Source organism: Bradyrhizobium cedriense (genome assembly GCF_054602315.1).
Window position 1 is genome coordinate 111,591 of the sequence record NZ_JBTSWB010000011.1, and the last position, 53,920, is coordinate 165,510.

The 53,920-nt window shown below is 64.6% G+C and carries 59 protein-coding genes, 1 tRNA gene and 1 pseudogene (1 of these 61 running past the window's edge); 46 read left to right on the forward strand and 15 right to left on the reverse strand.

From position 1 onward, the window contains the following. From rplR to ACYCVF_RS34420, 14 genes and pseudogenes are all read left to right on the forward strand, one after another. Positions 1-186, forward strand: the 3' portion of a protein-coding gene (gene rplR, locus ACYCVF_RS34355; protein WP_025036986.1) for a 50S ribosomal protein L18. 177 nt of this gene lie to the left of the window's left edge; the window shows 186 of its 363 coding nt (coding positions 178-363); the start codon falls outside the window, past its left edge; its stop codon occupies positions 184-186. Between the two features lie 47 nt (positions 187-233). Continuing rightward, complete coding sequence (gene rpsE, locus ACYCVF_RS34360; protein WP_014494507.1) at positions 234-830, forward strand: 30S ribosomal protein S5; 597 nt, start codon at positions 234-236, stop codon at positions 828-830. Between the two features lie 25 nt (positions 831-855). After that, positions 856-1,050 (forward strand): 50S ribosomal protein L30, encoded by a 195-nt coding sequence (gene rpmD / locus ACYCVF_RS34365; RefSeq protein WP_027554162.1) that lies wholly within the window; start codon positions 856-858, stop codon positions 1,048-1,050. A 76-nt stretch (positions 1,051-1,126) separates the two neighbouring features. Further along, positions 1,127-1,612: a 50S ribosomal protein L15 gene (gene rplO, locus ACYCVF_RS34370; protein ID WP_074116733.1), complete on the forward strand. Its 486-nt coding sequence runs from the start codon at positions 1,127-1,129 to the stop codon at positions 1,610-1,612. Between the two features lie 148 nt (positions 1,613-1,760). Next, the gene (gene secY, locus ACYCVF_RS34375; protein WP_459604123.1) at positions 1,761-3,092 is read left to right on the forward strand and encodes a preprotein translocase subunit SecY; all 1,332 of its coding nucleotides are present in this window, start codon (positions 1,761-1,763) and stop codon (positions 3,090-3,092) included. Further along, the gene (locus ACYCVF_RS34380; RefSeq protein WP_459604124.1) at positions 3,089-4,300 is read left to right on the forward strand and encodes a preprotein translocase subunit SecY; all 1,212 of its coding nucleotides are present in this window, start codon (positions 3,089-3,091) and stop codon (positions 4,298-4,300) included. The genes secY and ACYCVF_RS34380 overlap by 4 nt, the downstream gene beginning before the upstream one ends. Beyond that, positions 4,297-5,175, forward strand: a complete 879-nt coding sequence (locus ACYCVF_RS34385; protein ID WP_459604125.1) for an adenylate kinase — start codon at positions 4,297-4,299, stop codon at positions 5,173-5,175. Before ACYCVF_RS34380 ends, ACYCVF_RS34385 begins: the two co-directional genes overlap by 4 nt. Positions 5,176-5,360: 185 nt before the next feature. Further along, positions 5,361-5,729: a 30S ribosomal protein S13 gene (rpsM, locus tag ACYCVF_RS34390; RefSeq protein ID WP_459604126.1), complete on the forward strand. Its 369-nt coding sequence runs from the start codon at positions 5,361-5,363 to the stop codon at positions 5,727-5,729. Between the two features lie 131 nt (positions 5,730-5,860). After that, positions 5,861-6,250, forward strand: coding sequence for a 30S ribosomal protein S11 (gene rpsK, locus ACYCVF_RS34395; RefSeq protein WP_007603045.1), 390 nt, complete (start codon positions 5,861-5,863; stop codon positions 6,248-6,250). A gap of 112 nt (positions 6,251-6,362) precedes the next feature. Then, a complete protein-coding gene (locus tag ACYCVF_RS34400) occupies positions 6,363-7,394 on the forward strand; it encodes a DNA-directed RNA polymerase subunit alpha (protein WP_459604127.1) in 1,032 nt (343 codons plus the stop codon). Positions 7,395-7,560: 166 nt separating this feature from the next. Beyond that, positions 7,561-7,977 carry a 50S ribosomal protein L17 gene (gene rplQ / locus ACYCVF_RS34405; protein ID WP_211376142.1) on the forward strand — a complete coding sequence of 139 codons (417 nt, stop codon included), beginning with the start codon at positions 7,561-7,563 and terminating at the stop codon, positions 7,975-7,977. Positions 7,978-8,168: 191 nt separating this feature from the next. Then, positions 8,169-8,957, forward strand: coding sequence for an SDR family NAD(P)-dependent oxidoreductase (locus ACYCVF_RS34410; protein WP_459604128.1), 789 nt, complete (start codon positions 8,169-8,171; stop codon positions 8,955-8,957). 8 nt (positions 8,958-8,965) lie between these two features. Next, positions 8,966-9,261: pseudogene (locus ACYCVF_RS34415) on the forward strand (DUF1330 domain-containing protein). 57 nt (positions 9,262-9,318) lie between these two features. Then, on the forward strand, positions 9,319-10,632 hold the full coding sequence (locus ACYCVF_RS34420) for a chloride channel protein (protein ID WP_459604129.1): 1,314 nt from the start codon (positions 9,319-9,321) through the stop codon (positions 10,630-10,632). A gap of 41 nt (positions 10,633-10,673) precedes the next feature. On the opposite strand, the gene ACYCVF_RS34425 is transcribed toward ACYCVF_RS34420, so the two are convergent. Beyond that, the gene (locus ACYCVF_RS34425) at positions 10,674-11,687 is read right to left on the reverse strand and encodes a zinc-binding alcohol dehydrogenase family protein (protein ID WP_459604130.1); all 1,014 of its coding nucleotides are present in this window, start codon (positions 11,685-11,687) and stop codon (positions 10,674-10,676) included. 121 nt (positions 11,688-11,808) lie between these two features. Between ACYCVF_RS34425 and ACYCVF_RS34430 the strand changes: the two genes are divergently transcribed. Then, on the forward strand, positions 11,809-12,186 hold the full coding sequence (locus ACYCVF_RS34430) for a winged helix-turn-helix transcriptional regulator (RefSeq protein ID WP_459604131.1): 378 nt from the start codon (positions 11,809-11,811) through the stop codon (positions 12,184-12,186). Between the two features lie 116 nt (positions 12,187-12,302). Here the strand turns inward: ACYCVF_RS34430 and ACYCVF_RS34435 are convergent, their stop codons facing one another. Then, on the reverse strand, positions 12,303-13,904 hold the full coding sequence (locus ACYCVF_RS34435; protein WP_459604132.1) for an OprO/OprP family phosphate-selective porin: 1,602 nt from the start codon (positions 13,902-13,904) through the stop codon (positions 12,303-12,305). A 313-nt stretch (positions 13,905-14,217) separates the two neighbouring features. Here ACYCVF_RS34435 and ACYCVF_RS34440 point away from each other — a divergent pair, with 313 nt between their 5' ends. The 8 genes from ACYCVF_RS34440 (at position 14,218) to blaOXA (ending at position 22,295) form a co-directional block, all read left to right on the forward strand. After that, positions 14,218-15,624 carry a DegQ family serine endoprotease gene (locus ACYCVF_RS34440; protein WP_459604133.1) on the forward strand — a complete coding sequence of 469 codons (1,407 nt, stop codon included), beginning with the start codon at positions 14,218-14,220 and terminating at the stop codon, positions 15,622-15,624. Continuing rightward, entirely contained in the window at positions 15,621-16,958 is a 1,338-nt protein-coding gene (locus tag ACYCVF_RS34445; protein WP_459604134.1) for a replication-associated recombination protein A, read from the forward strand. The genes ACYCVF_RS34440 and ACYCVF_RS34445 overlap by 4 nt, the downstream gene beginning before the upstream one ends. A gap of 52 nt (positions 16,959-17,010) precedes the next feature. Beyond that, positions 17,011-18,225: an RluA family pseudouridine synthase gene (locus ACYCVF_RS34450; protein WP_459604135.1), complete on the forward strand. Its 1,215-nt coding sequence runs from the start codon at positions 17,011-17,013 to the stop codon at positions 18,223-18,225. Between the two features lie 41 nt (positions 18,226-18,266). Further along, a complete protein-coding gene (locus ACYCVF_RS34455; protein WP_459604136.1) occupies positions 18,267-18,563 on the forward strand; it encodes a hypothetical protein in 297 nt (98 codons plus the stop codon). A gap of 121 nt (positions 18,564-18,684) precedes the next feature. Beyond that, positions 18,685-19,479 carry an ATP12 family chaperone protein gene (locus ACYCVF_RS34460; RefSeq protein WP_459604137.1) on the forward strand — a complete coding sequence of 265 codons (795 nt, stop codon included), beginning with the start codon at positions 18,685-18,687 and terminating at the stop codon, positions 19,477-19,479. Positions 19,480-19,537: 58 nt separating this feature from the next. Continuing rightward, complete coding sequence (fliK, locus tag ACYCVF_RS34465; RefSeq protein WP_459604138.1) at positions 19,538-21,145, forward strand: flagellar hook-length control protein FliK; 1,608 nt, start codon at positions 19,538-19,540, stop codon at positions 21,143-21,145. Beyond that, a complete protein-coding gene (locus ACYCVF_RS34470; protein WP_028140989.1) occupies positions 21,142-21,405 on the forward strand; it encodes an EscU/YscU/HrcU family type III secretion system export apparatus switch protein in 264 nt (87 codons plus the stop codon). The genes fliK and ACYCVF_RS34470 overlap by 4 nt, the downstream gene beginning before the upstream one ends. A 74-nt stretch (positions 21,406-21,479) precedes the next feature. Further along, positions 21,480-22,295, forward strand: a complete 816-nt coding sequence (gene blaOXA, locus ACYCVF_RS34475) for a class D beta-lactamase (protein ID WP_459604139.1) — start codon at positions 21,480-21,482, stop codon at positions 22,293-22,295. 185 nt (positions 22,296-22,480) lie between these two features. Here the strand turns inward: blaOXA and ACYCVF_RS34480 are convergent, their stop codons facing one another. Then, positions 22,481-22,885: a DUF4260 domain-containing protein gene (locus ACYCVF_RS34480; RefSeq protein ID WP_459604140.1), complete on the reverse strand. Its 405-nt coding sequence runs from the start codon at positions 22,883-22,885 to the stop codon at positions 22,481-22,483. A gap of 145 nt (positions 22,886-23,030) precedes the next feature. On the opposite strand from ACYCVF_RS34480, the gene ACYCVF_RS34485 reads away from it, so the two are divergent. Together ACYCVF_RS34485 and ACYCVF_RS34490 are read left to right on the forward strand one after the other, a co-directional pair. After that, positions 23,031-24,563, forward strand: coding sequence for an acyl-CoA carboxylase subunit beta (locus ACYCVF_RS34485; RefSeq protein ID WP_459604141.1), 1,533 nt, complete (start codon positions 23,031-23,033; stop codon positions 24,561-24,563). A gap of 611 nt (positions 24,564-25,174) precedes the next feature. After that, positions 25,175-25,522, forward strand: a complete 348-nt coding sequence (locus ACYCVF_RS34490) for a hypothetical protein (protein WP_459604142.1) — start codon at positions 25,175-25,177, stop codon at positions 25,520-25,522. Positions 25,523-25,550: 28 nt separating this feature from the next. Here the strand turns inward: ACYCVF_RS34490 and ACYCVF_RS34495 are convergent, their stop codons facing one another. Continuing rightward, a complete protein-coding gene (locus ACYCVF_RS34495; RefSeq protein ID WP_459604143.1) occupies positions 25,551-25,703 on the reverse strand; it encodes a hypothetical protein in 153 nt (50 codons plus the stop codon). An 81-nt stretch (positions 25,704-25,784) separates the two neighbouring features. Then, a complete protein-coding gene (locus tag ACYCVF_RS34500; RefSeq protein WP_459604144.1) occupies positions 25,785-26,432 on the reverse strand; it encodes a glutathione S-transferase family protein in 648 nt (215 codons plus the stop codon). 128 nt (positions 26,433-26,560) lie between these two features. Here ACYCVF_RS34500 and ACYCVF_RS34505 point away from each other — a divergent pair, with 128 nt between their 5' ends. Both ACYCVF_RS34505 and ACYCVF_RS34510 read left to right on the forward strand, forming a co-directional pair. After that, positions 26,561-26,875: a hypothetical protein gene (locus ACYCVF_RS34505; protein WP_459604145.1), complete on the forward strand. Its 315-nt coding sequence runs from the start codon at positions 26,561-26,563 to the stop codon at positions 26,873-26,875. Positions 26,876-26,989: 114 nt separating this feature from the next. Further along, entirely contained in the window at positions 26,990-27,280 is a 291-nt protein-coding gene (locus ACYCVF_RS34510; RefSeq protein WP_459604146.1) for a twin-arginine translocation signal domain-containing protein, read from the forward strand. 163 nt (positions 27,281-27,443) lie between these two features. On the opposite strand, the gene ACYCVF_RS34515 is transcribed toward ACYCVF_RS34510, so the two are convergent. The 3 genes from ACYCVF_RS34515 to ACYCVF_RS34525 form a co-directional block, all read right to left on the reverse strand. Next, positions 27,444-27,695: a GCG_CRPN prefix-to-repeats domain-containing protein gene (locus ACYCVF_RS34515; protein WP_459604147.1), complete on the reverse strand. Its 252-nt coding sequence runs from the start codon at positions 27,693-27,695 to the stop codon at positions 27,444-27,446. Positions 27,696-27,902: 207 nt separating this feature from the next. Beyond that, on the reverse strand, positions 27,903-28,913 hold the full coding sequence (locus ACYCVF_RS34520; RefSeq protein WP_459604148.1) for an alpha/beta fold hydrolase: 1,011 nt from the start codon (positions 28,911-28,913) through the stop codon (positions 27,903-27,905). Positions 28,914-29,107: 194 nt separating this feature from the next. Next, positions 29,108-29,806 (reverse strand): ArsR/SmtB family transcription factor, encoded by a 699-nt coding sequence (locus ACYCVF_RS34525; RefSeq protein WP_459604149.1) that lies wholly within the window; start codon positions 29,804-29,806, stop codon positions 29,108-29,110. 70 nt (positions 29,807-29,876) lie between these two features. On the opposite strand from ACYCVF_RS34525, the gene ACYCVF_RS34530 reads away from it, so the two are divergent. Genes ACYCVF_RS34530 through ACYCVF_RS34540 form a run of 3 tightly spaced genes read left to right on the forward strand, consistent with a single transcriptional unit; the run spans position 29,877 to position 31,428 of the window. Beyond that, a complete protein-coding gene (locus tag ACYCVF_RS34530; protein WP_459604150.1) occupies positions 29,877-30,185 on the forward strand; it encodes an NIPSNAP family protein in 309 nt (102 codons plus the stop codon). A 28-nt stretch (positions 30,186-30,213) separates the two neighbouring features. Further along, a complete protein-coding gene (locus ACYCVF_RS34535) occupies positions 30,214-30,564 on the forward strand; it encodes an antibiotic biosynthesis monooxygenase family protein (RefSeq protein ID WP_459604151.1) in 351 nt (116 codons plus the stop codon). Between the two features lie 51 nt (positions 30,565-30,615). After that, entirely contained in the window at positions 30,616-31,428 is an 813-nt protein-coding gene (locus ACYCVF_RS34540) for an isocitrate lyase/PEP mutase family protein (protein WP_459604152.1), read from the forward strand. Between the two features lie 67 nt (positions 31,429-31,495). On the opposite strand, the gene ACYCVF_RS34545 is transcribed toward ACYCVF_RS34540, so the two are convergent. Continuing rightward, complete coding sequence (locus ACYCVF_RS34545) at positions 31,496-31,918, reverse strand: hypothetical protein (protein ID WP_459604153.1); 423 nt, start codon at positions 31,916-31,918, stop codon at positions 31,496-31,498. A 166-nt stretch (positions 31,919-32,084) separates the two neighbouring features. Here ACYCVF_RS34545 and ACYCVF_RS34550 point away from each other — a divergent pair, with 166 nt between their 5' ends. Continuing rightward, positions 32,085-32,729, forward strand: a complete 645-nt coding sequence (locus tag ACYCVF_RS34550; protein ID WP_459604154.1) for a trimeric intracellular cation channel family protein — start codon at positions 32,085-32,087, stop codon at positions 32,727-32,729. Positions 32,730-32,776: 47 nt separating this feature from the next. Here ACYCVF_RS34550 and ACYCVF_RS34555 read toward each other — a convergent pair whose 3' ends face one another. Beyond that, positions 32,777-33,994, reverse strand: a complete 1,218-nt coding sequence (locus ACYCVF_RS34555; protein WP_459604155.1) for a cytochrome c — start codon at positions 33,992-33,994, stop codon at positions 32,777-32,779. Between the two features lie 292 nt (positions 33,995-34,286). Here ACYCVF_RS34555 and ACYCVF_RS34560 point away from each other — a divergent pair, with 292 nt between their 5' ends. From ACYCVF_RS34560 to ACYCVF_RS34600, 9 genes are all read left to right on the forward strand, one after another. Next, entirely contained in the window at positions 34,287-37,778 is a 3,492-nt protein-coding gene (locus ACYCVF_RS34560) for an indolepyruvate ferredoxin oxidoreductase family protein (RefSeq protein WP_459604156.1), read from the forward strand. Positions 37,779-38,199: 421 nt separating this feature from the next. Then, on the forward strand, positions 38,200-39,357 hold the full coding sequence (locus ACYCVF_RS34565) for a thiolase domain-containing protein (RefSeq protein WP_459604157.1): 1,158 nt from the start codon (positions 38,200-38,202) through the stop codon (positions 39,355-39,357). Then, positions 39,357-39,746 carry a Zn-ribbon domain-containing OB-fold protein gene (locus tag ACYCVF_RS34570; protein WP_459604158.1) on the forward strand — a complete coding sequence of 130 codons (390 nt, stop codon included), beginning with the start codon at positions 39,357-39,359 and terminating at the stop codon, positions 39,744-39,746. The genes ACYCVF_RS34565 and ACYCVF_RS34570 overlap by 1 nt, the downstream gene beginning before the upstream one ends. A gap of 205 nt (positions 39,747-39,951) precedes the next feature. Further along, positions 39,952-40,812: a MaoC family dehydratase gene (locus ACYCVF_RS34575; protein WP_459604159.1), complete on the forward strand. Its 861-nt coding sequence runs from the start codon at positions 39,952-39,954 to the stop codon at positions 40,810-40,812. Between the two features lie 153 nt (positions 40,813-40,965). Next, a complete protein-coding gene (locus ACYCVF_RS34580) occupies positions 40,966-41,844 on the forward strand; it encodes an SDR family oxidoreductase (protein ID WP_459604160.1) in 879 nt (292 codons plus the stop codon). 110 nt (positions 41,845-41,954) lie between these two features. After that, positions 41,955-42,908, forward strand: a complete 954-nt coding sequence (locus ACYCVF_RS34585) for a dihydrodipicolinate synthase family protein (RefSeq protein ID WP_459604161.1) — start codon at positions 41,955-41,957, stop codon at positions 42,906-42,908. A 4-nt stretch (positions 42,909-42,912) separates the two neighbouring features. After that, on the forward strand, positions 42,913-43,710 hold the full coding sequence (locus tag ACYCVF_RS34590; RefSeq protein WP_459604162.1) for an NUDIX hydrolase: 798 nt from the start codon (positions 42,913-42,915) through the stop codon (positions 43,708-43,710). Between the two features lie 77 nt (positions 43,711-43,787). Next, positions 43,788-44,702 (forward strand): DMT family transporter, encoded by a 915-nt coding sequence (locus ACYCVF_RS34595; protein WP_459607323.1) that lies wholly within the window; start codon positions 43,788-43,790, stop codon positions 44,700-44,702. Between the two features lie 123 nt (positions 44,703-44,825). Further along, on the forward strand, positions 44,826-47,513 hold the full coding sequence (locus ACYCVF_RS34600; RefSeq protein WP_459604163.1) for a PAS domain S-box protein: 2,688 nt from the start codon (positions 44,826-44,828) through the stop codon (positions 47,511-47,513). On the opposite strand, the gene ACYCVF_RS34605 is transcribed toward ACYCVF_RS34600, so the two are convergent. Then, positions 47,514-47,867 (reverse strand): GrlR family regulatory protein, encoded by a 354-nt coding sequence (locus ACYCVF_RS34605; RefSeq protein WP_459604214.1) that lies wholly within the window; start codon positions 47,865-47,867, stop codon positions 47,514-47,516. A 261-nt stretch (positions 47,868-48,128) separates the two neighbouring features. Here ACYCVF_RS34605 and ACYCVF_RS34610 point away from each other — a divergent pair, with 261 nt between their 5' ends. Then, entirely contained in the window at positions 48,129-48,620 is a 492-nt protein-coding gene (locus ACYCVF_RS34610) for a hypothetical protein (RefSeq protein WP_459604215.1), read from the forward strand. A 51-nt stretch (positions 48,621-48,671) separates the two neighbouring features. Here ACYCVF_RS34610 and ACYCVF_RS34615 read toward each other — a convergent pair whose 3' ends face one another. Then, positions 48,672-49,058 carry a VOC family protein gene (locus tag ACYCVF_RS34615; protein WP_459604164.1) on the reverse strand — a complete coding sequence of 129 codons (387 nt, stop codon included), beginning with the start codon at positions 49,056-49,058 and terminating at the stop codon, positions 48,672-48,674. A 178-nt stretch (positions 49,059-49,236) separates the two neighbouring features. Here ACYCVF_RS34615 and ACYCVF_RS34620 point away from each other — a divergent pair, with 178 nt between their 5' ends. From ACYCVF_RS34620 to ACYCVF_RS34630, 3 genes are all read left to right on the forward strand, one after another. Next, positions 49,237-49,809, forward strand: coding sequence for a hypothetical protein (locus ACYCVF_RS34620; RefSeq protein ID WP_459604216.1), 573 nt, complete (start codon positions 49,237-49,239; stop codon positions 49,807-49,809). 159 nt (positions 49,810-49,968) lie between these two features. Next, entirely contained in the window at positions 49,969-50,520 is a 552-nt protein-coding gene (locus ACYCVF_RS34625; protein ID WP_459604165.1) for a hypothetical protein, read from the forward strand. A 149-nt stretch (positions 50,521-50,669) separates the two neighbouring features. Beyond that, positions 50,670-50,746 (forward strand) — tRNA-Arg (locus ACYCVF_RS34630). Positions 50,747-50,806: 60 nt separating this feature from the next. Here the strand turns inward: ACYCVF_RS34630 and ACYCVF_RS34635 are convergent. Next, on the reverse strand, positions 50,807-51,772 hold the full coding sequence (locus tag ACYCVF_RS34635; RefSeq protein ID WP_459604166.1) for an AraC family transcriptional regulator: 966 nt from the start codon (positions 51,770-51,772) through the stop codon (positions 50,807-50,809). A gap of 285 nt (positions 51,773-52,057) precedes the next feature. Beyond that, positions 52,058-52,336 carry a hypothetical protein gene (locus ACYCVF_RS34640; RefSeq protein ID WP_459604167.1) on the reverse strand — a complete coding sequence of 93 codons (279 nt, stop codon included), beginning with the start codon at positions 52,334-52,336 and terminating at the stop codon, positions 52,058-52,060. 256 nt (positions 52,337-52,592) lie between these two features. Between ACYCVF_RS34640 and ACYCVF_RS34645 the strand changes: the two genes are divergently transcribed. Beyond that, complete coding sequence (locus ACYCVF_RS34645) at positions 52,593-53,003, forward strand: DUF3775 domain-containing protein (RefSeq protein ID WP_459604168.1); 411 nt, start codon at positions 52,593-52,595, stop codon at positions 53,001-53,003. 39 nt (positions 53,004-53,042) lie between these two features. Further along, positions 53,043-53,504: a host attachment protein gene (locus ACYCVF_RS34650; protein WP_459604169.1), complete on the forward strand. Its 462-nt coding sequence runs from the start codon at positions 53,043-53,045 to the stop codon at positions 53,502-53,504. A 24-nt stretch (positions 53,505-53,528) separates the two neighbouring features. Here ACYCVF_RS34650 and ACYCVF_RS34655 read toward each other — a convergent pair whose 3' ends face one another. After that, the gene (locus tag ACYCVF_RS34655) at positions 53,529-53,792 is read right to left on the reverse strand and encodes a hypothetical protein (RefSeq protein ID WP_459604170.1); all 264 of its coding nucleotides are present in this window, start codon (positions 53,790-53,792) and stop codon (positions 53,529-53,531) included. Between the last annotated feature and the right edge of the window lie 128 nt (positions 53,793-53,920).

Consider the following 53,920-nt stretch of genomic DNA (forward strand, 5'->3'; position numbering starts at 1 on the left):
GCAATGCGGGACGGCGGCAAGACCGGCGCCGACATCGATGCGGCGAAGGCGGTCGGCAAGTTGCTGGCCGAGCGCGCTGCCGAAAAGGGCGTCAAGGAAGTCGTGTTCGATCGCGGCAGCTATCTCTACCACGGGCGCGTCAAGGCTCTTGCCGACGCGGCGCGTGAGAGCGGGCTGAGCTTCTAACGGAATTTGAGGATTGAGGCGTAAGCCTCTGAAGGATTGGAAAAACCATGGCAGCTGAACGCGAACAACGTGGTGGACGCGATCAACGCGGCGGCGGACGTGAACGCAGGGAGCGCGAGGAGCGCGACAGCGAGTTCGTCGACAAGCTCGTCCACATCAACCGCGTGGCCAAGGTCGTCAAGGGCGGCAAGCGCTTCGGTTTCGCAGCGCTGGTCGTGATCGGCGACCAGAAGGGCCGCGCCGGCTTCGGTCACGGCAAGGCGCGCGAAGTGCCCGAGGCGATCCGCAAGGCGACCGAATCCGCCAAGCGTAACCTGACCCGCGTGTCGCTGCGCGAGGGCCGCACGCTCCATCACGACATCGCCGGCCGCCATGGTGCGGGCCGTGTCTACCTGCGCGCCGCTCCGGCCGGCACCGGCATCATCGCCGGCGGCCCGATGCGCGCGGTGTTCGAGACCCTCGGCGTCCAGGACGTGGTGGCAAAGTCGATCGGCTCGTCGAACCCCTACAACATGGTTCGCGCCACCTTCGACGCGCTGAAGCATCAGGATTCGCCGCGATCGGTCGCTGCCCGCCGCAACATCAAGGTGTCCACCCTCCAGTCCCGCCGTATCGGTGGTGACGCCGAGGCGGCTGCCGACTAACGGAAGCTTTTCGGAGTAGACCACGATGGCCAAGGCCGCAAAGACGATCAAGCTCGAGCAGACCGGCAGCGCGATCCGCCGCCATCATTCGCAGCGCTCGACGCTGATCGGGCTCAAGCTCAACAAGATCGGCCGCATCAGCGAATTGCCGGACACCCCGGCCGTGCGCGGCATGATCGAGAAGGTTCACCATCTCGTCCGTATCGTCGACGAGAAGTAAGAAACGGCGCAGGATCCCGAGAAACGGGCACCCGGTTTTCGGTGAGGATCGTGCGCAAGACACAAGGAGAAGGGCGATGAAGCTCAGCGATATCGCCGACAACGCCGGCTCGCGCAAGAAGCGCATGCGCGTCGGCCGCGGCATCGGTTCGGGCAAGGGCAAGCAGTCCGGCCGCGGCGGCAAGGGCCAGACTGCGCGTTCGGGCGTGCGCATCAAGGGTTTCGAAGGCGGTCAGATGCCGATGCATCGCCGTCTGCCCAAGCGCGGCTTCAACAACATCTTCCGCGTCGAGTTCGCCGAGATCAATCTCGACCGGCTCCAGGAAGCGGTCGATGCCAAGAAGATCGACGCTGGCAGCGTCGTGAACGTCGAGGCCTTGGTGAAGGGCGGCGTGCTGCGACGCGCCAAGGGCGGCCTGCGGCTGCTCGGCCGTGGCGAGCTCAAGTCCAAGCTCAACATCGAAGTGCACGGCGCCTCCAAGACCGCGATCGCGGCGGTCGAGAAGGCCGGCGGCTCGGTGAAGATCCTCGCCCCTGCCAAGGAAGAAGGCGAGGCGGCGTAACAACTGCGTCATTGGCCCGCGGTGCGCGGGCCTTTACGCATGCGGGACGTGGACTTATCGAAGCCGAGCCCCAGATAATGTCCGGCGTCCGCTAAACTAGCCCGGCCGCGGGCATGACGGCGCAACAGGCGGCGGGAGAAAGTCCAAGATGGTCTCTGCAGCGGAACAACTGGCAGCCAATCTCAATTTCGGCGCGTTTGCCAAGGCCGACGAACTGAAGAAGCGCATCTGGTTCACCCTGGGTGCGCTGCTCGTTTATCGGCTCGGGACCTACATCCCGCTGCCGGGCATCGATCCCAACATCTGGGAGCAGGTGTTCCGCTCCCAGGCGGGCGGCATCCTCGGCATGTTCAACATGTTCGCCGGCGGCGGCATCCACCGCATGGCGATCTTCGCGCTGAACATCATGCCGTACATCTCGGCCTCGATCATCATCCAGCTCCTCACCACCGTCTCGCCGCAGCTCGAGGCGCTGAAGAAGGAAGGCGAGGCCGGCCGCAAGACGCTGAATCAGTACACGCGATACCTGACGGTCATCCTCGCCGCATTCCAGTCCTATGGCATCGCGGTGGGCCTCGAAGGCGCCGGCAACGTCGTAAGCGAGCCCGGCATGTTCTTCCGTCTGTCCACGGCGATCACGCTGACCGGCGGCACCATGTTCCTGATGTGGCTGGGCGAGCAGATCACCTCGCGCGGCATCGGCAACGGCATCTCGCTGATCATCCTCGCCGGCATCGTCGCCGAGCTGCCCGCCGCGCTCGCCAACATGCTCGAACTCGGCCGTCAGGGCGCCATGTCGACCGGTCTGATCCTGGTCGTCATCATCATGGCCGTCGCCGTGATCGCCTTCATCGTTTTCATGGAGCGCGCGCAGCGTCGCCTCCTGATCCAGTATCCAAAGCGCCAGGTCGGCAACAAGATGTTCGAGGGCCAGTCCTCGCATCTGCCGCTCAAGCTCAACACCTCGGGCGTCATCCCGCCGATCTTCGCGTCCTCGCTGCTGTTGCTGCCGACCACGGTGGCGAACTTCAACGCGGGCAGCGGGCCGGAATGGTTCCAGTGGATCAACACCCAGCTCGGCCATGGCCGTCCGCTGTTCCTGATCATGTATCTGGCGCTGATCGTGTTCTTCGCCTTCTTCTACACCGCGATCGTGTTCAACCCGACCGAGACCGCGGACAATCTGAAGAAGCACGGCGGCTTCATTCCGGGCATCCGTCCGGGAGAGCGCACTGCCGAATACATCGATTACGTGCTGTCGCGCATCACCGTGCTCGGCGCGATCTATCTGGCGATCGTCTGCTTGATCCCGGAGATCCTGATTTCCTATGCGTCGGTGCCGTTCTATTTCGGCGGCACCTCGCTGCTGATCGTCGTCAGTGTCACCATGGACACGGTGGCCCAGGTGCAGGGCTATCTGCTGGCGCATCAGTATGAAGGCCTGATCCGCAAGTCGAAGCTGCGCGGCCGGCGTAGATGAGCAGGGAGCTCGCGCGCCGGATCGCTGTTACGATCGGCGCACTGCTCCTTTTCAGGCTCGGCACACAGATCCCGCTGGCGGGAGTGAATATTGCGGGCTTCTCGCCGAAGCTCGACTTCATCTCCCGGCTCTCGGTTTTTGCGCTCGGCCTCATTCCCTATCTGTCGGCGGCAATCCTCATCCGCATGCTGTCGTTGGTGTGGCGCGGCCTGAATTCGCTCGAGCGGTCGGGCGAGCGCGGCCGACGTAGAATCGCGCACGTCACGCTCGGACTGACGCTGGGTCTTGCGACATTTCAGGCCTACGGCATCGCCTCGGCGCTGACGACCATTCCGAACCTCGTCGGAAATCCGGGCGGCTGGTTCGTGATGACGGCGACCGCCTCGATGGTGGGCGGCGTCTTCGTGCTGGTGTGGCTCAGCGAGCAGATTACCCGTTACGGGATCGGCAACGGTCTGGCACTGATCTTGAGCGTCGGCTTTATCGTCGCCATTCCGAGCGATGTCGCCGATATCGTTGGTCTGCTGCGTAGCGAGGCGATCTCGAGCAAGCTCGTGCTCGCCCATGCCGTGTTCTGGGTTGTGATTGTGGCTGTCATGGTGCTCGTCGAAGGCGCCCGCCGAAACGTTCGTGTCGATTTCGGCGCACTCAGCGTCGGGCGGCGGCAACTGCCGGCGCGCGACGCCGTGCTGCCGATCAAGCTCAACAGTGCTGGGTTCCTGATTCCGGTTACGGTGGCTCCATGGATCTTCTTTTTGCCGCTCGCGCTTGCGGGCGCCGTCATGGGTGCCGACCACCCCTTGGTCGCCGCGGCCTATCGCCATCTTCAGCTGGGGCAGCCGGCGCACCTCGTCCTGGTGTCAGTCGCGGTGTTCGTGCTGGCCTTCATCTACACCGCTTATGTCATCGATCCCGACTACACGGCCAAATCACTGGCGCAACGCAACGGGATCATCTCTGGTGTCGCGCCCGGCGAGGCGACCGCTGCCTATCTCGATCGCGTCGTGTCATTGACGACAGTCGTCGGAGCCGTCTACCTGACGGCGTTGCAGTTGATTCCGGAGCTGTTCGACCTTTACGGGATCGGTCTGCCTTATAGTATGGTCGTCAATGGTGGTGCTGCGCTGGTTGTGGTTTGCACCGCCCTTGATATCAAGGCACAGGTGCGCGACGTATCGCTCACCAATCCGGGGGGCGTACGCCGATGAGAATTATACTTCTGGGACCGCCGGGGTCGGGCAAGGGGACCCAGGCGCAACTGCTGGTGCAGCGGTATGGTATCGTGCAGCTCTCGACCGGCGAGATGTTGCGCGCGGCGGTTGCCGCGGGAACGCCGGTCGGGCTCAAGGCCAAGGAGATCATGGCCAGCGGCGGCCTCGTGCCTGACGACGTCGTGGTGGGAATCATCTCCGACCGCATCGACCAGCCGGATGCCCGGAACGGTTTCATCCTCGATGGCTTCCCCCGTACCGTTCCGCAGGCCGAGGCGCTGGATGAGCTGCTCAAGCGCAAGCACCTCAAGCTCGACGCCGTCATCGAACTCCGCGTCAACGAGAGCGCACTCCTGAGTCGCGTCGAGACCCGCGTTGCCCAGATGCGGGAGCGCGGAGAGGAGGTCCGGGTCGACGACACGCCTGAGGTCCTGACCAAGCGGCTAGCCAGCTACCGTAGCCAGACGGAACCGCTGATTCACTACTATTCCGAGCGTCGGAAGCTCTCGACCATCGACGGCATGATGGCCATTGACGAGGTTACCCGCGCCATCCACCGCCAGCTTCTGGCGCTGGGGGCGGTGGAACCCAAGGCTCCTGCCCGGAGCGCGGCCAAGGCGTCGCCGGCCAAGAAAGCGACCGCGGTCAAGAAGCGGGCCAAGAAATCAGCCCAACGGCCGGCTAAAGCAGCCAAAAAGGCCGCAAAACCGTCAAAAGCTGGCAAAAAGACTTCGAAGAAGGCCGTGAAGGTCGGCAAGAAGGCGACTAAGAGGACCGTCAAGAAGGTGGCAAAAAAGGCTGCCAAGAAAGGCGTCAAAAAAGGTGCCAAGAAGACCGCAAAAAAGGTCACGAAAAGGCGAGCCAAACGCTAGCAGCGGTTGACGAAAGCCCCCGGAATCCCCTAATAAGCCCCGCATCCAAGTCGGATAGTTTCAGACGATGCCGGGCCCCAGGAAGACCGGGGGTGGGCGTCGTGTTCGCGTTTGTGAACACCTGCCCGAGAACACAAGCACTTAAAGCCCGATCCTGACGAGGATCGGCGACAGGAGAGAAGGCCGTGGCCCGTATTGCCGGCGTGAACATTCCCACCAACAAGCGCGTGCTGATCGCGCTCCAGTACATCCATGGCATCGGTCAGAAGATCGCCGCTGAGATCCTGGAGAAGGTGAAGATCCCCGTGGATCGTCGCGTCAATCAGCTCAGCGACGCCGAAGTCCTCCAGATCCGCGAAGTGATCGACCGCGATTATCTCGTCGAGGGCGATCTGCGTCGCGAGGTCGGCATCAACATCAAGCGTCTGATGGACCTCGGCTGCTACCGCGGCCTGCGTCATCGTCGCGGTCTGCCGGTGCGCGGCCAGCGCACCCACACGAATGCGCGCACGCGCAAGGGGCCGGCCAAGGCCATCGCCGGCAAGAAGAAGTAAACTGGCGAATAGGGAATGGCGAATGGCGAGTAGGGATCATCCCTATTCGCCATTCGCTAATCGCTATTTGCTTCCACAGGTGTAGCCGCTGGCATTACGGCGGCGTTTGAGATCTTCAGGAAAGGGACTCAATGGGCAAGGAAGCCACCCGCGTTCGCCGTCGTGAGCGCAAGAACATCGCCTCCGGCGTCGCGCACGTGAACTCGTCGTTCAACAACACGACCATCACCATCACCGACGCGCAAGGCAATACGATTGCCTGGTCTTCCGCCGGCACGATGGGCTTCAAGGGCTCCCGCAAATCGACCCCCTATGCCGCGCAGGTTGCCGCCGAGGACGTGTCCAAGAAGGCGCAGGAGCACGGCATGCGCACGCTGGAAGTCGAAGTCGCCGGTCCCGGTTCGGGCCGCGAGTCGGCGCTCCGTGCGCTCCAGGCCGCGGGCTTCACCGTCACCTCGATCCGCGACGTGACCACGATCCCGCACAACGGTTGCCGTCCCCGCAAGCGTCGGCGCGTTTGATACCAAGTCGCGGGTGCATTAGCGCCCGCGATGACTTTTGTAAGAAGCCGCGGGAATACTCTGCGGCCTTTCTCCAACGCCAGTATTTGAACTGTCAAATTGACTGGCCTGTATGGGTGAAACAGTGACGATCCAGAAAAATTGGCAAGAACTGATTCGGCCGAACAAGCTCCAGGTCACGCCCGGCAGCGATCCTTCGCGTTTCGCGACCATCGTCGCCGAGCCGCTCGAGCGCGGTTTCGGCCAGACGCTCGGCAATGCGCTGCGCCGCATCCTGCTCTCCTCGCTCCAGGGCGCGGCGGTGCAGTCGGTGCACATCGACGGCGTGCTGCACGAGTTCTCCTCGATCGCGGGCGTCCGTGAGGACGTCACCGACATCGTGCTGAACATCAAGGACATCTCGATCAAGATGCAGGGCGAGGGCCCCAAGCGCATGGTCGTGAAGAAGCAGGGCCCGGGCGTCGTCACCGCCGGCGACATCCAGACCGTCGGCGACGTCGTCGTGCTGAACCCGGACCTGCAGATCTGCACGCTCGACGAGGGCGCCGAGATCCGCATGGAGTTCACGGTGGCTACCGGCAAGGGCTACGTGCCCGCCGAGCGCAACCGTCCCGAGGATGCGCCGATCGGCCTGATTCCGGTCGACAGCCTGTACTCGCCGGTCCGCAAAGTCTCCTACAAGGTCGAGAACACCCGCGAGGGCCAGATCCTCGACTACGACAAGCTGACCATGACGATCGAGACCAACGGCGCGCTGACGCCAGATGATTCGGTGGCTTACGCTGCACGCATCCTGCAGGATCAGCTCAACGTGTTCGTCAACTTCGAAGAGCCGCGCAAGGAAGTCGCCCAGGAGATCATCCCGGACCTCGCCTTCAACCCGGCCTTCCTCAAGAAGGTGGACGAGCTCGAGCTGTCGGTGCGTTCGGCCAACTGCTTGAAGAACGACAACATCGTCTACATCGGCGACCTCGTGCAGAAGAGCGAAGCGGAAATGCTCCGCACCCCGAACTTCGGCCGCAAGTCGCTGAACGAGATCAAGGAAGTGCTGGCCCAGATGGGTCTGCATCTCGGCATGGAAGTGCCGGGCTGGCCGCCGGAGAATATCGACGAGCTCGCCAAGCGCTTCGAGGATCACTACTGAGCATTCGTCATTCCGGACGGCGCGAAGCGACGATCCGGAATCTCGAGATTCCGGGTTCGGCTCTGCGAGCCGCCCCGGAATGACCGAACAGGGCGAACGCAGGCAGCCCACCTGAGCAACATGTCCGACGAACCGTCGCGGCAATAATTTTGTAAGGACTACACACATGCGTCACGGCAAGGTTCATCGCAAGCTCAATCGTACCGCCGAGCATCGCCGCGCGATGTTCGCCAACATGTGCGCCGCGCTGATCAAGCACGAGCAGATCGTCACCACGCTTCCGAAGGCAAAGGAACTGCGCCCGATCGTCGAGAAGTTGATCACTCTCGGCAAGAAGGGCGGCCTGTCCATGCGTCGTCAGGCCATCTCCGAGATGCGCGACAAGGATCAGGTCAAGAAGCTGTTCGACGTTCTCGCGCCCCGCTACAAGGACCGCCAGGGCGGCTACACCCGCATCATCAAGGCTGGCTTCCGCTACGGCGACAACGCCGCAATGGCCGTGATCGAGTTCGTCGATCGCGACGTCGACGCCAAGGGCCAGGATTCCGGTCCGGTACAGGAGAAGGAAGCCGAGGCGGCGTAAGCCGACCTTGGAAGCTGATTGAAGAGAACGGCGCCTTCGGGCGCCGTTTTGTTTTCCCGGCCAGTACGTAGGGTGGGTTATGCCTTGGCTAAAGCACCCTACGAACCCTTCGTCACTCACGCGTGAGTGAGCGCCGATTGCACTCCTTAGGGTGACCCCGATATCTCCGTCATCATCCATGGAGACATCGCATGAACATCGACCTTTCCGGAAAGACCGCCCTCGTCACCGGCTCGACCGCCGGCATCGGCCATGCCATTGCCAAGGGCCTCGCCGCCTCCGGGGCCAGTGTCGTGATCAACGGCCGCGGCCAGGACAAGGTCGATGCGGCCGTCCGCAAGCTGGAAGGGACAGGGGCGAAGGTCCGCGGTATCGCGGCTGACGTCTCGACCGCGGCAGGCTGCAAGGCACTCGTTGCGGCGCTGCCGGACGTCGACATCCTCATCAACAATGCCGGCATCTTCGAGCCGAAGGACTTCTTCGAGATCCCGGATGAGGACTGGACCCGTTTCTTCGAGGTCAACGTGATGAGCGGCGTGCGGCTGTCGCGCGCGTACATGAAAGGCATGCTCAAGCGCAACTGGGGCCGCGTCGTCTTCATCTCCTCGGAGTCGGGTCTCAACATTCCCGTCGAGATGATCCACTACGGCATGACCAAGACGGCCCAGCTCTCGGTCGCGCGCGGTCTCGCGCAGCTCACGCGCGGCAGCGGCGTGACCGTCAACTCGGTGCTGCCGGGACCGACTATGTCCGAGGGCGTCGAGACGTTCGTCAAGGATCTCGCCAGGCAGAATGGACAGTCGGTGGACGAGGCTGCTGCGAACTTCGTCAAGCAGCATCGGCCGAGCTCGCTGATCCAGCGCTTTGCCAGCGTCGAGGAGATCGCCAACATGGTGGTCTATGTCGCCTCGAAGCAGGCGTCGGCCACCAACGGGGCGGCGCTACGGGCCGAAGGCGGCATCGTCAACACGATTGTCTGAGGTCAGGCATGGCGGCCTACGTGATTACCGAAGTCGAGATGCGTGATCCCGATGGCTTCGAGGCCCATCGCTTGCTCGCCGCGAAAACGATCGCGCAATATGACGGCCGCTATCTCCTCCGCGGAGGCAGCCCGAGCTCGCCGAAGGAAATCTTCCGCCAAAAACCATCGTCATCGTCGAATTCCTGTCGATGGCTCGGCTGAAGGAATGGTGCGCCTCGCCGGAACATACCGAGGCGCTCAAGCTGCGGCAGACAGCGTTGGAGCGGCGCCTGATCTTCGTCGAGGGGGTGGTTCCAGCCTAGCTGATCTGCCCACTCGGCTCTTCAATTCCGCACGTGACGGACTAAAACAGAGCCTCGATGCTCTGGTCCCCCTCGATCCGTCAAAAACGTCTATTGCGGCTCACGTCCGTGCGATGGCAGCGGCGAGGGATCTTCCTGCTTGGCGGGATCGGAGTGGGCGCAGCAGCGGTGGCGCTGGCGCAAGTTGCCGACCTCGCCCAGCACGCCTTTGCACTGCTGCTCGGGAAGTCGCGCTATGCCGTGCTGGCGGTGACGCCACTCGGCTTCATGTTGTCAGCCTATCTGACTATTCGTCTATTCCCGAACGCGCAAGGTAGCGGCATCCCGCAGGCGATCGCGGCGCGGCATCTGACCGATCAGAGTGCGCGGGAGAGCCTGGTCTCGATCCGTATCGCGATCGGGAAGGTGCTCCTCACTCTGTTCGGTCTGTTGTGCGGCGGCTCCGTCGGGCGGGAAGGTCCGACGGTGCAGGTCGGTGCTTCGATCATGTTCGCGCTCGGCCGTGTCTCGCCGCGCCGTCAGCCCGGGTTGATCCTGGCCGGCGCCGCCGCCGGAGTAGCCGCAGCCTTCAACACGCCGCTAGCCGGCATAGTCTTCGGCATCGAGGAGATGAGTCGTGCTTTTGAGACCCGCACGTCCAGCCTCATCATTGCGGCCGTCATCGCAGCTGGCCTGACCTCGCTCGCGCTCGCCGGCAATTACGCCTATTTTGGCAGCAGCGCGATGACGCTGGCGCGTGGAGCGGATTGGCTCGCCATTCCCCTCTGTGGGGTGGCCGGTGGCCTCGCAGGCGGCCTGTTCAGCCGCATCGTGATCGCGACGGCGCGCGGTTTCAGCAGCCCGCTCGGAACTGCGATCAAGGGGCATCCACTGTGGTTCGCGTTCGCTTGCGGTCTTGCCGTCGCGATCTGCGGCCTGGTATCCGGCGATACGATCTACGGCACCGGCTATGAGCAGGTGAAGGCGGCGCTGGAACACGGCTCGCCATTGCCGCAGGATTTCGGCGTGCTCAAGCTGCTGGCGACGACCTTTGCCGCCATCAGCGGCATACCGGGTGGCATCTTCTCGCCCTCGCTCGCCGTCGGCGCCGGCATCGGCAGCAACATTGCCTCGTTCTTCCACGATGCGCCTCTCGGCGCGATCATGCTGCTGGGCATGGTTTCGTATTTCGCCGGCGTCGTGCAGGCGCCCATTACCGCCTTCGTGATCGTGACAGAGATGACCGACAATCACGGCATGGTCGTGCCGTTGATGGCATCCGCGCTGATCGCGCACGCGACCTCCCGCATGATCTGCGAAGAGGGCATCTATCATGCGCTGGCGAAAGGCTTTGTCGAGCGGGCGACGAGTCCATCCGAGCTGAAGTCGTAAGGTGGGTTACGCCTTCGAACCCACCTTACGAAGTCCGCCTCCTACCACCCCTCCAGCACGATCTTGCCGCGCGACTTGCCGCTTTCGAGCAGCGCATGCGCGCGCTTGAGGTTGGCGGCGTTGATCGTGCCGAAGGTCTGGTCGAGCGTGGTGCGCAACACGCCCTTGTCGATGAGGTCGGCGACGTCGCCCAGCAGATGATGCTGCGCGATCATGTCGGGCGTCTGGAACGAGGAGCGCGTGAACATCGATTCCCAGTGCACCGAGATCGCTTTGCCCTTGAACGTGCTCATGGTGAACTCCGGGGGATCGTCGATCAGGCCGAACTTCCCCTGCGGCGCCATGAACTCCGCGATCGCCTTGTAGTGCTGGTCCGTGAAGGTCAGGCTTGCCACCAGCGCGACCGGCGGCAGCTTCAATTTCTCGATCTGCTCCTTCATCGGCTTGCCGTGGTCGACCACCGCATGCGCGCCGAGATCGAGGCACCATTTTTGCGATTCCGGCCGCGTCGCGGTCGCCAGCACCGTTAGCCCGGTGAGACGGCGGGCCAGTTGGATCAGGATGGAGCCGACGCCGCCGGCACCGCCCGTGATCAGGAGCGTGCGCGGATCGACGCTCTTGCCGGGGACCGCGCCGAGCCGGTCGAACAGCAATTCCCAGGCGGTGATGGAAGTGAGGGGAAGGGCGGCGGCCTGCGCGAATGACAGGCTCTTCGGCTTGCTGCCGACGATGCGCTCGTCGACCAAATGGTATTCCGAGTTGGTGCCCTGGCGCAGGATCGAGCCGGCGTAAAACACCTCGTCGCCTGGTTTGAACAGCGTCACGTCGGGGCCGACGGCATCGACCACGCCGGCCGCGTCATAGCCCAAGATCTTCGTCTCACCCTCGGGTGGGGCGGCGCGCTTGCGCACCTTGTAATCGACCGGATTGGCCGAGATCGCCTTCACGGCGACGCGCATGTCGCGCCCCTTGGGCTCGGGCTTCGCGGTCTCGAAATCGATCAGTGAATCCGCGTCCTCGATCGGAAGCGATTTTTTGTAGCCGACGGCCTTCATGGCTTGTCTCCATCAGATGGGCTGTTCGCCTGCCGCTCTAACTGTCGCCCTGGCTTCAAATTGGCAAGTACTGTAAATTTGGGGATATAGTCCCTGTTTGGATACTATTGGGAAAACACGGATGAAGCGGCGTAATTTTGCCCGTCGTCCCGGCTGCTCGGTCGAGGCGACGCTGGACCTGATCGACGGCAAATGGAAGGGCGTGATCCTCTACCACCTCCAGAGCGGCACCCAGCGGTTCGGCGAATTGCGCCGCCTGATGCCCGGCATCACCCAGCGCATGCTCACGAAACAGCTGCGTGCGCTCGAGGAAGACAAGCTCGTCATCCGCAAGGTCTATGCCGAGGTGCCGCCGCGCGTTGAATACTGTCTGTCCGAACTCGGCGAGAGCCTCAAGCCGGTGATCGATATTCTCAAGGCCTGGGGCGAGAGCCATCAGGAGCGACTGTCCTGCGCGCCGCCGCCGGTGGTCGTGAAGAAGCCGAAGCGCGCCGCGTAGATCACTAGGAGAAGTGTGGCGCGGGCCGGTAACTCCGGGTCTTCGCCAAACTCCACCCTGTGGTCATGGGTCCCGGGTTCGCGCCGTCGCGCGCCCCGGGACGACGGCTGAGAGCCTCAGAACGCGAATTGGGTGCGCATCGCGACGGCGTCGAACTTCGAGCCGACGTCGGCGGTCGAGACCGGAGAGGCCTGCCGCGACACCGTTCCGTGCAGGTAGTCCAGCATGAAGCGGACATTGCCGTTGACGTACCAGTTGAGCGCGAGCGTGTAGACGGTCTGCCGGCCGCCGGCGACGCCGTTAGCGGTTGCGAGCTGGTCGTTGAGGTCGATCGTCGAGAAGCGTCCCGCGATCTCCCACGCACCCCAGCCGCCACCATCGAGCGAGAACGGATGCGCCGGCTTGACGCCGTGATAGGCGGCATTGGCCGCATTGTAGGTCCGGCCTTCGCCCGTCAGCACGTAGCCCGCCTGCGCATAGCCGCCCTGGAATTTCAGGCTCGGTGCGCCGACCAGCGGCACGGCGGTGTTGGCCGTGCGGTCGACATTGTACCAGAAGTACTCGCCCTGGACGATGAACGGCCCGTAGGTCGCTGCCGCCTCGACGCTGTAGACCTGCGCTCCCGAGACGTTGGCGATGGCGCCGGTCGAGATCAGGGTCGTCGGATCGAGACGCAATTCCGGACGGTCGCTGAGCGTGACCGTCTGGGCGTTGGCGATCAGGTTGCGTGGTGGCTGGATCAGCCATTGCGCATTGGCGCCGATATGCACCGAGTAGTCCTTGCCGCTGATGGGATTGCCGGCCACGCGCGCCACCGCCCCATATTGCTCGCTCGTGCCGGGCGGCGTCGCGCTCGAAGCGGAATGGATCGCGCCGGTCGACGGTCCCGTGACATAGCCGCCGATCCAGAGCTGGTCGTTGAACCAGCGCGCGCCGGCTGCGGAGCGGAAGTCGCCGGCAGCGATGTTGGTCGCGACCACACCGGGCGAAGCGCGCTCCATGAACATGATGTCGTTCGAGCTCGTCGCTTCGTCGAGTGTGTACGGCAGATCCATGATGCCGGCCTCGATCGCCATCTTGCCGCCGAACGGCTTCAGGCCGGTGTAGCTGAGATAGGCGTTCTCGACCCCGGAGAGGCCGCCGCCCGGCAGCGATCCCGGCGCGGCGCCGCCAAATCCGTCGGACGAGCCGCCGAAATCGTAAACCAGCGCGAAGTTCCAGTCGTGGAAGAACTTGCCGGTGACGCCGATGCGCGCGCGGCGAACGTTCTGGCCGCTGTCGAGCCTCTGCGGCACGGTCGCCGCGGTGTTGGGACGATAGTCGTAGCCGCCGACATCCCAATGCAGGCGACTGGTGATGGCGACGCAGTTGGCCTGGTCGGCGGTGCAGATGGTCGGCCGGTTGTTCGGCATCGTCACAACGACGCCGGATGCCGGCGCCGGTCCCTTGAGCGGGATCGCAGCGTTCGCATTGGCAACGGCTGCCTTGGCCTCCGAGCGCGCCTCGGCCTTCGCTTCGGCCCGGGTTTTTGCCGCGGCTGCTGCATTTGCCACGGTCTGGCTCTGGAGCCTGTCGAGCTTCTGCTCCAGCATCTTCAATTGCTGTTTCAGCAGCGCGATCTCCTGCTCGCTGCTGCTTGCCGATTGGCCCTGGGCCTGCGAGGCCGCCATCGCACCGGCGAGACCGATCGCCGTGGCTGCAAGTCTTGTCCTGCTCACGTCATGACTCCATCGTTTGACGAACTTCCCCAAGTCGCTGGCGGAGCCTAGGCGTGATCGGTGACTGCTCCGCGACGCTGCGCCCCCATTGCACGGTTCCCGCTGAAGCCAATTCGCCACAACCGAATCCGCTCGCCGTCCACCATGCAAGATGACATGCGTCATGCCAATCCATCGCTCCGGCAAATTGCCGAATCGCACGCTCCGCTTGCATGTCGGACGCCGCGGAAAAGGGCCCGAATATTGCTGTCCGGCGCCCTTCTATTGAGGGACGAACGCGCCTATATTCCGGCGTCTTTTCCGAGAGGTAGGAATGTTTCGATCGACCCGGACCGCCGCCGCTACGGCATTGTGCATGGCTTTTTCGGCCCACTTCAATCCGGCCTCAGCGCAGGACCGCCGTGTGCCGTCATCGCCGGCCGAGTTGCGGCTGTCCTATGCGCCGATCGTGCAACGGGTGCAGCCGGCGGTCGTCAACGTCTATGCCGCCAAGGTGGTGCAGAACCGCAATCCGCTGCTGGACGATCCGATCTTCCGCCGCTTCTTCGGCGTGCCGGGCCAGCAACCCGAGCAGATGCAGCGCTCGCTCGGCTCCGGCGTCATTGTCGATGCCTCGGGCCTCGTCGTCACCAACGTCCACGTCATCGAAGGTGCGGACCAGGTGAAAGTGTCACTGTCGGACAAGCGCGAGTTCGAGGCCGAGATCCTGCTGAAGGATTCGCGCACCGATCTCGCCGTGCTGCGCGTGAAAGACCCCAAGGAGAAATTCCCGACCCTCGATTTCACAAACTCCGATGAGCTGTTGGTCGGCGACGTCGTGCTCGCGATCGGCAATCCCTTCGGTGTCGGCCAGACCGTGACCCACGGCATCATCTCGGCGCTGGCCCGCACGCAAGTCGGAATCACCGACTATCAGTTCTTCATTCAAACCGACGCGGCGATCAATCCCGGCAATTCCGGTGGCGCGCTGGTCGATATGAGCGGCAAGCTCGCCGGCATCAACACCGCGATCTATTCGCGCTCCGGCGGCTCGCAAGGCATCGGCTTTGCGATTCCCGCCAACATGGTGCGCGTCGTCGTCGCCTCCGCCAAGAGCGGCGGCAAGGCGGTGAAGCGGCCGTGGCTGGGGGCAAAGTTGCAAGCGGTGACGCCCGAGATCGCCGAAAGCCTCGGCCTGCGCTCGCCGACCGGTGCGTTGGTCGCGAGCGTGGTCCCGAATGGCCCGGCAGCGAAGGCCGGTCTGAAATCCTCCGACCTCATCACCGGCATCGACGGCCAGATCGTCGATGATCCCAACGCCTTCGACTACCGCTTCGCAACCCGCCCGCTGGGCGGCACCGCGCAGATCGACGTGCAGCGCGGCAGCAAGCCGATCAAGCTGACCGTGGCGCTGGAGACCGCACCCGATACCGGGCGCAGCGAGCTCGTCGTCACCGCTCGTTCGCCGTTCCAGGGCGCGAAGGTCTCGACCATCACGCCCGCCGTCGCCGACGAGCTGCGTCTGGACGCCGACACCGAAGGCGTCGTGATCACCGATATCGGCAGCGATACCGCGGCCGCCAACGTCGGATTCCAGAAAGGCGACATCATCCTGGCCGTCAACAACCAGAAGATCAGCAAGACCGTTGACCTCGAGAAAGCCGCAGGTGAGCGGCCGCGGATCTGGCGCATCACGCTGGTGCGCGGCGGCCAGCAGATCAACGTCACGCTGGGCGGATGAGTCCGAAGCGACCACAGCAGACGCCGACTCTCTTTGCCGCGGCGGGGCTCGACAACGAGGCGCCGCATCCGCTGCCGGATCGGTTGCGTCCTCGCGCGCTCTCGGAGGTCGTCGGCCAGGACCATATCCTCGGCCCCGACGGTGCGCTGACGCGCATGCTGGAAACGCGCACGCTCGGGTCGCTGGTGTTCTGGGGCCCGCCGGGCACCGGGAAGACCACGGTCGCGCGGCTGCTGGCGGATGCCACCGATCTGCATTTCGAACAGATCTCCGCAGTGTTCTCCGGCGTCGCCGACCTGAAGAAGGCCTTCGATGCCGCGCGGGCCCGCCGCGAGATGGGCAAGGGCACGCTGCTCTTCGTCGACGAGGTGCACCGCTTCAATCGCGCGCAGCAGGATTCGTTTCTGCCCGTGATGGAAGACGGCACGGTGGTCATGGTCGGCGCCACCACGGAGAACCCGTCCTTCGAGCTCAATGCGGCGTTGCTCTCTCGCGCGCGCGTGCTGGTGTTTCGCTCGCTCGATGCTGCGGCGATCGAAAAACTGTTCGCGCATGCCGAGGCGGTCGAGGGCAAGAAGCTGCCGCTGGATGCGGAGGCGCGCGCGGTGCTGGTGCGCATGGCCGACGGCGACGGCCGCGCATCGCTGACGCTTGCCGAAGAAGTCTGGCGTTCGGCGCGGGCGGACGAGATTTTCAATGCCGCCCAGTTGCAGGACATCCTGCAACGCCGCGCGCCGATCTACGACAAATCGGCCGACGGCCATTACAACCTGATCTCGGCGCTGCACAAGTCGGTGCGCGGCTCCGATCCCGATGCCGCGCTGTATTATCTTGCCCGTATGCTCGACGCCGGCGAGGACCCGCTGTTCCTGGCCCGCCGCGTCGTGCGCATGGCAGTCGAGGACATCGGCCTTGCCGATCCGCAGGCCCTCGTTATCGCCAATGCGGCAAAAGACGCCTTCGACTTCCTCGGCCATCCCGAGGGCGAGCTCGCGATCGCGCAGGCCGTGGTCTATCTCGCCACCGCGCCGAAATCGAATGCGGTCTACGCTGCCTTCGGTTCGGCGATGCAGGTCGCCAAGCAGGCGGGATCGCTGCTGCCGCCAAAGCACATCCTCAATTCCCCGACGAAGCTGATGAAGTCGGAAGGCTACGGCGCAGCCTACGAATACGACCACGACACGCCGGATGCCTTCTCCGGCCAGGACTACTTTCCGGAAGCCCTGGGCCGGCAGACCTTCTACGACCCGCCCGAGCGCGGCTTCGAGCGCGAGATCAGGAAACGGCTGGATTACTGGGCCAAGCTGCGCAAGGAGCGGAGCGGGAAGCGCTAGAAACGGCCATTTCGCCGTGACGGCAGCCGGCTTTTAGGGTACGCAGGCAACCATGAGCCGCCGCATCAAAAGAACCGATCCCAAACCACGTTCGCGCGACGAGCGCAAAGAGGCGCGTCCGTTCAAGGCGCACAGCGCGAAGAAGGCCGGGCCGCGCCCAGGCGGCAAGCCGGGCGCGAAGCCGCCGCGCTTTGCAGGCGAGCGTGCCGAGCGGCGCGCGCCCAAGCTCGAGCTGGAGAGAGCCGCGCCGGCAAAACCCGTCGAAGCGCTGCTGCCGACCAAGGTGCAGACCGTCACCGTCACGGCCGACGAGAACAACATGCGTGTCGATCGTTTCCTCGAAGCGCGCTTTCCCGGCCTGTCGTTCTCCCACATTCAGCGCGTCGTCCGCAAAGGCGAGCTGCGCGTGGACGGCAAGCGCGTCGACAGCAAGGACCGGCTGGAGGAGGGGCAGAGCGTCCGCATTCCGCCGCTGAAGCTCGACGCGCCGAAGGTCGTCGGCGAGCTCTCGGAGGCTGCGCAGAAGACGCTCAAGGCGCTGAAGGAGATGACGATCTGGGAAGACGACGACGTTCTCGTGTTGAACAAGCCGGCGGGCCTCGCCGTGCAGGGCGGGTCGGGCATGACGCGGCACATCGACCAGATGCTTGAGGTGATGCGCGACGCCAAGGGTCAGAAGCCGCGTCTCGTGCACCGCATCGACAGGGAGACGTCGGGCTGTCTTCTGGTCGCCAAGACTCGCTTCGCCGCCTCGCATCTGACCGGCGCGTTCCGCTCGCGCTCGGCGCGAAAGGTATATTGGGCTCTGGTGCCGGGCCTGCCCAAGCCCAAGCAGGGCCGCATCTCGACCTTCCTCGCGAAGGAAGAGAGCGAGGACGACACCATCATGCGCATCGCCCAGCATGGCGACGAGGGCGCGAGCCATGCGGTGACCTATTATGCGGTGGTCGAGACCGCCGGCAACAAGCTGACCTGGGTGTCGCTGAAGCCGGTGACCGGCCGCACCCACCAGCTGCGCGCTCACATGGCCCATATCGGCCATCCCATCGTCGGCGATCCCAAATATTTCAACATCGAGAACTGGCAGCTGCCGGGCGGCCTGCAAAACCGGCTGCACCTCCTGGCACGGCGCATCGTCATTCCGCATCCGCGCGGCGGGGTGATCGACGCCACCGCGCCGTTGCCGCCGCACATGCAGCAGTCCTGGAACCTGCTCGGGCTGGATGCAACCAGATTTGACCCGATCGAGAATGCGCCTGAAGACTAGCGATGTTGAATGGGGGCGGCGGACGCACGACATGTCTGCCCATGACAAGGCTTCCGATCCATCTTGTGCTGTTGGCTGTGCTGCTCACGGGGCAGCTCGCGCACGCCCAATACTTGCTGCCGGGCGCCCCTCAGCTCGTTCCGCTGCCGCCCCCTCCGCCGCCCCCGCGGATCGAGGTGCCGAAGGTTCCGCAGTTCGACGCGCCGCCGCGCTACAACTATAAGCCGATCCCGCGCAACTCGTTCAGCGACCGCGTCACGAGGTGCCTCGACGATGCCGCAGGCGCCGGGCTCGGCCCCGCGGACCGCGGCACTTATGCGCGTAGCTGCGCGAACTGAGGGGCTTCGGGCCTCACGCGCGGCGACGCCCGCAAGTTCCCGCATGCCCGCTGCTCGCTTTATCGGTCGCCGCCTCTATCTTAAAACCCTGCTATGCAGCGACCGGAGCCGAAAAGCCGATATGCGCGAATTGTTCGATGACGCTGCGGGGAAAGCCCCGCCCGATCCGCGTGAAGCAGCGCGCCAATCCGCGCGCGCGCCCATGCGCAAGCGCTTCTACAAGGAGGCCGCCGTCGCCGAGACCGAGGGCGGCTTTGCCGTCACCCTCGACGGCAAGCCGATCCGCACGCCCTCCGGGCGCCAGGTCGTGATTCCTGCGCGCGGACTTGCCGATGCGGTCGCCTCCGAATGGGCAGCCCAGGGCGAGGCGATCGACCCCATGACCATGCCGCTGACGCGGATCGCCAACAGCGTGGTCGAGGGCGTGGTCGACCGCGTCGATCAGGTCAGCGACGATCTGGCGAAATACTTGGAGTCCGACCTGCTGTTCTATCGTGCCGGCCATCCTGAGGGACTGGTCGCGCGCGAAACCGCCCATTGGGATCCCGTGCTGTTCTGGGCGGCGGAGACGCTGGGAGCGCGCTTCATCCTGTCTGAGGGCATCATGCATGTGAAACAGCCGGACGCGGCCGTTCAGGCCGCGCGCGCCGCGCTACCGCAGGATGCCTGGTCGGTGGCGGCGCTCCATATCGTCACCACCCTGACGGGTTCGGCGCTGCTGGCGCTGGCCCTGATCCATGGCGCGCGGGACGCCGACCAGGTCTGGGCCGCGGCCCATGTCGACGAGGACTGGAACATCGAGCAATGGGGTGTGGACGAGGAGGCCTCTAGCCGCCGGGCCATCCGCGCGCGCGATTTCGAGGCCGCCGTGGCGGTCTTGGCCGCGGTAAAGCCGCCCGCGGCCCAAGGTCCTTAACGAGAGGTTTACGACGGCGGCCTTAGGGTGGGGCCAGCTTTCCCTGGGCCGCCTCACGATGCCGACGCCGATAAGCTCGATCGTTCCCGTCAGTGCCGCCAGCCCTCCGGCTGATGCGGCGACGCCCGATCTCGTGCTTCAGGCCGGCAGTGTCGTCGACGCCAGAGTGGTCAGCGTGCTCGCGGACAATCTGGTACGGATCGCGATCGCAAATCTCTCGATGGACGTGATGTCGGAAGTGGCGCTGTCGCCCGGGCAAAATCTCCAGCTCGCGGTCTCGCAGAACGACGGCACCATCCGGCTCGCCGTCATGGGCGGGGCAGGTGGAGCGGCAGCCGATCAGATCACGCTCACGCCGGCTGCTGCCTCGCTGGTGGACAGCCCACCGCTTGCGCCGTCGGCGAGCGCTGCGCGCAACGCGCTGACGCCATCGGAGCAGGTTGCCGTCACAATGGCGTCCGCCGAGGCTGTGACCAAGCAGGGCAGCCAGGCACCGCTGTTCGCCAATCTCGCCGCGGTCGTCACCGGCAGCGATTTGCCGGCGGGGCTGAAGCAGGCCGTGCTCGATGTGCTGGCGCAACGGACGCCGCTCAATACCGGGCTCGACGGCAGCGATATCGAATCCGCCTTGCAGAAATCCGGCCTGTTTCTCGAGGCTTCGCTCGCCGCGGGCACGACGCCGCCGTCATCCGGCGCGACCCCCGACTTGAAAGCGGCGCTGCTCGTACTGCGCCAGACGCTGGCCTCGCTCGACGCCGCCGCACCCCAGGCGCAAGGCGCCGCGCTTCCGGCCAGCGCTACGGGGACAGCCACACCGGTTCAGCCCGCAGGCGGGGCCGTGCCGGCCGCTGTGCCGTCCACCGATGCTGAGATCGTTCAATCGCAGCAGATGCCGCGCGGCACCACGCAAGCAGCCGCCGTCCTGGCTGATGCCGCCGCTCCGCAGGCCGCGATGCCGCGAACGATGACGGCAGGCCTTGCCGCCAGCCTCTTGCAGGAGATCACGCAAAGCCTGCCGCGCATGATCGGCAACGTGCCCGGCTCCAACAAGGCCGTGCCGGATGGCCACCTCTTCGAGGCGGTCACCCAGGCAACCATGCCACCGCCGTTCCGCGGCGCATTGCCGGCGTCCCAGGCTGTCGCCTTGCCATCGCTGACGCCGGATACGCCGCTTGCCGCCACCGTGCACCGCCTGCGCGACGACACCGACGCCGCAATCGCCCGGCAGACCCTGCTCCAGGTTGCCTCGCTCCCCGATCGCACTGACGCTTCCGGCCACCGCGTCGACCCGGCCGTGCCGCAATGGAATTTCGAGATTCCGTTTGCCACCCCGCAGGGCACCGCGATGGCGCAGTTCGAGATCTCGCGCGATGGCGGCAATGAATCCGCCGATCCCGCCACGCGTGCCTGGCGTGCGCGCTTCTCGCTCAATGTCGAACCGGCCGGCCCCGTGCATGCTCTGATCACACTAAACGGCGACAAGACCTTCGTGCGGATGTGGGCGGAGCGACCGGCGACGGCGCAGCAACTCCGTGCCGGCATCGGTGAGCTCAGTCAGGCATTGACGAGGGCCGAGCTCAAGCCCGGTGACATCATCGTGCGCGACGGCACGCCGCCGCAACCGGCGCCTGTCCGCGCCGGACATTTCCTGGATCGTGCCACATGAGCGATCCTTCCAAGCTCGCGATCGCGCTGCATTACGAGAAGGGCACCAATGCGCCTGTCGTCGTTGCCAAGGGCAAGGGCACGATCGGCGAAAAGATCGTGGAGATCGCCAAGGCCCACGACATCCCGATCGAGGAGAACGAGGTTCTGGCCGGCGCGCTATCCAAGGTCGAGCTCGGTGAGGAGATCCCGCCCGATCTCTACAAGGCCGTCGCCGAGGTGCTGGTGTTCGTGCTGCGACTATCGGGCCGGGGACGGTAGGCACGACCTGTCATCGTTTCACCACGTAGCGGCTGCATGGTCGCGTCGCCTTCACTGCTCAACGGACATCACGCTTGCTCACCCGCCGTTCCACTCTCGGGCTGCTCGCAGCCGCCATCCTGCCGTCACGTGCGTTCGCCCACGTCGCGCCGCCGCGCAACGAGATCCGCGATAGCCTCGCCAAGCGCTTCGCCGATCTTGGCACATCGGGCACCTTCGTCGGCTACAAGGTCGAGGACTACCTGGTCGTCGCCAGCGACAAGGAGCGCTCGGGCGAGGGCAAGCTGCCGGCCTCGACCTTCAAGATTCCGAACTCGCTGATCGCGCTGGAAACCGGTGTCGTGGCTGACCCCGACAAGGACGTGTTTCCCTGGGATGGCGTCAAGCGCTCGATCGAGGCCTGGAACAAGGACCACACGCTGCGCAGCGCAATCGCGGTGAGCGCGGTGCCGGTTTATCAGGAGATCGCGCGCCGCATCGGCCAGGAGCGCATGCAGAAATATGTCGACGAGTTCGATTACGGCAATCGCGGCATCGGCGGCGGCATCGACCAGTTCTGGCTCACCGGGAATTTGCGCATCGACCCCGTCGAGCAGATCGATTTCGTCGACCGGCTGCGCCGCCGTGCGCTGCCGATCAGCAAGCGCAGCCAGGATCTGGTCGCTGACATCCTGCCGGTGACCAAGGTCGGAGACACCGTCATTCGCGCGAAGTCCGGGCTGCTGGGAGCCGAGCGCGGCGAGCCGTCGCTCGGCTGGATGGTCGGCTGGGCCGAGAAGGGCGAGGCGCATACCGTGTTCGCGCTCAACATGGATTGCCGCGAGCCGCGCCACGTCGAGGCCCGCATGCCGCTGACGCAATCATGTCTCGCCGAGATCGGCGCGATCTAACTCCAGCGCCCGTATCCGCCTAACCTGGCTTGTAAAGCGCCCGTCGAGGCCAAGGCGTCATGACCACCGCCGCACTGACTGGGCTCACGCAACATTCGGCGCCTGATTGCGAGCCGGAAGCAAGCCTGATCGGCTGGTCCGGTCAACCAGGCCGGAACACCAGGTTTTGCGCGATCGAGCGCCGGTCAGGCGTCCTTCTGCCGGCCGATCGCCCCCAGATGCGTGAAGCCGAATCCGGCGGAATATTTCAGGCCGTAGCCCAGTGCCCGGTCGATGCCGATATGGGCGAGCCAGATCAAGGCGATGGATTGCGTAAGCGGCGAGGCGAGGCCGAAGCCCAGCGTCAGCAGCGACACCGGCGCCATATAGCTGTGGCTGGCGTTGTAGACCAGCGCGCCGAATTTGGCGTCGGCAAGATAGCCCAGAAAGCTCAAATCCGGAGCGAAGAAGAGCACGGCGAACACCAACCAGGAGCCATCCCAGGCCCAGTAAAGCATCACCATCCCCGCAAACAGGGTCAGGCCCTCCAACCGCAGCAGGATGTTGACGCCGCCTGTCGCCGCGCCGGTCGCGGCGGCTCCTTCGGTCATGCTCGTCCCCCAGGCAAAACTCTGTAATTCCTTGCGCTTTCACGCTGCGGCAGGGCAGCCCTGCCGCGCGGAAAGCCGCTTCCCGGCCCGCAAAATGCCGTGTTAGAACCCGGCATCACCTAAGGCAAAGAACTGGCGGGAGCAAATGAAACATATCCTGGACGCCCTTGAAGATCGTCGTGCCGGCGCAAAGCTCGGCGGGGGTGAGAAGCGCATCGAGGCGCAGCACGCCCGCGGCAAGCTGACCGCGCGCGAGCGCATCGAGCTCCTGCTCGACAAGGGGTCGTTCGAGGAATTCGACATGTTCGTCGAGCACCGCTCCACCGAGTTCGGCATGGAGAAGAACAAGATCCCCGGCGACGGCGTCGTCACGGGTTGGGGCACCGTCAACGGCCGCAAGACGTTCGTCTTCGCCAAGGATTTTACAGTGTTCGGCGGCTCGCTCTCGGAAACGCACGCGCTGAAGATCACGAAGCTCCAGGACATGGCGATGAAGGCGAGGGCGCCCATCATCGGCCTCTATGACGCGGGCGGTGCCCGCATCCAGGAAGGCGTCGCCGCGCTCGCCGGCTACTCCTACGTCTTCCGCCGCAACGTGCTGGCCTCGGGCGTGATCCCGCAGATCTCCGTCATCATGGGCCCCTGTGCCGGCGGCGACGTCTATTCGCCCGCGATGACCGACTTCATCTTCATGGTGAAGAATACCAGCTACATGTTCGTCACCGGTCCCGACGTGGTGAAGACCGTCACCAACGAGGTCGTCACCGCCGAAGAGCTGGGCGGCGCCTCGGTGCACGCCACGCGCTCCTCAATCGCCGACGGCGCCTTCGAGAACGACGTCGAGACGCTGCTGCAGATGCGGCGCCTGATCGACTTCCTGCCGTCCAACAACACCGACGGCGTGCCGGAATGGCCGAGCTTCGACGACATCGGCCGCGTCGACATGTCCCTGGACACGCTGATCCCCGACAATCCGAACAAGCCCTACGACATGAAGGAGCTGATCCTGAAGGTGGTGGACGAGGGGGACTTTTTCGAGATTGCGGAAGCCTTCGCCAAGAACATCGTCACCGGTTTCGGTCGTATCGCAGGGCGCACCGTCGGCTTCGTCGCCAACCAGCCGATGGTGCTGGCCGGCGTGCTCGACTCTGATGCCTCGCGCAAAGCGGCACGCTTCGTTCGTTTCTGCGATGCCTTCAACATCCCGATCGTCACCTTCGTCGACGTGCCGGGCTTCCTGCCGGGCACCGCGCAGGAATATGGCGGCCTGATCAAGCACGGCGCGAAACTGCTGTTCGCGTACTCGCAATGCACGGTGCCGCTCGTGACCGTGATCACCCGCAAGGCCTATGGCGGCGCCTTCGACGTCATGGCGTCGAAGGAAATCGGCGCCGACATGAACTATGCCTGGCCGACCGCCCAGATCGCCGTGATGGGCGCCAAGGGCGCGGTCGAGATCATCTTCCGCAGCGACATTGGCGACCCCGACAAGATCGCCGCCCGCACCAAGGAATACGAAGACCGCTTCTTGTCCCCCTTCATCGCCGCCGAGCGCGGCTACATCGACGACGTCATCATGCCGCACTCGACGCGAAAGCGGATTGCCCGTGCGCTGGCGATGCTGAAGGACAAGAAGACGGAAATGCCGGCGAAGAAGCACGACAATTTGCCGTTGTGAGGGATGGAGACGTCATGGCAAGTTGGCATCGACGATTGTGTCGGAGCGCCAATGGCTCGTGCAACCTGATATTGGGCGTGTTGTTCGCAGTCCTGGCGACCGACATATCGTGCTTCGCGCAAGACAACCGGATGACCGTTACCGCCCGGTCGTCGGAAGAGACCGTTATCGAAGGCTACGCTGACGCCGACAATACGTGTACGCCGATCGAGCTTCCCCGGCTCTTGCTTATGCAGACACCGGAACATGGGATCGTCTGTTATCGGATTGAGGATTTCGAGGTGGCGGGCGACTCTGGAAGCGATCGAGCTTGTGTCGGGCGCTGGATCCGCGGCATAAGCGTTTTCTACTTGGCTCGGCCTGGTTACAGCGGGCCGGATAGTCTCCGATACGAAGCGATCACCGATCGAAGGCGGGACCGGGTGACTGTTCGCGTGAGGGTCTTGCCGAGCCCTGCAAACGACTCCAATCCATCTGCCAACGCTGGTGGTTCTTCGCGCGAGCCGTCTATGTCGATTGGGCCTATCCCTGCGTGCATCGTGCCGATGTCCTAGGCCAGGGTGCTCTACAATCGAAGTTCCTCGATCTGCTAGTGCTAGCTCACAAAGCCAATGACCGAAGACGATCCAACCGACGAGATTTCCGACATCGAAGCGCGGATCGAGGCGCTCGCCGAGATCGCCGAGCGATGCCGCAAGTACATTCTGGCGTCGAAGATCGCCATCGGTGGCGGGGCAGCGCTGCTGTTGGTTACGATCCTCGGGCTGTTCGGCTTCGGTCAGACCGCGGCGCTCGGCTCGATCGCGCTGGTGCTGGGCGGGATCGTCTCGCTCGGCTCCAACGTCAGCACGCTGCGGCAGACGGACGAGGCCATCAGTGCTGCGGAGGCGCGGCGTTCGGCTCTGATCGGACGTATTGACCTCAGGGTGGTCGCCGATGCTCCGCTGAAGCTGGTGTGATGCGCTGCTTTCTCGGCGCAACCACGCATCATGCGGCGCGCTTGACCGTCAGCTCCGAAAGCTCCGCGCGGCACTCGGCGGCCAAGGCCTGAAGCCGCTCGGCTGTCTGCCGGTCGAGGATGGCTTTCGCCAGCCGCTCGGCGCGGGCAACCTGTTGCTTGAGATACTCGATGCGGGCCATGTGTCACCTGTCGAACGGCTTCCTTCCGGTGGCGGCGTTTATATGCCGCGCCGGGATTTCATTGTGTGAGGTACATCACGCTCAGCGGCCTTTATCCGCCGCCGCGAAATGCGCGATCTGGTCGGCGTGTGCCTTGGCAAACGCCGGGCGGCCGATGGCGCGCGAGACGTAGGCGCGGCAGGCAGGGCTGTCCGCCAAGCCGCCGAAACCATCGACGACACGCAGCACATCCGACATCAGGATGTCGGCAACCGAGAAGGAGCCGGCCAGCCATTCGCGGCTGGCGAGCACCGGCTCGAGATGCTTCAGGCGCAGCTTGAGGAAGTCGTCTACGAATTTCCACGCCTGGGTGTCGCTCGGATGTCCCATGAATTTCGACATAGCCCAGGGCAGGCTCGCCATCTCCACCGAATTGAGCGCGGCGAACACCCATTCAGTCGTCTCGGAGCGGCCGCGCGGGTCTTGCGGCATCAGCTGTGTGCTGCGTTCGCCCAGATGCAGCAGGATCGCGCCGCTCTCGAAGATCGAGAGCTCGCCATCGGTCAGCCATGGCACCTGGCCGAACGGCTGGCGCGCGAGATGTGCCGCGCCCCGGTCGTCGAACGGCACGCCGACGACGCGGTAAGGCACGGCCGCTTCTTCGAGGGCCCAGCGCACACGGAGGTCGCGCACGAACCCTCTGGGCGCTTCGGGAACCCAGTCGAAGGTGGTCAGCGTGAGGTCGGCCATTCTGCGTCTCCATGTCGCCGTTCGAGCCAAGGACGCGCGAAGGGCGCGCGTTCCGACACGGGTGCCGAATTTTTTGTCGCCGAGGGCTGAAGCGGCTATCCTTTCTGCAAACAACAGGAGGAAAACCAATGCCAGCAGCTTTCTTCGTCGTCCGCGCCACCGTCACAGACGCCAGCAAGCGCGCCGCCTTCGACCGATGGTACGAGACGGAACATCTGCCCGATGCGATGAAGGCGTTCGGCGTCAGCAAAGCCTGGCGGTTCTGGAGCCTGGACGATCCTTCACTGCACCAGGCGATGTATCGGTTCGAGGACGAGGCAAAGCTGAATGCGATGCTGACAGGTGACGCGCTAGAAAAGCTCGTCGCCGACTTCGATCGTGATTGGCCCGACGTCAAGCGCTCGCGCGAGACGCTGGTGCTGGCGCAGGAGATTGCGAAATAGGCGTGACACAGCCTGCTGCGCAATGAATCTGAACGCGCGATTCAGCTTCGGTTCATGCCATCAGCGCGATACTTCCTCTGCATCACAGACACGATGATCCAAGAAGGAAGAAAGATGGAGCGCCGGAACTTTTTGAAACTTGCATTGGGACTGACGGCGGGCGCCGCCGCCTTCGCCGCGACTGCCGCGCAGGCCGCGCCGTTGTCGCCGCAGCCCGTCGCCGATCCCACCCGCACGCCGCAAGGCAATTCCGACGCTCATCCCGCGGTCACCACCAGCGAGGAATCCGCCAAGCTGACGCCCGAGCAGGTCCACTGGCATGGCCATCATCATCGCCACTGGGGCTGGCGCCGCCGTCATTTGCGTCGGCATCGCCGGCGCTGGCACCGCCGCCATCACTGGTGAGGTCGCGCCGGTTCGCGGATTGGACGGGGGTCGCTGCTGGCGATCCCCGTTTCGATTCGCAGGCGCTTCGGTCCGGCGGCGGCCCAACTCGTCGGCCGCAAACCGAAAAAAATGGCCGCGCAGGCTTCCGCCGCGCGGCCACTCTCAAAGCAGATGGACGAGATCAGAACGGGCGGCAGCGGCCGGCGTACCAGCGGAAGCCGTAGGGGCACACGCGCGCGCGAGGCACAACGACGATCGGCGCCGGGGCGACCACCACCGGAGCGCGGCGAACGACGACCGGGCCGCGCATCGGACGGCAGCTGCCATAGGGGCCGCGATACCAACCCGGGCCGCAACCGCCGGCGGCGCTGGCCGCCTCGCTGAAACCGACGACTGCACTGGCGAGCATGACGGCGGCAAACAGGTATTTCATCTGGTCTTCCTTCTGGTCCTTGGAGGCAGGCTTAGGGACATGGCGCTTCTGGCGAACAATGAATCAAGAGACGCGATTCGACACGTTAACGATTCGACACGTTAAATCTGCGGCGTGCCGACACGTCGTGATCCAAACCTGCCAATCATGACCTGAATGCGGCATGAACGTTCCGGGCATCCTGCCTCAGACGACACGCAAGTGTTGCTAGCGGCCGAGAAAACTAAGCACCAGTTCCTTGTACTTCTCGGGCGCCTCCAGGAAGACGAGGTGCCCGGTGTCCGGGATCACTTCCGCCCGCGCATTGGGCATCTTCGCGGCGAGCGCCTTCGCGAGCTCGGCGTTCTGCCCCATCTTGGCCCGCACCGCCTCGGGCGCGAGTGGCCGGCCCGGCGCATTGTGGTCGTCCGCCCCCATGATGAACAGCGTGGGCAGCGTGATGAGCGGGATCTCGTGCGCGACCGGCTCTCGGTAAATCATCTGGCCGGAGCTGACGAAGGCACGCAGCCAGCGCGGATAGTCCGGGCTGCCCTTGATGTTGAAGCGGGCATCGATGAACGGCGTGATCGCTTCGGCCGGCAGCTTGATCGCATAATTGGTCTGGAGCTGCTTCCGGTAGCCCTCCGCCGTGAGCTTGTCCTCGGTCTCGATCATCTTCTCGGTCGGCGTAGGGGGCACGTAGAGGCGGTAGTCTTCGAGCCCGATCGGCGCCGTCAGAACGAGATGGGCGACGCGATCGGGGTAGGCGCGCGCAATGCGCACTCCCAACATGCCGCCGAGCGAATGGGCGATGATCTCGGCCTTGTCGACTTTGAGATGGTCGAGCAGCGCGATGGTGTTGCGCGCCAGCGTGTCGAAATGCAGTTCGCCCTGCGGCTTGGAGGATTTGCCGAATCCGATCTGGTCCGGCACCACGATGCGAAAGCCGGCCTCGCTGAGCATCTTGATCACCGGTGCCCAATAGCTCGACGGGAAATTGCGTCCGTGCAGCAGCACCACGGTGCGGCCATTCGGTTGCGCAGGGGCCACGTCCATATAGGCCATGCTGAGCTGCTCGCCGTCGTTGACGAGCGGCAGGAAGTGCACGGGGTAGGGATAGGCAAAGCCTTCCAGCGCGATGCCATAGGGCTCGCGGGGCGCGGTGTCCGCGGCGATGGCGAAGGTGAACGGAGAGACGAGAAGGGCGGCGACGAGCGCGGCCAGGAGGAGGCGGTTCATGGAGGGTCTCGTAATTGGAGCAGTCATTCCGGGGCGCGCCCAGCGCGAACCCGGAATCTCGAGATTCCGGGTCTGGTCTTTCGGACCATCCCGGAATGACAATGCGCATAAAGACGTCAACGGCCGGGTCAAGCCCGGCCACGACGAGAGCGCGCATTCACACGCAAACGTGCGATCTCATCCGTCCCACGTGATCAGTCGTTCGCATTCCCGAACAGCGCGGCGAACTGCTTCTCGCCGGTACGGGTGAAATTCACGACGCGGCTGCCGGGCGTGGCATCGCGCGCGGCCCATTTCAGCTCGGCGAAGCGCTGCATCAACGCCGCGCCCAGCGTGCCGGCGAGATGGTGCCGCCGTTCGCTCCAGTCGAGGCAGGCCTTGCACACCGGGCGGCGCGGATGGGTGAGCATGTCGGACGAGATCTGCAGATGTTTGGCCAGGAAGCGCTCGCCCTCGGCCGTGAGCTCGATGTCCTGCTTCTTCTGCCTGATCAACTGCCGGGCGCGCATGGTGTCGAGCATCTGCACGCCGAGATCGCCGGCGAGATGATCGTAGCAGATCCGCGCGCGCCGCATCGCCGGATCCTTCGGTCCGGTGCGCACGCGCATGTGGCCGGTGCGCGCAGCAAGGCCCGCGAGCCCCTCGAGCACGCCGGCGACGTCGTCGTCGGTGAGCCGATAATAGCGGTGGCGACCCTGCTTCTCCGGCTCGATCAGACCGCCGGCCTCGAGCTTCGAAAGATGCGAGCTGGCGGTCTGCGGTGTGATGCCGGCCTCCTGCGCCAGCTCGCTCGCGGTGAGCGCGCGGCCGTTCATCAGCGCAGTGAGCATGTTGGCGCGTGCGGGGTCGCCGACCAGCGAGGCGACCAAGGCGATGTCGGGGCCCGATTTCATGCTTCGATGGTAGCCGAAGCATTGCGGGCGGGCAAGGCGTAGCGTGTTGCTTCAAGCACAGGAGCCCGTCATGTCCGTCACCGTCTTCATCCGCTATCAGCTCGATCCCTTCAAACGCCCGCAATTCGAGGAATATTCGAAGCGCTGGCTCACCATCATCCCGAGATGTGGCGGCGAGTTGATCGGCTACTTCATGCCCCACGAGGGCACTAACAACATCGCGTTCGCCTTGATTTCGTTCGAGAGCCTTGCAGCGTACGAGTCCTATCGCAAACGGCTGCGCGTCGATCTCGACGGCACCGCAAACTTCAACTTTGCGGAGGCCGAGAAATTCATCCTTGCGGAGGAGCGCACGTTCCTCCGCAAAGTGGTATTGTAGGCCACGACATCGTCAGCAGGAGACGCCCATGATCGCCGTAATCTTCGAAGTCTGGCCTAGGCCGGAACACCGCCAGGATTATTTCGATCTCGCGGCCGACCTCAAGCCGCTGCTGCAAACCATTGATGGCTTCATCTCGGTCGAGCGCTTCGAGAGCCTGACGGAGAAGGGCAAGATTTTGTCCGTGTCGTTCTGGCGGGATGAAGCAGCCGTGCAGGCCTGGCGCAACACGATGGAGCATCGCCGCACCCAGGCAAAAGGCCGCGCAAAAATCTTCGCGGACTATCATCTGCGCATCGCCAGCGTCATCCGCGACTACAGCATGACCGACCGCGAGCAGGCCCCGAAGGACAGCCGCGCGGTACACGATGCGCACTAGCGCGCGTACGATTGCGCGCCTATCTCTGCGCGGCCAACAAGGGAGCGGAACATGCATGTGACAACTGCTGACAAGCGCGCGACATTCAGGAAGATGCACGAAAGCGGCTGCTTCATCCTGCCCAATCCGGTCGATGTCGGCAGCGCGAAGGCATTGCAGCATCTCGGTTTCAAGGCGATCGCGTCGTCGAGTGCGGGATTTGCCTGGACCATCGGCAAGGCCGACAACCACGTCAACGTCGAGGACGTCTGTCAGCATCTGGCAGCATTGAGCTCGGCCGTCGACATTCCCGTGAATGCCGATTTCGAGGGCGGCTTTGCCGTCGAGCCGGACAGGGTCGCGGACAATGTCGAGCGCGGTGTGCGCACCGGAGTCGCGGGCCTCTCGATCGAGGATTCCACCGGCGACAAGGACAAGCCGCTCTACGACGGCGCCCTCGCAGTCGAGCGCATTAAGGCCTCGCGCAAGGCCATCGGCGACAGCGGCACGCTGCTGGTCGGCCGCTGCGAGGCTTACTTGTGGGGCGTCACCGACCTCAAGCTCGTCATCGACCGACTGACCGCTTATGCCGATGCCGGCGCAGACTGTCTCTACGCGCCGGGCCTGAAGAGCCGCGAGGACATCGCTGCGGTCGTGAAGGCGGTGCACCCGAAGCCGTTCAACCTGCTGATCGGCGGTTCAGGCCTGTCGCTGCAGGAAGCCCGTGATCTCGGCGTGCGCCGGATCAGCGTGGGCGGTTCGCTCGCCCGCGCCGCCTGGGGCGGCTTCATGCGCGCCGCGAAGGAGATGGCGGAGAAGGGAACGTTCACAGAGCTCGCAAGCGGCTATCCCGGCGGCGAGCTCAACAAGATCTTCAGTCAATAGCCACTGTCGAGGCAAACGAAGAGCGACGGGACATCGTCCCGCCGCTCTCACATCTCGTTGCGAACTGTTACTTGGCGTCAGACGGCGTCTGCGCATCAGGTGCCGGCTTTGCAGCAGGCGAGTCCGTAGAAGGGGCGGGCCTGCTCGGCGCCGCGCCCGTGGTCACGCCCGGCTCGGTGTTGTTACGCGGCGTCACGTCGCGCACGGCGGGAGGCGCGGCCGGATTGGTAGACGGGGCCTGCTGAGCAGTCTGCGTTGCCGGCGCATTGCTGGCCTGGTTCGTCGTACTTGTGTTGTTCAGGCCATAGAATACCGCGCCCAGCACCAGGGCAATCGCCACTGCAAACAGCGCAACCTTGCCGCTGGAGGCGGGGCCCTCGCCAAGCTCGGGATCGGCCTGCAGGTCGGCATCCCGGCGCGCCGCGCGAGCATACTCATCGTCGGCGAGGTTCGGGCGGTACGGATCGTTGGGAAAACGGTCGTCGGCCATCGATTGATCTCCTCGGGTTATGACGGCGGGACAACCCTCAGGTGCGAGATTCCGTTCCGCGCCACCCAATGCTTTCGCCGCATGTTGCTCTCGTGCCGGGAATCGGGAACCTGTTCACTCGGGAACTGGACGCGAGTTCCATGGCCGCGACGAGGGAACGAAGCCGATGTGGAGCCTTCCGCCGACCGATAGCGTGCTGCACTTTCTGGCCCTCGTCGCCTTGACGGCGGAGGGCATGACGGCCGCACTGGCCGCGGGGCGGCGCAGCATGGATTACGTCGGCGTTTGTCTTCTCGCCTGCATCACCGCGCTTGGCGGCGGTACGCTGCGCGATCTGTTTCTCGGTCACTATCCGCTGGTGTGGGTGGCCAACCCGATTTACCTTGCACTGCCGGGTGGGGCGGCGCTGCTGACGATCCTGATCGCGCGCTTCGTGCATCGGCTGTACCTCGCCTTCATCGTGCTCGATGCGATCGGCCTCGTCGTCTTCACCATGATCGGCTGCAACGTCGGCTGGCAGATGGATGCCTCGCTGCCGATCGTGATCGTCTCGGGCATGGTGACGGGCTGCGCCGGCGGTGTGTTGCGCGATGTGCTCTGCAACGACGTGCCGCTGCTGTTTCGCTCCGAGCTCTATGCCAGCGTCTCGGTCGTGACGGGGTTGTTCTACGCCACCGCGTTCGGCCTCAATCTCAATGCCGAGCTCTGGACGATCTTGACCTTCGTGCTCGGCCTCAGCTTGCGCCTGCTCGCTGTGCGCTACCGATGGGAGATGCCGAAATTCGTGTTCACGGGCGACGAGGAGCGGTGAGCGCTGGCGCGCGCGAATGGCGAATAGTCTGGGCCATTCCCCACTCACTATTCCCCATTCGCTTCTCGCTTTCTCGCCTTCGCCACCTGGGCCGGGGTCACCAGCAGGCCCGCATTGCCCCAGGAATTGCGGATGTAATTCGTCACCGCCGCGATCTCCTGGTCGGACAGTTGGTTGGCATAGCCCGGCATTTCGCCGGTGTTGGGCGCGCGCGGTGTCGTCACGGTGTGGGCGCCGTCGAGGATGATGCGCAAGGTGGAGGACGGATTGATCGATTGCAGCAGCGCGTTGCCGGGCAGCGGCGGATAAATCCGCGGCGCGCCGGACCCGTCCGCCTCATGGCACGCGATGCAGAGCTTTGCGTAGACCGCCTGGCCGGCCTTCATCTCGGCATCGTCCGGCGGCGTCACGATCGTCTCGCGCCGCGCCGGCGGCAAGCTCTTCAAGTAAACGGCGATTGCGCGCACATCGGTATCGTTCATTTTCGAGGTCGAGTTGACGACGACCTCCGCCATAGGCCCGCCGGCATGGCTCCTGGCGTTGCGCCCGCTTTGCAGATACTCGGCGATGTCCTCGACGCTCCACGATTTCAGCCCGGTGCGGACGGCGCCGTCGAGCCTTGGGGCGTACCAGCCGCCGATCTCGTTGCCGGACAAGGCCTGCGCGTCCCTGTCGGCGCCGAAATAGTTCTTGGGCGTGTGGCAGGCGCCGCAATGACCGAGCCCGGTGACGAGGTAGCCGCCTCTGTTCCAGGCCGTGCTCTTGCTCTGGTCCGGCTCGAACAGGCCGGGCTTGAAGTACATGGCGTTCCACAGCCGTATCAGGCCGCGATAGCCGAATGGCCAACGCAGCTCCGGCGGCTTGTTGCGGCTCGCCAAGGGCGCCAGCGTTCCGAGATAGGCGCGGATCGCGAGCACGTCGTCCTTCGTCATCCGCGTGAAGTAGGGATAGGGGAAGGCCGGGTAATAGTTCGAGCCGTCGGGCGCGATGCCGGTGCGCACCGCGCGGACGAAATCGGCGTCGGTCCAGGCGCCAATGCCGGTGTCGCGGTCCGGGGTCAGGTTCGGCGCATAGAGCGCGCCGAACGGCGTGTCGATGCGCTTTCCGCCCGCGAACGGCTTCGCCGGATCGGCGGTGTGGCAGCCCGCGCAGTCGCCGGCCTCGACGAGTGCCTTGCCATAGGCGATCAGCTCGGGCGATGGCCCGGCGAGGGCCGTGCTCGCAACCGCACTGCACAACGCGATCACAGTCAGAATCGTCCGCATCGAGGCGTCTCCTGCGACCAATCGCCGTCATTCGGCACCCTGGGGGCGGCCATTCATTTCGCAACGGCGGGGGTATGGTGACACAAATTGAAAATGCCCGGCGTGTTTCAGGCCACGAAATTGCGATTTTTACCCGGCGCGCCCTTCGGCCCAGATTTGTGGTGCGGATCATGAAATATCCGACATAGAGTGGCGGCGGTGGTCGGCGCGCCCTAGCTAAAAACAACGGGCGGGCAACGGCTTAAGCGACCCTTTCATAACAACGGCCTGAGCAGGGCGAAACGAGGACAGCATGGGCATCAACCAGGGTCCGATCAGTCTCGATCAAAAATACACCCAGGAAACCGGACACGTCTTCACCACGGGCATCCAGGCCCTGGTCCGCCTGCCGATGGCCCAGATCCGGCGCGACCGCGCCAACGGCCTCAACACCGCGGGCTTCATCTCCGGCTATCGCGGTTCGCCGCTCGGAGGTTATGACCAGCAGCTCTTTGCAGCCCGCAAGCATCTCGAGCAATACAACATCAAGTTCCAACCCGGCGTGAACGAGGATCTGGCGGCGACCGCCGTCTGGGGCTCACAGCAGCTCAACCTCTCGCCCGGCGCCAAATATGACGGGGTCGTCGGCATCTGGTACGGCAAGGGGCCCGGCGTTGACCGCTGCGGCGACGTGTTCCGCCACGGCAATGCGGCGGGCTCGGCCAAGAACGGCGGCGTGCTGTGCCTGGCCGGCGATGACCACGGCGCAAAATCCTCGACCGTTCCGCATCAGTCCGACCATGCCTTCATCTCGGCGCTGATGCCGTATCTCTATCCCTCGAGCATCCACGAGATGATCGAGATGGGGCTGCTCGGCATCGCGATGTCGCGCTATTCCGGCTGCTGGGTCGGCATGAAGGTGATCACCGAGACGGTGGAGACCACCGCCGAGATCGATCTCACCGACGAGATGAAGCCTTTCATCATCCCCACCGATTTCGAGCTGCCGCCCGGAGGCCTCAACCTGCGCTGGCCCGACGACCGCTTCGAGCAGGATCGACGCCTGCAGGACTACAAGGGTTTTGCGGCGATCGCCTTCGCGCGTGCCAACAAGGTCAACCGCGTCACCATGGATTCGCCGAACGCCCGCTTCGGCATTATGGCGTCGGGCAAGAGCTATGAGGACGTGCGGCAGGCGCTGCGCGAGCTCGGCATCACCGAGGAGGTCGCCGCCAAGATCGGCCTTCGTCTCTACAAGATCGGCATGCCCTGGCCGCTGGAGCCGGAAGGCGTGCGGCAGTTCGCTGTCGGCCTCGAAGAGATATTCATTATCGAGGAACGCCGCGAGATCGTCGAGAACCAGGTCAAGCAGGAGCTGTTCAACTGGCGCGACGACGTTCGCCCGCGCATCGTCGGCAAGATGGACGAGCACGACAAGCGCTTCCTGACCTTCTCCGCCGAGCTCAGCGTCGCTTCGCTTGCGACCTCGCTCACCGAGCGACTTCTCCGACTTAACCTCAACCCTGAAATCGCGGAGATGCTCCGCGTCAAGGCCGATTGGTTCAACGGCCGCCAGGCCACCCAGATGCAGGCGGTCGCGCCTGTCTCCCGTACCCCGTATTTCTGCTCCGGCTGTCCCCACAACACGTCCACGAAAGTCCCCGAAGGCAGCCGCGCGCTCGCAGGCATTGGCTGTCACTTCATGGCGCTGTGGATGGACCGCTCGACCGAGACGTTCACGCATATGGGCGGCGAGGGCGTGCCGTGGGTCGGTATCGCGCCCTTCACCAACGAGAACCACATCTTTGCCAATCTCGGCGACGGCACCTATTTCCACTCCGGGCTGCTCGCGATCCGCCAGGCGGTCGCCTCCAAGACCAACATCACCTACAAGATTCTCTACAACGACGCCGTCGCCATGACCGGCGGCCAGCGCCACGACGGCGATCTCTCGCCGCAGCAGATCACCTTCCAGCTTCATGCCGAAGGCATCCGTGAGATCTATCTCGTCTCCGAAGCGCCCGACGCCTATCCGGACGACACCATCGCGCCCGGCGTGAAGAAGTATCACCGCGACGAGCTCGACAGCGTCATGAAGATGTGCCGCGAGTACAAGGGCACCTCGGCGATCGTCTTCGTACAGACCTGCGCGGCCGAAAAGCGCCGACGCCGCAAGCGCGGGCTGCTGGAGGATCCGGCGCGCCGCGTCATGATCAACCCTGCGGTCTGCGAAGGCTGCGGCGACTGCTCGGTGCAGTCGAACTGCATCTCGGTGGAGCCGCTGGAGACCGAGTTCGGCCGCAAGCGCGCCATCAACCAGTCGTCCTGCAACAAGGACTATTCCTGCGTGAAGGGCTTCTGTCCGTCCTTCGTCACCGTGGACGGCGGCAAGCCGCGCCACCGCGCGCCGGCTGAGCTCGCCGATATCGGCGCGCTGCCCGAGCCGGCCGCGCGCCCGACGCTCGACAAGCCCTACAACATCGCGGTTGGCGGTGTCGGCGGCACCGGCGTTCTCACCATCGGCGCGCTGCTCGGCATGGCCGCCCATATCGAGGGCAAGGCCTCGATGATCCTCGACATGTCAGGCCTTGCGCAGAAGGGCGGGGCGGTGCTCAGCCATGTCCGCCTGTCCGATCATCCGGCGGAAGTGACCTGCTCGCGCATCGTCACCGGCACGGCCGATCTCGTGCTTGCCGCTGACGAGGTGGTTGCCGTCGCCAAGGACACGATCTCGCTCTGCGACACCAGCCGCACCCGCGGCATCATCAACAGTCATGTCATTCCCACCGCCGACTTCGTCCTCAACCGCGACTTCAACTTCCAGACCCGCAAGCTGAATGGGCTGTTGGAAACGGCGCTGCACAAGGACTCCGTGTTCTTCGATTTCACCAGGCCGGCAGAGCAGCTGCTCGGTGATGCCATCGCGACCAACATGATGATGATGGGGTACGCCTATCAGAAGGGGCTGTTCCCGCTGTCGGCGGAATCGATCGAGCAGGCCATCGAGATCAACGGCGTCTCGATCAAGATGAACAAGGAAGCCTTCCGCCTCGGCCGTCTCGCAGTCGCAGACCCCGCGCGCCTTGCCGCGATGCTGAAGGGAACGGACGAGGTGGTCGCGCCCAAGACCCTTGACGCGATGACGCTCGATGAGGTCATCGAACATCGCGTCAAGCACCTGACCGCCTATCAGAACGGTCGGCTGGCAAGACGTTATCGCAAGCTGGTCGACCAGGTTCGCGATGCCGCCAAGCAGGGCGGTTATGGCGATGCGCTGCCGCGGGCGGTCGCGGTCAACTACGCCAAGCTCCTCGCCTACAAGGACGAGTACGAAGTTGCGCGCCTCTACACCAACGGCGCCTTTGAGCAGCAGCTCCGCGATCAGTTCGAGGGCGACTTCAAGTTCAACTTCAACCTGGCGCCGCCGATCCTCAGCCGAGGCGTCGATGCGTTGGGGCGCCCGAAGAAGCGCGCCTTTGGCCCTTGGATGCTGAGCGTCTTCCGCGTGCTGGCGAAATTCAAGTTCCTGCGCGGCACGCCATTCGACATTTTCGGCCGCAGCGCCGACCGCAAGCTCGAGCGCGATCTGATCGCCGGCTACGAGAAGGACGTCGCCACCGTGCTCGGCCTGCTGTCGCCGGTTACGATCGACACCGCCGTCGAACTGCTGTCACTGCCCGATCGCATCCGCGGCTACGGCCCGGTGAAGGAGAAGGCAGTGCACGACGCCAAGGCCCGCTACGCCCAGCTCGCCGCAGATCTGGCGAACCCGCCGCCGGCGCCGCGGCAGATCGCGGCGGAGTAGGGCGGAGTAGGGCATTGATTTGTCTGTAGCCCGGGTGAGCGCAGCGATACCCGGGACGTTGCTCATGGAATCCCGGATGTCGCTCCGCTCATCCGGGCTACAGTCGACCTTGCGATTTCCTCTTTGAAATCAAGCACCGTTCTACTGTGCATGGGGTTGTTTTCGCGAAATTGATCATCGGTTGCGGCGTCGGGCAAAACACCTTTAGAATTTTGGATGTCGCGATCGTCGGCGTCAGTCCGCCGTCATAGCGAGCGCAGCGAAGCAATGACGATGTCGAGGCAGACGAGCGCCCCTGAACCATCCCCACTTGCGCCGACCCGCCGCCCTCTCGCGGGGCGGAATATTTCCGCGCTTGCCAAGCAGGCCACCGCGGTTCAGAAAACCGGAGCAACAAGAAACGCGAGCGGAGACCTGAAGTTTGACCATCAAGGGCAAGGCCTACATTGCCGGGATCTACGAACACCCGACCCGGCATGCGCCGGACAAATCCACCGCTCAGCTCCACGCCGAGGTCGCGAAGGGTGCGATCGAGGATGCCGGGATCAGCAAGGACGATATCGACGGCTATTTCTGCGCGGGCGACGCGCCCGGCGGTGCCTGGCCGATGGTCGATTATCTCGGCCTGAACACGAAAAAGCTCCGTCACGTCGATTCGACCGAGACCGGCGGCTGTTCCTACATCATCCATCTCGGTCACGCCGCCGAGGCGATCGCCGCGGGCAAGTGCTCGATCGCGCTGATCACGCTGGCCGGCAAGCCGCGCACCGGCGCGATGCCGCCGCGGGCGCAGGGCGCCGAAGCCGATTTCGAGACCGGCTACGGCGCGACCACGCACAATGCCTACGGCATGTGTGCCATGCGCCACATGCACGACTATGGCACCACCTCGGAGCAACTCGCCTGGATCAAGGTCGCGGCGTCGCACCATGCGCAGTACAACCCGCATGCGATGCTGAAGGACGTCGTCACCGTCGAGGACGTTCTTAACTCCCCGATGATCTCCGATCCCCTGCATCGCATGGATTGCTGCGTCGTCTCCGACGGCGGCGGCGCGCTGATCGTGACGACGCCTGAGATCGCCAAGAGCCTGAAGAAGCCGCTGGTCCGACTGATCGGCCATGGCGAGGCGATGAAGGGTCCGCGCGGGGGCAAGGACCTCGACCTCACTTACTCCGCAGGAATCTGGTCCGGCCCACGCGCGTTCGAGGAAGCCGGCATCACGCCGAAGGACATCAAATACGCCTCGATCTACGACAGCTTCACCATCACCGTCCTGATGCAGCTGGAAGACCTCGGCTTCTGCAAGAAGGGCGAGGGCGGCAAGTTCGTCGCCGACGGCAACCTCATCTCGGGCGTCGGCAAGCTGCCGTTCAATACCGATGGCGGCGGCCTCTGCAGCAACCATCCGGTCAACCGTGGCGGCATGACCAAGATCCTCGAGGCTGTGCGGCAGCTGCGCGGCGAGGCGCATCCGAAGGTGCAGGTCAAGAACTGCGATCTCGCGATCGCTCACGGCACCGGCGGCCTTTTGGGCGTTCGCCACGCCGCCTCGACCGCCATTCTGGAGCGCGTGTGATGAGCGAAGCAAAGAAATATCCGGCACCCGTCACGAACCCCGAGACCGCGGCGTTCTGGGACGCGGCGAAGCAGGGCAAGTTAATGATCAAGCGCTGCACCGCCTGCGGCGAAGCACACTACTTCCCGCGCTCGATCTGTCCGTTCTGCTATTCCGACAAGACGGTGTGGGAGGAGGCGTCGGGCGAGGGCACGATCTACACCTGGAGCCTGATGCGGAAGTCGCCGACCGGCCCTTACGCGATCGGCTATGTCACGCTGAAGGAGGGGCCGTCGGTGCAGACCAATTTCGTCGACTGCGATCTCGAGAAGCTGAAGATCGGCCAGAAGGTGAAAGTGGTGTTCAAGCCGACCGACGGCGCGCCGCTGCCGTTCTTCACGCCGGCTTGACTGCTTTCTTCCTTCTCCCCTTGTGGGAGAAGGTGGCGCGAAGCGCCGGATGAGGGGTTTCTCTCCACAGAGAGGCTTTTGCTGAGGAGCCAGCCCCTCACCCGAGTGAGTTTGTTGCAAGAGCGGTGCGGCCCTCTCCCACAAGGGGAGAGGGCGCATTAACGAGCGCCGCTGCTCGCGGAGAGACCGGGAGGAAACCAGAAAAATGTCGGCCAGATACGAAGAGCTCAAAGGCCTGAAGAATATTGGCCAGAAATACAGCTACACTGACCGCGAAGTCATGCTCTATGCCTACGGCATCGGCCTCGGCGCCGACCCCATGGACGAGAAGGAGCTCGCGTTCGTCAACGAGGGCACGCTGACGCCGCGGCCGCTCAAGGTGGTGCCGACATTTGCCTCAGTAGCGGCATGGGGCGCAGGCCCGGGCGAGATGAACCTCAACCGCGTCATGGTGGTCGATGGCGAGCGCGACATCACCTTCCACCAGCCGCTGCCAGTCGCGGCCAACATCACTGCCGATTCCTCCGTGCTCGAGGTCTACGACAAGGGCAAGGACAAGGGCGTCGTGATTAGCCACCAGACCGTGCTGAAGAACGAGAAGGGTGAGAAGCTGGCGACGCTCGTCGCCTCCCGCTTCGCCCGCGGCGATGGCGGCTTCGGCGGGCCGAACCTGCCCCAGCCCGATCCGCACAAGATCCCGTCGCGCTCCCCCGACAAGACCATCGATATCACCACGCGTCCCGACCAGGCGCTGGTCTATCGCCTCTGCGGCGACCGCAACCCGCTGCACTCCGACCCGGAGTTCGCGAAGAAGGCCGGCTTCCCGCGCCCGATCCTGCACGGCATGTGCACCTACGGCATCACCTGCCGCGGCGTGCTGCAGACCTATGCCGACTACGATGCGAGCGCCTTCCGCCAGCACGGCGCGAGGTTCTCCTCGCCCGTCTATCCCGGCGAGACCGTGACCATGGACCTCTGGAAGGACGGCAACGTCATCTCGTTCGAAGCCAAGGTGAAATCGCGCGGCGTCACCGTAATCAAGAACGGCAGGACGGTGCTGGGTTAGGCGGGCCGCTTGCGCTGCGTTGAGCTATTTCGTCATGCCCGGGCTTGTCCCGGGCATCCACGTTCTTTCGCGTAGTTGACGGGTAAGTTCGTGGATGGCCGGGACAAGCCCGGCCATGACGGAGCGACAAAACAAAAACAGGGAGAAGCGACCATGGGACTGCTCGACGGCAAGGTTGCGCTGATCACCGGCGCGGGCGGGGGGCTCGGTGAGGCCTACGCAAGACTGTTCGCGCGGGAAGGGGCCTCGGTCGTCGTCAACGATCTCGGCGGGCCTCGCGACGGCTCCGGCGCCGACAAGTCCATGGCGCAGCAGGTGGTCGACGCGATCAAGGCCGAGGGCGGCAAGGCGGTCGCGAACGGCGCCGACATCTCCACCATGGAAGGCGGCCAGTCGGTTTTCGACGACGCCGTCAAGCACTTCGGCCGTGCCGACATCCTCGTCAACAACGCGGGCATTCTGCGCGACCAGACCTTCGCCAAGGCTTCGGAAGCCGACTGGGACAAGGTCATCAAGGTGCACCTGAAGGGCACCTTTTGTTGCACCCTGCCGGTGTTTCGCTGGATGCGGGAAAATGGCGGCGGCGTCATCGTCAACACCTCCTCGACCTCCGGGCTGATCGGCAATTTCGGCCAAAGCAACTACGGTGCGGCCAAGGGCGGCATCTGGGGCCTGTCCAACGTGCTGGCCATCGAGGGGCGCAAGTACAACATCCGGGTCTGGACGCTGGCCCCGGGCGCCCTGACCCGCATGACCGCAGACCTGCCCCGCTATAAGGAGAACCCGGGCGCGGCGCTGGGGCCGGACGGCATCGCGCCGGCCGTGCTATACATGGTCAGCGACTTGTCGGGCGACCAGACCGGCAAGGTGCTGGGCGTGTCCGGGCCCCGCGGCGTGCGCGAAATGCGGATGATGGAAATGGAAGGCTGGAAACCGCCGCATTCGGGCTGGAAGGCCCAGGACATCGTCGACAATGCCAAGGAGATCTTCTTCTCCGAAGAGCAGATCAAGATGGGGGCGCGGCGGTTTTAGGCTGATGTGTCGTTCCGGGGCACGCGAAGCGTGAACCCGGAACCTCGAGATTCCGAGTTCGGCTCTGCGAGCCGAACCCCCGGAATGACAACAGAGAGAGACGAAGACCTATGAAACTCACCGCCGACGCCAAGGGCACTTTCGCGATCGCGCCGACGCCGTTCCATGACGACGGCCGGATCGACGAGCGCTCGATCGACCGCCTGACCGACTTCTACGAGGAGGTCGGCTGCGACGGCGTCACGGTCCTGGGCATCATGGGCGAGGCCCCGAAGCTCGACGCGGCCGAGGCCGAGCAGGTTGCGGTGCGCTTCGTCAAGCGGGCCAAGAAGATGCAGGTCATCGTCGGCGTCTCCGCGCCGGGCTTTGCCACCATGCGTTCGCTCGCCAAGGCCTCGATGGATGCGGGCGCGGCCGGCGTGATGATCGCGCCGCCGCCCAGCTTGCGCACCGACGATCAGATCGTCGGCTATTTCAAGCAGGCGGCCGAGGCGATCGGCCCCGACGTGCCCTGGGTGCTCCAGGACTATCCGCTGACCCTCTCGGTGGTGTTCACGCCTGCCGTGATCCGCAAGATCGTCATGGACAATCCGAACTGCGTGATGCTCAAGCACGAGGACTGGCCGGGCCTGGAGAAGATCTCGGCCCTGCGCAGCTTCCAGAAGGACGGCTCGCTGCGGCCGCTCTCGATCCTCTGCGGCAATGGCGGGCTCTTCCTGGATTTCGAGATGGAGCGCGGCGCCGACGGCGCCATGACCGGCTATGCCTTCCCCGAGCTCCTGATCGATGTCGTGCGCCTCTCGAAGCAAGGCAAGCGCGATGCCGCGCATGATCTGTTCGATGCGCATCTGCCGCTGATCCGCTACGAGCAGCAGCCCGGCGCCGGACTCGCCGTGCGCAAATACGTGCTGCAGAAGCGCGGCGTCATCGCCTCCAGCGCCCAGCGCAAGCCCGGCGCCATCATCACGGCGGCGGCGAAGGCCGAGGTCGAGTATCTGCTGTCGCGCGTCGCCCGCGTCGACAAGCGCGCCAACCTCGGCCCGCAATCCAGCGCCGCGGGCTAGTCGAATGGCCGAGACATCAGCATCGCGCCCCGCGTCGACGATCCTCCTGCTGCGCGACGGCGCAGCAGAGGACATCGAGGTCTTCATGATGGTTCGCCATCATCAGATCGAGTTCAACTCGGGCGCGCTGGTGTTTCCCGGCGGCAGCGTCGATGCCGGCGACAAGGAGGTCGTCAAGCGTTCGGACCTGTATTCCGGCGGTGAGGGGCTCAGCGAAGCGGACCGCGGATTTCGTATCGCCGCGATCCGCGAGACTTTTGAAGAGAGCGGCATCCTGCTGGCGCGATCGAAGGAGACGGGCGCGCCGGTCGATGCCAAGCGCGCCGGCGAGATCGCTGACGCACATCGGGTCGCTCTCAACGAGCACAAGATCAGCTTTCTCGACATTCTCGCCGACAATGGCCTCCAGCTCGCGCTGGAGACCCTCGTGCCTTACGCACACTGGATCACGCCGGAGGGAATGCCCAAGCGCTTCGACACCTGGTTCTTCCTCGCGGCAGCTCCGCCCGATCAACTCGGCGCCCATGATGGCCGCGAGTCCACCGATTCGATCTGGGTCTCGCCGCGCGAAGCGGTGGAGGGTGGTGAGAGCGGCCGCTTCAAGCTGCCGTTTCCGACCACGCGCAATCTGATCCGGCTTGCGAAGCAGCCAAACGTGAGCGCCGCGCTGGAGCACGCCCGCGGGATGTCGATCGTCACGGTCATGCCGGTCATGACCAAGACCGAAACCGGGCGCCAACTCCGCATTCCCCCCGAGGCCGGATATGACGGCGAGGTGTTCGAGGTCGGAGCGGTCGGCTAGTACACTTCGATAGGCAACGAAGTATTGGCGAGTGCGAACGCGCTAGGTTCCGTCCACCGAGAAGGACGGAATGCGCCATGGACAACCGGCAGAACACCAACATCGCCGTCGAGCTGACGTTGCTGGTCATGCTCGCAACGCTTTGGGGCGGCTCCTACACCTTCATCAAGCTCGGCGTCGCCACCATCCCGCCGATCACGCTGATCGCAGCGCGCACCGCGATCGCCGGGGTGCTGCTGCTCGTCGTCATGCGCGCGCGCGGCATCAGCATGCCGACCGATGGATCGACCTGGCGGCGCTTCGCCTTCCAGGCCGTGCTCAACAGCGTCATTCCATGGACCCTGATCGCCTGGGGCGAGCGTCACGTCGATGCCGCGCTTGCCACCATCCTCAACTCGGCCGGACCGGTCTTCACCTTCCTGCTCACGGCGGTCGTCACCCGGCACGAGGCGACGATGCCGCGAAAGCTGTTCGGGGTGGTGGCGGGTATGGCGGGCATCCTGCTGATCATCGGCGTCGATGCCTTCCATGACATCGGCAGCGGCCTCGTCGCCGAGGCCGCGATCGTCGCCGCCACCTTATGCTACGCCTGCGCCGCGATCTTCGGCCGCAGCTTCAAGGACCTCGATCCCATGGCGCCGGCGGCCGGCTCGTTGCTGGCGGGTGCCGCGGTCCTGATCCCCGCTTCGCTGCTGCTCGAGCAGCCCTGGACGCTGTCGCCCTCGCTGGCTTCCGTATTGGCGCTGCTGGCGCTCGCGGTGTTCTCGACCGCAGCAGCGTTCGCGATCTATTTCCGCCTGATCCAGACACTGGGCTCGGTCGGCACCACCGCGCAGGCTTACCTGCGCGTCCCCATCGGGGCCGCCATCAGCATCGTCTTCCTGGGCGAGACCCTGGGCCGGACCGCCTGGATCGGCCTGGCCTGCGTCGTCCTGGGCGTCGCTGCCATGACCATCCCGGCCCGCAGGACCCCCAGCGTCAAACCATCGTAAGGCGGAGGCTGAAGAGGGCGGCCGGCGCCGATATTAAGGATGTTCCGCGTCCCGAGGCATGTTCCCCCCGGGCGGCAATACGTCGTATATTGGGGCTCCAGCAGCCCGGTCCTCAAACCATCAATGTCCGCCGAATTGACGCCGCCCCCTGAGAAAAGGCGAACATTCTCGCTCTCCATCGGCCAGCTCACCTTCGGCAGCTTTCTGTTGGTGCTGGCGGTGATCATCGTCACGTCGACCGCGAGCGTGATCGCGATCCGGCACATCGATACCACCTTCGCCGAGCTGCAGCGGCTCCAGAGCGTCGGGGACCTTGCCGAGGATATCGACCGCCGCATGAACGAGCTGCGGCTTGCCGCCCGCGACTTCGTCACCGATCCCGGCGCCGGCATCCAGTTCCAGCAGGTCGGAGAGGCGGCCTCGACGCTCAGCGACATCCTGAAGAAGACCCGCATCGAGCTCGCGCCCGAGCAACAGGACATGATCGACGGAGTCACCGAGCGGCTTGCGACCTACCGCACCGGCCTCGAGCGGATATCCGCCCTTATCGACCGCCGCGCCCAACTGCTCGCCGGCCTGCCGCCGCTGCGCGAACAGTTCGACGCAGTCGTCGCAGGCACCGCGGATCGCGAGCTGGCGTCCCGCCTGTCTGAGGCGCAGAGCCGGATCGCGCTTGGGCTGCTGGCGCGCAACCCGTCCGCGGCAGAGCAAGCGGCGCAGGGGATGCGGGCGCTCGACATTGGCGATACCAAGTTGAAGTCGGCGGTGAACGATTATGCCGAGGCCATCATGGCAGTGGCCGTCCGCGAGCGGCAGATCGCCGACATCGATCGCGAAGTGTTGGGAACCGAAGGCCGGTTGATCGGCCGCGTCACGGAATTGCTGCGCGAGGTCAGCTCCCGGCGCGGCCACGTGCTCTCGCGCGATTTCGCCCGCACGCTGACCGAGGCGCGGTGGCAGAGCATCGTGCTCGGTACGGTCGGCGTGCTGATCGGCATCGCCGCCGCGCTGTTCGTGGTGCGCAGGACGGTCCGTCCGCTCGCCCAGATCGCGCGATCCATCCGCGCCCTTGCGGCCGGACGAAAAGACACGTCGATCCCGTCCGCCGAGCTCGACAACGAGATCGGCGACATCGCGCGGGCCGCCGAAGTGTTCCGCCGCGCGCTGGAGGAGGCCGACACGGCGCGCGAGGCGGCGGTACACGCACTCACCGAACAGCGCCTCGCCGAAGAGAGCTACCGGAAACTGTTCGAGGGCTCGGTCGACGGCATCTATGTGACGACGCCGGCCGGCGACCTCCTCAACGCCAATCCCGCCCTGGCGCGGATGATGGGCTATGACAGCCCGCAGCATCTGATCGACAGTATCAACGACATTGCCCACACCATCTACGTCCATCCCGAAGCCCGCGTCGAGTATCAGAGGCTGATGGCGCGCGACGGCATGGTGAGGGAGTTCGAGTACCAGGTGCGCCAGCGTGACGGCAACATCCTCTGGCTCTCCGACAGCGCCACGGGCGTGCGCGACGAGCAGGGCAACATCGTTCGCTACGAGGGTACGCTGCGCGACATCACCGACCAGAAGCGCGCGGAAGACGCCATCGCTGAAGGCCGGCGCCTGCTCCAGCAGGTCATCGACACCGTCCCCGCGGTCATCAACGTCAAGGACCGAGACCTGCGCTACGTGCTGATGAACCGCTACATGGCCGGCATCTTCAACATCGAGCCCGGGGACGCGATCGGCCGCACCACCGCGGACCTGATGTCGCGCTACGGCGCGGCCAAGTCCGACGAGAGTGACAAGAAAGTGCTCAAGCTCCGTCGAGGCCTCGGCTTCTACGAGGAGGAGTACAAGGACGCTGCAGGCAACATGCGGCAATGGCTGGTCAACAAGCTGCCGCTGCTCGATGCCGATGGCGAGATCGAGCGGATCGTGACCGTCGCGCTCGACATCGGCGAGCGCAAGCGCGGCGAGCAGGAGATGCGCAAGGCCAAGGAATCCGCCGAGACCGCGCTGCGCAATCTGCGCGAGACCCAGGCCTCGCTGATCGAGGCGGAGAAGCTCGCAGCGCTCGGGCGCCTGGTCGCCGGTGTCGCCCACGAGGTGAACAATCCCGTCGGCATCAGCCTGACGGTCGCTTCCGCGCTGGAGCGCAAGACCGCGATGTTCACCGCGGAAGTCGAGCGCGGCGAGTTGCGCCGCTCCACGCTCAACGAATTTCTCAGCACCAGTCGCGATGCGTCCTCGCAGCTCGTCTCCAACCTCAATCGCGCCGCCGAGTTGATCCAGTCGTTCAAGCAGGTCGCCGCCGACCGCAACTATTCGGACCAGCGCACATTCGACCTGGGCGACCTCACCGAGCAGGTGGTGATGAGCCTGCGACCGGGCCTGCGAAAGCACAATCTGACGCTCAACGTCGAGTGCCAGCCGGATCTGACCATGAACAGCTATCCCGGTCCGTACGGCCAGGTGTTGACCAACCTGTTTCTCAATTCGGTGGCGCACGCCTTCCCGGACGGCCGGCCGGGGACCATCGAGATCCAGGCGCGCGAGTCCGGCAAGGACAATGTCGAGATCATCTTCTCCGACAATGGCTGCGGCATGTCGTTGGACGTCCGCCGCCGTGCCTTCGATCCGTTCTTCACGACGCGGCGCGACCAGGGCGGCACCGGTCTCGGCCTGCACATCGTCTACAGCATCGTGACCAACCGGCTCGGCGGACGGCTCGACCTCGATTCCGAGCCTGGCGGCGGCACGCGGATCCAGATGATCCTGCCGCGCGTAGCGCCGCTCGAACAGGCGGCCGAATAGCTAATCGACGTCGGCCAACTTTTGCAGCGTCGCGCCAAAAATCTGGCTGGCCTTGCCGACCAGCGCGGTCCCTGTCATCTCCCCGCGCGTCTCCGTGAAAGTGCCGCTGACGCCGATGCCGACCGGGGCGGGGCCGCCGAACAGCGGATTGTCATCGCCCCGCGGCGACGTGTGCCGTTGCACCAGCACCTCGCCTTTGAAGGTGTGGTTGTCCTTCACCGTGTAGCTGCCGGTGTAATAGAGGTAGGCATCGCCGCCGAGAATCTTGCCGTCGCGGAAAAGAATCACGCCGCTGCCCTTGCCGACTCGACCATCGAGCAGGGTCACGTGAATTGAGTAGAGGCCGTTCTTCATAACGTCCCGCAGGTCGGCCGCCATCGCCCAATGGCGTAACCGGTCCGGCTTTTATGCCAAAGGCCATCCCCTGGCGCAACGCGGCAGTTTGCCGGCCATTCGCGGGAGAGTGCAGCGGCGAGCCGTAGTTGTCCCGGCTTGCACGTGACACCGTCATGACGGCTTGATGACAAGGCGAGGCCCGCTGTTGCGAATCCGAGTTGGCCCGCGAAATGCATGATCATTGTTGCACTGGCCGCGGGGTGCTGGAGCAAGACGAACGTGACCAACTGGATCAATTCCGGCGGCGATGAGCCGCGTCTGTACGGTGCGCGTCCCACGAATTGCGAACAACGGCGGATCGGCAGTGCGATACGCCGAAGAAACCCACCAAGGCTGGCGTTTGCCGTTGCCTTGGTTGCGCTCCTGGCCCCTTCAGGGCACGCGCGCGACCGCGGCCAGTTCGTCAACACCAATGCCGAATTGAAGGCATGGTTCGACAGTCTGCGTAGCGGCAAGGGACCTTGCTGCTCCGATGCCGACGGTTCGGCGCTCTCGGATTCCGACTGGGACAGCAAGGACGGGCACTATCGCGTGCGCGTCCCGCGCTATGGCTACGCGCTCGACGGCCAGCAGCAGGAACTCGTCTGGCTCGACGTGCCCGAGGAGGCCGTGATCTCGGAGTCGAACCGGGTGGGCCGCACCATGGTCTGGCCGATCTACGGCTACATGGGCGTCAGTATCCGCTGCTTTATGCCCGGTAGCATGACTTAGCCTCACGGGGCGTCAGCCATCCCGTCGCAGTCCGAAGCTGCCGGCGCTGCGTCAGGTGTATTTGCTGTCGCGCTCGAGCAGCTCGATGGAGATGCCTTCGGGGCCACGGATGAAGCAGATGCGCACGCCGGGCCGGATGGTCGTCGGCTCCCGCGTGAACGTGACTCCCTTGCCCTTGATCTCGGCGGCGACGGCGTCGATGTCCTTCACAGTCAGACCAATATGGTCGAGCCCCTGATGCGGATGCGGGGGCGGCGGGTTGACGGCGCTGTCGCCCTCGAGCGGTGCGATGAAGATCCTGGCTCCGCCGAGGTTCACGTCGATCCGTCCGGGGACGCGCACGATCTCGCCACCAAGGATGTCCCGCAGCCAGGCCGCCGTGGCCTCTGGATCGGGGCTGCGCAGATGGACGTGATCCCAAGTGACGGCGATCGGCATTTCATAGTCTCCCAACGGGTCTTTCGATGTTGCGGCGCATGTTAGCGGCCTCGGCCGGTGGTCGCTACCGTCCTTGCCGACTCGCATCGCGTGCGGGAACCTTAGTTCCTCTGCGGGATTAAGGTAAGCAGTGGCCGAGTCCGTCGTTGGTGGTGCGTCGGTCGCGATCGGTGCAACCATGAATGCCAGGCTCGAGCGGATCGGATTGAGGCGCTTCGCCGGGACCGGCGAACGATTGGCCCGGGCCGTGACGATCGCGAGCGTATCGTTTGGGCGAAGCGTTCTATGGTTGATGGCGGCTATCGTCGTCGGCTGCGGCATCTGGATGCTGCTGCCTCTTTCCAAAGGCAACAGTGCTGAGCCCGTGAGGCCGGAACTGGCGGCCGTCGAGGCGGCTCCCTCGGGCGATGCGTCCGTAGCAGGGTCGCCGGCGTCGGAAGCTCAAGTACCGGCGACGGCAGAACTCGATCGTCTCAGGATTTCATCGCAGACCTGGCGCCGTGGCGGCCTCGGCTCCAAAGCCCTGGTGACGTTCACGCTGCGTAACGACAATGACTATGCCGTAAAGGACGTCGAGGTCGTCTGCGCCTTTATGCGGCGCGACGGCAGTCATCTCACCAATCGCAGCCGCGTGCTGGCGGACCCCGTCAGCATGAAGAGCCGCAAGACTTTTGTGCGTATTCCCGTCGGCTTCGTCAACGTGAATGCCGACCAGGCAAAATGTTCACTGGTTGCAGCACGCCGCGCCTAAATGCGGCGTGTTCCGGTAGCGGAAAAGTTACTCTTTGCGGTCCTTGGTAAAAAACCATGCATCGCCATTTGAACCGAAAGGCTGGGCAAGGAACCAATTGAGAGATCGCCTGTTGAGGCGGAGTGCCCACGCGGGGATGCGGGGGGCGGAGTGCGGCCAATGCCCATCTTTAGGTATTTCATTTTCGTCGGTGGAGCTTTGCTCGCACTGCTGTTCGCGGCGGATTTCGTTTTCCCGGCGGCGCCCGTAGAGCAAGCCGTCGCGACCGCAAGCAACGACCAACCCCTGATCCGAATCCGGTCCGATCGTCACCTGCCTGAGAGAGTCGTGCTCGACACCAACCAGCCGACGATCGCCGCACCCACGGTGAAGACCGCCGCTGTTGAGGCTCCCCAGCCGCCGGTACAGGAGGGCGTGTCGCCCGCTTTCGCCGAGATGTCGGCCAAGACGCGGGTACGCGAGACGTTCGCACAGTTCACGCCGGCCCCGAAGGCCGAGACCGCCGCAGTCAGGAGGGCCGACGGTCGGCTGCAGACTCAGGCCCAGCAAGCCCAGGCCCAGGTCCCGCAAGCTTCTCCGGCCCAGGCTCAGACCACACAAGCTCAGCCCAAGCGCAAGGTCGCCAGGACGCATCCGGCGCCGTCCTCTGGTCGGCCGATGATGCTGGTGGCGCAGCAGCCGCATTTCGGTCTCTTCAACACGACCTGGTGAGAGCGGGCGGTGAACCGCCTCGATCGAGGCGGGAAGGGCTTTTTATTGGCCTGCCTCTCTGCTAATTCGAACGCGTCCGAACGCCGTCCGGTGCTGGCTCACCAGCCCCGGTCCGGTGTATGTCGGTTGCGGCCCGGTCCCCGGGCCGGGCGCTCGTAGCTCAGCTGGATAGAGCATCGGATTTCGATTCCGAGGGTCGGAGGTTCGAATCCTTCCGAGCGCGCCAGTCCTCAGTTGTTCCAGATATGTTCTCAACGTGCGCTGGCCGGGAGGGCCTGCGCGTCTGTCAGGCTGCCCCGATACGGCTCTGTCGCCCGCGCGCCAGCGTGTCGGACGGCGCCTCGTGGAATGTCGCGCGGTAGGCTGCGGCAAATTCACCGAGATGATGGAAACCGTGGGCGCGCGCGCAAGTGGCGACGGTGGCACCGCCGCCCTTGAGGAGGCGGGCGCGGGTCGCCCACAGCCTTTTCAGGCGAATGTACTGGTGCAGGCTCATGCCGCGCACCTTGCTGACGGCACCGCCGAGCGTCCGGATCGAGACGCCAAACTCGCCGGCGAGATCGGCCGTATAGATCGGAGCGGTCGGATAGGTCGCGACGAAATCGTCGATGCGCTGCACGAGGTTGATCGCTCGCTGGCTCTGGATCGAGGCGCTCCGGTCCGACATCTGATCGATCCGAAACAAATCGTCGAGCGCGAGCAGCAGGCCTTCCTGGAGATGGGCCGCAACCTCGGTGGTTTCGAACAGGCACGGCTGCACTGACGCGGTGCGCAGGATATCGAACAGGAGTTGTCGGGCGTGGAGCAGGGCGGGCCGGTTCGCGACATGAGCCCGCAAATGGTCGGCGCGGTCAAACCACCCCCGGTCTCTCAGCTCGGGGGAGAAGATGATCATGGCATGATGATTGGTCTGGGGCTCGACGAAATGGCACCCATCGTTGCCGCGGAGCGCAACGAAGAAGCGGGCGTCGAGGTCCATTCCCTTGACATTGACCTGAAGGTCGTCGGTCATGGACAGGATCACCATCCCGCCCGGCATACGATAGGCGGTGTCGAGGATGCGCGCGAATGATCTCATCATGATGATGCGGCACGCCGGCAGGGAGACGATGGCGCGGGCCGCCGCGAAGTTCGGGATGTCGAGCGGAATGCTTCTCGCATCCTCCATCGTCTCGATCGGCCGAAACGCATCGACGTCGGAAAAGCCGATCAGTTGAAGCGCGGAGGATGGAGCGAGGTCGTCGAACAACATGCTACTGGCCGGCTGCTGAAATAATGCAATCAAATAAACGTCGATGCACCATCAATGGCGAAACATCGCGCTTCAGTAAACCGGATTCCGGGCCGTAGTATTGCGGACATCATGCCATGAAGTCCGCCGGATCGGGTGCGACGGGCGAAGGACGAACTCGTCGCCTCGTATATTTAGAATGACGCTATCGGCTCATTTCAACTTTGATCCAGATCAGATCCAGACCGGCGGCCGCGCGGGATATGATCTCGCAAAAGCGAAGGGGCCCTGAGGGCCCCTTCAAAATCACCAGCGGCGATAGCCGTGGTAACCATAATGGCGCGGGCCGTAATAGCGCCGTGGCCCATAGTACCGTGGGCCGTAATATGGCCGTGGCCCGTAATACCCGTAGTAGTTTGGGCGCCACCAGCACTGCCCCCACGCGTTGCAGACCATGCGGACCTGCTCGACGCCGGAGACCTGCGGTGTCGCAGGCGCGGGCGCGATGGGCATGGCGAACGCCGCCGACGATGCCGCGAGGGCGCCGAACAAGGATGCGGCGACGAGGCCAGTCTTGAGATTCATGATGTCTTCTTCCTCTGCTTACGCGATGCAAGGTATCGAAGCTGTTCCGTCAAATTGTGGCGGAACCAAAATGTAATGCTGATGAACAAATCTTCAGCGATCTGGTCGGTCCTCAGTCCATCCGCCAGCTGGCGTAGGCCACAGGGCGATGCTGTCCCTTGGACGTTGATCCTGCGCAATTCGCAATTGTGCCTTGGCACTTAATGTTGCCGACACGACAGCGGCGTAGTGCCTGCTGCGGGGCAAGGTGAGCTGGATGCGAGTCATTCCAAATCTGTCGATCTCGCCGGAGAAGGTCTTCTTCGTCGTCTCGAAATCGCGCCGGTCCGACAGCGAGGCAGCCGGCAGTGGCGTCATCCTGGAGTCCGGCGACGACGACATGAGCTACGGCCGGGGCGGGCGCGGTGAAACCACCGACCGTGCGGAGCTTGCGGGCTTCATCCGCTCTCTCAATGTCGACGAGCAGATCGATCTCGTGACGCTGACCTGGCTCGGTCGCGGCGACGGTGATCTCTCCAGTTGGCGCGAACTGCACGCCCAAGCCGCGCAGGTGCACAACCAGCGCACGGCCTCCTACCTGATCGGTACGCCGATGCTCGCCGACTATCTGGAGGAGGCGATGGCGCAGTTCGGCAAGTCATTCGAGGAATTCGAAGAACATCTCTGATGCGGACGCGGCATCGATGAGTTTCAAGGAGAGTCTGCAATGGACAAGATGAGAATCGACAAGGGTGACTGGCTGGTCGTGTGCGACGGGCGCAAGGCGCTCATTCTGGAGAACCTCGGCGACGAAATGTTTCCGAACCTCCACACCCGTGAGGTGCACGAGCAGTCCAATCCCTCGACCAGCGCGCAAGGCAGCGATGCCCCGGGACGAATGCAGCCGGCGGCCGGCGGAGCGCGCAGCTCGGTCGAGCAGACCGATTGGCACGATGAGGCCGAGCGCGCCTTCCTGCGGGGATTGGCCGGCCGGCTCGATGATGCCGTCAGCTCCGGCGAGACCAAGGCCCTGACTATGGTGGCCTCACCGCGCGCGCTCGGCATGATCCGCGCCGACTATTCGGATGTGGTGCGCAAGGCGCTTCAGGGGGAGGTTGGCAAGGACCTCGTGAAGCTCCCGGTCTATGAGATCGAGAAGCAATTGCTGCAGTCGGGTGCCGCGAAATAGGGCACCCGCAGGGGCCGCGGCGCCTCAGTAGCAGGGGTGCCGCCGGCCGTCCTGGCCGATATAAGCGGCCGCGCTGCGGTAGCAGTGGTTGGTCGAGGGGCCGTCGTAGTAGGCGAAGGTGCCGGGGGTGATGCCGGGTCCGTAATTGTGCAGATAGCTGATCGGGTAGGGCAGCGGGTTGGCGTAGGCGCGATGGTACCGGCGATGTCCGTTCGCCTCCGCGAGGCCAGGGGCTAGAATTGCAGCCGTCAGGGCCGCAACCGCGGCTACAAGCGTCAACTTGCTCATCTCGATTCTCCGGAACCCGCTCGAATAGGTCAGCCACTTATAACAATTTCGGCCGGCCCGGCATCGGCCTGGAGGCCAGAAATCAAGGCCAATTCCGTGGATTTCCGGGCGGTGTGACAGAATTGCCG

Excerpts from the sequence above, each read along its gene's own strand:
- rpsE (WP_014494507.1), top strand. The coding sequence starts at position 234 with ATGGCAGCTGAACGCGAACAACGTGGTGGACGCGATCAACGCGGCGGC.
- rpmD (WP_027554162.1), top strand. The coding sequence starts at position 856 with ATGGCCAAGGCCGCAAAGACGATCAAGCTCGAGCAGACCGGCAGCGCG.
- rplO (WP_074116733.1), top strand. The coding sequence starts at position 1,127 with ATGAAGCTCAGCGATATCGCCGACAACGCCGGCTCGCGCAAGAAGCGC.
- secY (WP_459604123.1), top strand. The coding sequence starts at position 1,761 with ATGGTCTCTGCAGCGGAACAACTGGCAGCCAATCTCAATTTCGGCGCG.
- ACYCVF_RS34380 (WP_459604124.1), top strand. The coding sequence starts at position 3,089 with ATGAGCAGGGAGCTCGCGCGCCGGATCGCTGTTACGATCGGCGCACTG.
- ACYCVF_RS34385 (WP_459604125.1), top strand. The coding sequence starts at position 4,297 with ATGAGAATTATACTTCTGGGACCGCCGGGGTCGGGCAAGGGGACCCAG.
- rpsK (WP_007603045.1), top strand. The coding sequence starts at position 5,861 with ATGGGCAAGGAAGCCACCCGCGTTCGCCGTCGTGAGCGCAAGAACATC.
- ACYCVF_RS34400 (WP_459604127.1), top strand. The coding sequence starts at position 6,363 with ATGGGTGAAACAGTGACGATCCAGAAAAATTGGCAAGAACTGATTCGG.
- rplQ (WP_211376142.1), top strand. The coding sequence starts at position 7,561 with ATGCGTCACGGCAAGGTTCATCGCAAGCTCAATCGTACCGCCGAGCAT.
- ACYCVF_RS34410 (WP_459604128.1), top strand. The coding sequence starts at position 8,169 with ATGAACATCGACCTTTCCGGAAAGACCGCCCTCGTCACCGGCTCGACC.
- ACYCVF_RS34420 (WP_459604129.1), top strand. The coding sequence starts at position 9,319 with ATGCTCTGGTCCCCCTCGATCCGTCAAAAACGTCTATTGCGGCTCACG.
- ACYCVF_RS34425 (WP_459604130.1), bottom strand. The coding sequence starts at position 11,687 with ATGAAGGCCGTCGGCTACAAAAAATCGCTTCCGATCGAGGACGCGGAT.
- ACYCVF_RS34430 (WP_459604131.1), top strand. The coding sequence starts at position 11,809 with ATGAAGCGGCGTAATTTTGCCCGTCGTCCCGGCTGCTCGGTCGAGGCG.
- ACYCVF_RS34440 (WP_459604133.1), top strand. The coding sequence starts at position 14,218 with ATGTTTCGATCGACCCGGACCGCCGCCGCTACGGCATTGTGCATGGCT.
- ACYCVF_RS34445 (WP_459604134.1), top strand. The coding sequence starts at position 15,621 with ATGAGTCCGAAGCGACCACAGCAGACGCCGACTCTCTTTGCCGCGGCG.
- ACYCVF_RS34450 (WP_459604135.1), top strand. The coding sequence starts at position 17,011 with ATGAGCCGCCGCATCAAAAGAACCGATCCCAAACCACGTTCGCGCGAC.
- ACYCVF_RS34455 (WP_459604136.1), top strand. The coding sequence starts at position 18,267 with ATGACAAGGCTTCCGATCCATCTTGTGCTGTTGGCTGTGCTGCTCACG.
- ACYCVF_RS34460 (WP_459604137.1), top strand. The coding sequence starts at position 18,685 with ATGCGCGAATTGTTCGATGACGCTGCGGGGAAAGCCCCGCCCGATCCG.
- fliK (WP_459604138.1), top strand. The coding sequence starts at position 19,538 with ATGCCGACGCCGATAAGCTCGATCGTTCCCGTCAGTGCCGCCAGCCCT.
- ACYCVF_RS34470 (WP_028140989.1), top strand. The coding sequence starts at position 21,142 with ATGAGCGATCCTTCCAAGCTCGCGATCGCGCTGCATTACGAGAAGGGC.
- ACYCVF_RS34480 (WP_459604140.1), bottom strand. The coding sequence starts at position 22,885 with ATGACCGAAGGAGCCGCCGCGACCGGCGCGGCGACAGGCGGCGTCAAC.
- ACYCVF_RS34485 (WP_459604141.1), top strand. The coding sequence starts at position 23,031 with ATGAAACATATCCTGGACGCCCTTGAAGATCGTCGTGCCGGCGCAAAG.
- ACYCVF_RS34490 (WP_459604142.1), top strand. The coding sequence starts at position 25,175 with ATGACCGAAGACGATCCAACCGACGAGATTTCCGACATCGAAGCGCGG.
- ACYCVF_RS34495 (WP_459604143.1), bottom strand. The coding sequence starts at position 25,703 with ATGGCCCGCATCGAGTATCTCAAGCAACAGGTTGCCCGCGCCGAGCGG.
- ACYCVF_RS34500 (WP_459604144.1), bottom strand. The coding sequence starts at position 26,432 with ATGGCCGACCTCACGCTGACCACCTTCGACTGGGTTCCCGAAGCGCCC.
- ACYCVF_RS34505 (WP_459604145.1), top strand. The coding sequence starts at position 26,561 with ATGCCAGCAGCTTTCTTCGTCGTCCGCGCCACCGTCACAGACGCCAGC.
- ACYCVF_RS34510 (WP_459604146.1), top strand. The coding sequence starts at position 26,990 with ATGGAGCGCCGGAACTTTTTGAAACTTGCATTGGGACTGACGGCGGGC.
- ACYCVF_RS34515 (WP_459604147.1), bottom strand. The coding sequence starts at position 27,695 with ATGAAATACCTGTTTGCCGCCGTCATGCTCGCCAGTGCAGTCGTCGGT.
- ACYCVF_RS34520 (WP_459604148.1), bottom strand. The coding sequence starts at position 28,913 with ATGAACCGCCTCCTCCTGGCCGCGCTCGTCGCCGCCCTTCTCGTCTCT.
- ACYCVF_RS34525 (WP_459604149.1), bottom strand. The coding sequence starts at position 29,806 with ATGAAATCGGGCCCCGACATCGCCTTGGTCGCCTCGCTGGTCGGCGAC.
- ACYCVF_RS34530 (WP_459604150.1), top strand. The coding sequence starts at position 29,877 with ATGTCCGTCACCGTCTTCATCCGCTATCAGCTCGATCCCTTCAAACGC.
- ACYCVF_RS34535 (WP_459604151.1), top strand. The coding sequence starts at position 30,214 with ATGATCGCCGTAATCTTCGAAGTCTGGCCTAGGCCGGAACACCGCCAG.
- ACYCVF_RS34540 (WP_459604152.1), top strand. The coding sequence starts at position 30,616 with ATGCATGTGACAACTGCTGACAAGCGCGCGACATTCAGGAAGATGCAC.
- ACYCVF_RS34545 (WP_459604153.1), bottom strand. The coding sequence starts at position 31,918 with ATGGCCGACGACCGTTTTCCCAACGATCCGTACCGCCCGAACCTCGCC.
- ACYCVF_RS34550 (WP_459604154.1), top strand. The coding sequence starts at position 32,085 with ATGTGGAGCCTTCCGCCGACCGATAGCGTGCTGCACTTTCTGGCCCTC.
- ACYCVF_RS34555 (WP_459604155.1), bottom strand. The coding sequence starts at position 33,994 with ATGCGGACGATTCTGACTGTGATCGCGTTGTGCAGTGCGGTTGCGAGC.
- ACYCVF_RS34560 (WP_459604156.1), top strand. The coding sequence starts at position 34,287 with ATGGGCATCAACCAGGGTCCGATCAGTCTCGATCAAAAATACACCCAG.
- ACYCVF_RS34570 (WP_459604158.1), top strand. The coding sequence starts at position 39,357 with ATGAGCGAAGCAAAGAAATATCCGGCACCCGTCACGAACCCCGAGACC.
- ACYCVF_RS34575 (WP_459604159.1), top strand. The coding sequence starts at position 39,952 with ATGTCGGCCAGATACGAAGAGCTCAAAGGCCTGAAGAATATTGGCCAG.
- ACYCVF_RS34580 (WP_459604160.1), top strand. The coding sequence starts at position 40,966 with ATGGGACTGCTCGACGGCAAGGTTGCGCTGATCACCGGCGCGGGCGGG.
- ACYCVF_RS34585 (WP_459604161.1), top strand. The coding sequence starts at position 41,955 with ATGAAACTCACCGCCGACGCCAAGGGCACTTTCGCGATCGCGCCGACG.
- ACYCVF_RS34590 (WP_459604162.1), top strand. The coding sequence starts at position 42,913 with ATGGCCGAGACATCAGCATCGCGCCCCGCGTCGACGATCCTCCTGCTG.
- ACYCVF_RS34595 (WP_459607323.1), top strand. The coding sequence starts at position 43,788 with ATGGACAACCGGCAGAACACCAACATCGCCGTCGAGCTGACGTTGCTG.
- ACYCVF_RS34600 (WP_459604163.1), top strand. The coding sequence starts at position 44,826 with ATGTCCGCCGAATTGACGCCGCCCCCTGAGAAAAGGCGAACATTCTCG.
- ACYCVF_RS34605 (WP_459604214.1), bottom strand. The coding sequence starts at position 47,867 with ATGAAGAACGGCCTCTACTCAATTCACGTGACCCTGCTCGATGGTCGA.
- ACYCVF_RS34615 (WP_459604164.1), bottom strand. The coding sequence starts at position 49,058 with ATGCCGATCGCCGTCACTTGGGATCACGTCCATCTGCGCAGCCCCGAT.
- ACYCVF_RS34620 (WP_459604216.1), top strand. The coding sequence starts at position 49,237 with ATGAATGCCAGGCTCGAGCGGATCGGATTGAGGCGCTTCGCCGGGACC.
- ACYCVF_RS34625 (WP_459604165.1), top strand. The coding sequence starts at position 49,969 with ATGCCCATCTTTAGGTATTTCATTTTCGTCGGTGGAGCTTTGCTCGCA.
- ACYCVF_RS34635 (WP_459604166.1), bottom strand. The coding sequence starts at position 51,772 with ATGTTGTTCGACGACCTCGCTCCATCCTCCGCGCTTCAACTGATCGGC.
- ACYCVF_RS34640 (WP_459604167.1), bottom strand. The coding sequence starts at position 52,336 with ATGAATCTCAAGACTGGCCTCGTCGCCGCATCCTTGTTCGGCGCCCTC.
- ACYCVF_RS34645 (WP_459604168.1), top strand. The coding sequence starts at position 52,593 with ATGCGAGTCATTCCAAATCTGTCGATCTCGCCGGAGAAGGTCTTCTTC.
- ACYCVF_RS34650 (WP_459604169.1), top strand. The coding sequence starts at position 53,043 with ATGGACAAGATGAGAATCGACAAGGGTGACTGGCTGGTCGTGTGCGAC.
- ACYCVF_RS34655 (WP_459604170.1), bottom strand. The coding sequence starts at position 53,792 with ATGAGCAAGTTGACGCTTGTAGCCGCGGTTGCGGCCCTGACGGCTGCA.